Genomic DNA, 57,671 nt, shown 5'->3' with positions numbered 1-57,671 from the left:
GAAGCCCGCACGGGCTCCTGCCGCGACCGCGGTGCTGTTCGCCGCGCGTTCGGCCTGCCCTTGTCCACGTGCCGTTGCCGATCGAGTAGTCATGCTCTACCTGCTGCCCCCGAAGCGGGAAGGAATCCCCGGGGTGCCTCTCCGCTTCGTCTTCCCGGCCGCCCTGGCGGGTGCGGCCTGACACACGAAGAACGCGCCCGGCACACCAGACGCCGGCCGGAAAAACTCATAGGCCCTGCTCCACATTGCATGCCTGGGCGGCAGCCCGGGGCCTCACCACATTGAAGTGGGGGACTGATGACCTGTCCGTGTGTGAATGGTCGAGAGCCGGGCACACGAAGTACGCAAGACAAGGAGCCGACAACCGCCGATCGCGCGGCCCGGCCGGATTTTCACCCGGCCCGGTTTCCGCAGTGGGCGGAAAAAGGGTGCTGCGGGTCTGAAAAGACGAATCGCACGCACCGAACAGACTTGAAGATCGGAACCGAAATGATTGTCCTTGGCGCCATTCTGTTCATAATCGGCCTGCTGGCCGGTGTCTCGCTGCTGACAACGGTCGGTGGTGTGCTCGTCGTGGTCGGCGCGGTCCTGTGGATCCTCGGCGCGAGCGGACGCATGGTCGGCGGGCGGAAGCACTACTTCTAAAACAAGTAGTCCGCGCGAGTACGCAGCGATGCCGACACACTGCTGAGGAGAGACACAGGGCAGCCACCCCGCACGCCGATCCGCCTACCTGCCCTGCCCACTGACATCTCCCTCTGCACAGCCGACGGAGCCCTTCGGAGAAACACCTTCCGTCGGGCCCCGTCGCCACGCGCGCCCGTCAAATGGGCGGTGGTGGCGCGGAGGTTCCCGCCAGGCTCGATGCGCTCCGGGACGTTGGCGTGCACCGGGAGCGTGGGACACAGAACGGCAATCAGGCAGCGGTCATGACGGCGCCTTCCCCGGAGTCCGGGGAAGGCGCCATCACCCGCTTGGCAGAGCCTCCCGGCTCAGATCGTCGCTGTGTCGATCACGAAGCGGTAGCGCACATCGGAGGCGAGCACACGCTCGTACGCCTCATTGATCCCGCTCGCCTCGATCAGCTCGATCTCGGCACCGAGGTCGTGCTCGGCACAGAAGTCGAGCATCTCCTGGGTCTCGGCTATGCCGCCGATCGCCGAACCGGCGAGGGTCTTGTTGCCGCCGATCAAGGAAAACAGGTTGAGGGCGACGGGCTCTTCAGGGGCGCCGACATTCACCAGGGCGCCGCCCGTCTTCAGCAGGCTCAGGTACGCGCCGAAGTCCAGGGGCGCCGACACTGTCGAGAGAATGATGTCGAAGGTGCCGGCCAGGTTCTCGAAGGTGGCCAGGTCGCTGGTGGCGTAGTAGTGCTCGGCGCCCAGCTTCAGACCGTCGTCCTTCTTCCTCAGCGACTGGGAGAGGACCGTGACCTCGGCGCCGAGGGCGTGCGCGATCTTGACGGCCATATGACCGAGACCGCCCAGGCCGACCACGGCGACCTTCTTGCCGGGGGCCGCGCCCCAGTGCTTGAGCGGGGAGTACGTGGTGATGCCGGCGCAGAGCAGCGGCGCGGCCACGTCCAGAGACAGCCCGTCCGGGATGCGGACGGTGTAGTTCTCGTCGACGACGACCTTCTGTGAGTAGCCGCCGTAGGTGGGCTCGCCGTCACGGCCGATGGCGTTGTACGTGCCGACGTTCCCGCCCACGCAGTGCTGCTCCCGTCCGGCCTTGCAGTTCTCGCACTCGCGGCAGGAGTCGACCATGCAGCCGACGCCGACCCGGTCGCCGGCCTTGAACTTCGTCACACCGGAGCCGACCTCCGCGACGACGCCGGCGATCTCGTGACCGGGCACCATCGGGAAGATGGCCTCGCCCCAGCCCTCGCGGGCCTGGTGGATGTCGGAGTGGCAGATGCCGGCGAACTTGATGTCGATAAGAACATCGAACTCACCGACCGTACGGCGCTCGATCGTGGTGCGCTCCAGAGGGGCCTTGGCGCTGGGAACGGCATATGCGGCAACAGTCGTGGTCATGTCTCCAGGCTGCCTCCTCACATCCCGATCACCCAGGTCACCGCTTTGCGTACGTTCAGTGGTCCTACTACCAACGAGGTCAGGCTCCCGGTCGTACGACCGGGAATACTTGGGGGTATGGACGACATCCCCGCCACGGACGACGGACAGGCGGCCCTCCCCGAGGGCCTGGACCGCCGGGCCGAGCTCAGCGAATTCCTGCGCACCCGGCGGGCTCGGCTCAAACCGGAAGACGTGGGTATCCCCTCGCATGGGCGGCACAGGCGGGTGCCGGGACTGCGGCGCGAGGAGCTGTCCCAGCTGGCCGGGGTCTCTGTGGCGTACTACACACGCCTGGAGCAGGGCAACGGGCGCAATGTGTCGGCGGAGGTGCTCGACTCGATCGCGCGCGCCCTGCACCTGACCGACACCGAGCACGCACACCTCACCCAGCTCGCCAAGCCGAAGCGGCAGCGGAGGAAGTACCGGTCGTCCAAGCGGCAACAAGTGCGGGTGACGCTCCAGCAGATGCTCGAGTCGATGGAGGGCGTACCCGCGTACATCGGCGGGGCGCGCTCGGACATCCTCGCCTGGAACCGAATGGCGGCGGCGCTGTTCGGCGACTGGGGCAAACTGCCGCCCGCGGAACGCAACTGGGCGCGGCTGACCTTCCTCTCCCCCGACTACCGTGAGCTGTTCCTGGACTGGGACTCCAAGGCGTCCGACATGGTCAGCTATCTGCGGCTGTACGCGGGCCAGCACCCACAGGACCCGGACCTGTCCGCACTCGTGGGTGAACTCTCCGTCAAGAGCGAGAAGTTCAGGCTGCTGTGGGCCACGCACGACGTGAAGGAGAAGGGCCACGGGGTGAAGCGGATGCGGCATCCGCTGGTCGGCGACCTCACTCTGGCGTACGAGACGATGCATCTCGCGGACAACCACGAACAGTTCCTGTGCGTGTACCACGCGGAGCCGGGCTCCGCGTCGGCGGAGGCTCTGCGTCTCCTCGCGAGCTGGGGCACGGACGCGGTCCGGGCCGACAGTCGGACACCACGCCCCTGACCGTCGCCGCATTACCGCAAGGCGCCACGGCCCCAAGGCGCCACGGCCTCAAGACACCTCTGTCCCAAGACACCTCTGTCCCAAGAGGCCTCTGCCCCAAGAGGCCTCTGCCCCGCCCGCATTCTCGCCCCCCTCCCCCCGAATCCTGGGAGGGAAGGGCGAAGGTTGACAGCCGGTGGCCGGAGGCTGACAGCCGGTGGGTGAGGGTTGACAGGAGGCTTGGAGCAGCATGCAATATATTGCATGCCGGTGCCTACTACACCCCTCGCTGCCCGAGTTCTTCTCCGGGATCGCGCCTTCATCGTTCTCCGGGACGCCATCGTCGACGGAACGCTCAAACCCGAGGAGCAGCTGCGCGAGGCCGAGCTCCAGCGGTGGATCGGCGTGAGCCGCACTCCCATCCGCGAGGCGCTGATGCGGCTGGAGCGCTGCGGGCTGGTGGTGACCAGGCCCGGCCAGTCCACCACTGTGAGCGCGCTGGAGGCCGCGGTCGTCCAGGACGCCCAGCCGGTGGTCGCGACGATGCACGAACTCGCCGTACGGCTCGCTACTCCGCTGCTCGGCGCGGACCATGTCGCGGCCATGCGGAAGGAGAACGAGGCGTTCGCCGCCGCCCTGCGGCGCGGTGATGTCAGCGCCGCGCTGGCGGCCGACGACGCCCTGCACCAGGTGTGCGTGACGGCCGCGTCGAACACCATCGTCTCGGAAGTCCTGGACCAGTACTCGCCCCTGCTGCGACGCGTCGAGCGCGTCCGCTTCTCCTCCGAGGCCGGCCTGGAGTCCGTCGCGCTGCACGACCGGATGATCGACGCCTGCGCGGCGGGTGACGCCGACACCGCGGCGACCGTCGCTCACACGACCTGGATGACCCTCGCCGACGAACACCCCACGGGCCACCCGGCGGAGCACCCCACGCCGGTCGTCTCCGGCGGCCACGGCCTGATGCGCTCCCGCTGAGCCACCCTCTTCCCAACTCCCGCACGGCCGGACAACACCAGAAGAGAACACAGAGAAGCAGAGACCGAGAACCGAGGAAAGGACTCCACCATGGCCATCGAGGATTTCGAACGCTACCCGTTGCTCTTCGGCCCCAGCCCGGTACACCAGTTGAAGCGCCTGACCGAGCACCTCGGCGGCGCTCAGATCTGGGCGAAGCGCGAGGACTGCAACTCCGGGCTCGCGTACGGCGGCAACAAGACGCGCAAGCTCGAATACATCGTCCCCGACGTGCTGGCCCAGGGCGCGGACACCCTGGTATCGATCGGCGGCTACCAGTCGAATCACACCCGCCAGGTGGCCGCCGTCGCCGCTCACCTCGGCCTCAAGGCCCGCCTCGTACAGGAGAAGTGGGTCGACTGGCCCGACTCGGTGAACGACAAGGTGGGCAACATCCTCCTGTCCCGCATCATGGGCGCCGACGTCCGGCTCGACTCGGCCGGGTTCGGCATCGAGATCAAGGACTCGTGGCAGCAGGCGATCGACGACGTACGCGCCGAGGGCGGCACGCCCTACGCGATCCCGGCCGGCGCCTCGGAACACCGGCTGGGCGGCCTGGGGTTCGCGAACTGGGCGTACGAAGTGGAGCGCCAGGAAGCCGAACTCGGCGTCTTCTTCGACACGATCGTCGTCTGCAGCGTCACGGGCTCCACGCACGCCGGAATGATCGCCGGGTTCGCCGGACAGGACCGGCCGCGACGGGTGATCGGCATCGACGCGTCGGCCAAGCTCCAGGAGACCCGCGACCAGGTCGAACGTATCGCCCGGCACACCGCCGACCTGATCGGCCTCGGGCGTGAGCTGCGCGACGACGAGATCAGCGTGCTGGAGGGGTGGGCCGGCGACTACTACGGCATCCCCGTGCAGTCGACGCTGGACGCGATGCGGCTCACCGGCCGGTTGGAGGGCATGATCATCGACCCGGTGTACGAGGGCAAGTCCATGGCCGGGCTCATCGACCTCGTGCGTACGGGCGAGATAGGCAAGGACTCGAACGTGCTCTACGCACACCTGGGCGGCCAGCCGGCTCTGAACGCCTACAGCGGCGTCTTCAGCTAGAAGGCCCCGCACAGGAGGCCCCGCCGCTGGTTCGGAGACGTGCGAGCGGTAGCGGCAGATCCGGCCGAGGGGCTGGTCAGCGGTCTGTTCCGCCAGGTCCGTTCCCTCGCGGAACAGCCGCTGCCACTCGGCGTCGCACGTGCCGTCCTCACGAGGGCCGGGGCCGCCCTCCACCCGGACCGTTTGTCCGCGTCCTGCCCCGCGCGGCGGCGAGACATTCCGGGAACCGCTACTTGACAGGCCAGGAGCCTCGCGGCAGTCTTCCATCAAGCAGAAAGTCACTTCCGCAATACGAAATACAATGGTGTACGCAGAGGGCCGTAGCCCCATGCCTCGTACGGAAGGAGTGCCTGGCCCCATGCTCATCGGTCACTCGCGCTTCGATGTGAACCTGTCCATCCTCTTCACCGAACTCCCGCTGCTGGAGCGCCCCGCGGCCGCCGCCGCGGCGGGCTTCACCGCTGTGGAGCTGTGGTGGCCCTGGCCCGACAACCCCACCCCGCCACAGGCCGAACTCGACGCCCTCAAGAAGGCGCTCGACGGCGCGGGCACCCGGCTGGTGGGGCTGAACTTCTACGCCGGGCAGCTGCCGGGGCCCGACCGTGGCGCACTCTCCGTACCCGGCGAGGAGTCCGAGCGGTTCCGCGCCAACGTCGAGGTCGCGGCGGATTTCGCCGCCTCCGTGGGATGTACGGCGCTCAACGCGCTCTACGGCAACCGCGTCGAGGGGGTCGAGGCGCAGGCCCAGGACGCCCTCGCCCTGGAGAACCTGGTCACGGCGGCCCGCGCGGCCGACCGCGTCGGGGCGACCCTGCTGATCGAGGCGCTCAACAAGCCCGAGTCCCCGCGCTACCCGCTGGTGAGCGCCGAGTCTGCGATCGAGGTCGTGGACCGGGTCAACGCGGCCACGGGGCTGGGCAATACGGCGTTCCTGCTCGACCTCTACCACCTGTCGATGAACGACGGCGAGGACCTGAACGAGGTCATCGACCGGTACGCCGACAGGACCGGCCACGTGCAGATCGCGGACAACCCGGGCCGTGGCGCGCCGGGCACCGGATCGCTGCCGCTGGAGGACCTGCTGGGCCGACTGCGCGAAACCGGTTACGACGGCTGGGTCGGCCTGGAGTACAAGCCGGGCGACCGCCCGAGCGCCGAGTCCTTCGGCTGGCTTCCCAACTGACCACTGCACGGCACACGCCCCGGTCCGTCTGGACCCGGGCCCCTTGAACCCCGGGCGGTGGCAGCGCCGACACCTGTCAGGTCGCGCCCCGGCACTGCCGCCGCCCGGATCCCCTCACTCGGATCCCGACGAGCCGTTCTCCATCTCACCCGACCGCCGGCGTGCACCGGGCCGTTGACGAGCGCCGGGCCGTTGAGCCCCGGACCGTTGACGGGCGCCGGGCCGTTGACGTGTGTGCGGGTCCCACCCGGCCTCAGGCCGTCGAATCCACCCCCATCGTGAGGGTGGCGGTATAGCCGGCCGACGGCGTGGAGCCGAGCGGGGTCAGCGTCAGCAGCCCCGAGGTCGCTCCCGCGCCGTCGTAGATGGAGTCGTCGTCGAGGTGTGTCTCCCTGGTGGTGTTGGCCTTGTACGGGGACGACGCCTGGATCGTGGCGTTGATCGCGGGGTCGTAGAAGAGCTGCCCGGTGTGCACGATCTCGCCGCCGGTGTACGTGTCCCCGGTGAGTGTGACATCGGTGTGGACGCGCAGATGCGTGTGGACGGCACGCCCCCGGTAGTGACCGGGCCAGATGGAGACGAGATTCACCACGCCGTTGCTGCCGGTGAGCTGACCGCCGCGCAGGAAGGTGCCGTTGTCCGCGCCCGGGTGGCCGTTGTTGCCGACGAACCCGGAGTACTCGCCGAGCGAGTCACAGTGCCAGATCTCCACCAGCGCGCCCGCGAGCGGTGCGCAGCCCTTGGCGGTGTCGACCACGGTGAGCTTGTAGCGGACCTCGACGCCCGCCTTGTCCTCGCGGTTGTCGACACGCACCAGTGCGCCTTCGAGCGAGTACGGGCCCTCGGTCACCCGGGCGTTGAGCGAGCACACGGCGGCGGCTGCCACGCCGACGGTGTCGGCCGTTTCGACCGGACCGTCACCCGCCGTCCCGTGGGCGGACGATGAGAGTCCGGCGGCGGCGAAGGCTCCGGTCGCGGCGAGGGCTGCCCCACCGACGACGACAGCGCGCCGGGTGGTGGGAGCACGGAAGGGAGTGGGGGGTGTGGGCGTTGCGTTCTCTTCTGTCATGACGGGCGAGGCTGGCCTCAAAGCCTGTGATGGACATGACAGTAGACTGTGTGCGCGATAAGGAAACAGTAAAGCCTCACACCCCAACTCCCCTATTTTGTAGGGGAGTTGGAGTGTGAGCATGTCCCCGTCCCGCACCGGTCCCGGGGCGGGACGCCCCGAGCCTCAGGAGACGTCGAGCGGGAGGATCGAGGTCGGAGCGTGGCCCGGCTCGGTCGCCAGGTCCTCGAACTCGTTGATGGCGGCGATGTCGACGCCCATCGAGATGTTCGTGACCCGTTCGAGGATCGCCTCCACGATCACCGGGACGCGGTGCTCGGCGGCGAGTTTCTTCGCCTCCTCGAAGGCGGGGAGCAGATCCTCCGGGCGGGTGACCCGGACCGCCTTGCAGCCGAGCCCCTCGGCGACCTTGACATGGTCCACGCCGTAGACGCCGATCTCGGGGGTGTTGATGTTCTCGAATTCGAGATTGACCTGGAAGTTGATGTCGAGGTTGCGCTGCGCCTGGCGGATCAGGCCCAAGTACGCGTTGTTCACCAGGACATGGACGTACGGAATCCTGTGCTGTGCGCCGACCGCCAGCTCCTCCAGCATGAACTGGAAGTCGTAGTCGCCGGAGAGGGCGACGACCGTGGCGCCGGGGTCGGCGGTGGCGACACCGAGCGCGGCGGGGATGGTCCAGCCGAGCGGTCCCGCCTGGCCGCAGTTGATCCAGTGGCGCGGCCGGTAGACGTGCAGCAGCTGCGCGCCGGCGATCTGGGAGAGGCCGATGGTGGTGACGTACCGGGTCTCGGGACCGAAGGCGCGGTTCATCTCCTCGTACACGCGCTGCGGCTTGATCGGCACGTCGTCGAAGTGTGTACGGCGCTGGAGCCTGGACTTGCGGTCCCGGGCCGAGGAGGCCCACGCGCCGCGGTCCGGGAGCCCGCCCGCCGCCTTCAGTTCACCCGCGATCTCGACGAACAGCTCCAGTGCCGCCTTGGCGTCGGAGGCGATCCCGTAGTCAGGGGGGAAGATCTTGCCGAGCTGCGTCGGCTCGATGTCGACGTGGACGAACTTCCGGCCCTTGGTGTACGTCTCCAGGTTCCCCGTGTGGCGGTTCGCCCAGCGGTTCCCGATGCCGAGGACGAAGTCCGACTCCAGGAAAGTCGCGTTGCCGTAGCGGTGCGAGGTCTGGAGGCCGACCATGCCGGCGTTCAGCTCGTGGTCGTCGGCGATGGCGCCCCAGCCCATCAGGGTCGGGATGACCGGAATCCCGGTCAACTCGGCGAATTCCACGAGCAGTTCGGAGGCGTCGGCGTTGATGACGCCGCCACCGGCGACGATCAGGGGGCGCTCGGAGGCGTTGAGGAGCGTGATCGCCTTCTCGATCTGCGCGCGGCTCGCGACCGGCTTGTGGACGGGCAGCGGCTCGTACGTCTCCGGGTCGAACTCGATCTCGGTCAGCTGGACGTCGACGGGCAGGTCGACGAGGACCGGTCCCGGCCTGCCCGAGCGCATCAGGTGGAAGGCCTGCTGGACGACGCCGGGGACCTGCGCGGCCTCCAGCACGGTCGTCGCGGCCTTGGTGACGGGCCGCGCGATCGAGGCGATGTCGACGGCCTGGAAGTCCTCCTTGTGGAGCACCGCGGTCGGCGCCTGGCCGGTGATGCACAGGATCGGGATCGAGTCACCGATCGCGGAGTACAGGCCGGTGATCATGTCGGTGCCCGCGGGCCCCGACGTACCGACACAGACCCCGATGTTGCCGGGGTGGGTACGGGTATATCCCTCGGCCATGTGCGAGGCGCCCTCGACATGGCGGGCCAGCGTGTGCTCAATCCCGCCGGACGCCTTGAGGGCCGCATAGAAGGGGTTGATCGCGGCGCCCGGCACGCCGAACGCGTGCGACACGCCCTCACGCTTGAGGATCTCAACAGCCGCGCGGGCGGCGGTCATTCGAGGCATGAGTGCTCCTGCTTCAGTTCAGCCGGCGAATGCGGAGGATACGGACGCTGTGGTGCCGGACTCTGTCGCGCCACCTGAGAGTCGGTTCCCAGCAGCCCCCCTGCCGATATTCCGACATACGGAATATCGTTTCTGTAATACGGAATCAATCTAGGCGTGGGTCGAGCGAGCGTCAAGGGATGAACCCAGGCCCCTCCCCATGGCCTCGCCCTTGGTGGACGATGGGGCACGGAGCGCAACGGAGCGCGGTCGAAGAGATCAGCGAGGCCGAAAAGGCCCGAAGGAACGAAGGGGGTCGTGATGGGAGAGAGCGTCTCCGTGCACTGCCCGTCCTGCGGTAGCCGTCACGCCTTCATGGCGTCGGTCTATCCCTGCGTGTGCGGGGCGCCGGTCGCACCGCCACTGCTCACGGACGTACCGGTGGAACCGGTCACGCACCGCACCTGGGACGACGACTGGGTACGGATCCGCTGTACGGCGTGCGGCCGGCAGGACCAGTGGCCGCAGCCGGAGCTGGGCTGCGCGTGCGGCTCGTTGCTGCGGATTCCGGTACGGCCGGTGAGCCCGGCGGTTGAGCCCCCGGCCCCGGAGACGCGCGTCGGCCTCGACGCGGACATGGACCTGGAACTGGATGTCGGCGTGGACTCCGAAGCGGACGCGGGAGCGGGCCCCGACATGACATCGGGCAGGACCTCGGGCCCGGACACCGGGCCGCCTGCGGCCGGACCGCCCACGCACATCCCGTTGCCCCGGACGGCGGCGTCACCGCGCCCGTCGTTCCGCCCGCTGACCATCCGTACACCGCATGACGCGGTGACGGCCGCCGCGCTGTATCTGCGCTGGCTGGGCTTCGAGAGCGTCGTCCGGGCCGAGGACCAGCCGGCCTCCGGCATCGATCTGCGCGGCCCCGGTGTGGTCGCCCAGGTCGACCCGGCCGCCGCCCCGGCCTCCGTACGCTCCGTCGAGTGTCTCTGGCTCAACGGGCTGACCGCGTCGGTGGTGAGCGTCTACTTCTCGCTGGCGGGGTACGCCGACGACGCGCGCGCCCGCGCCGACGACCTCGGCCTCCCGCTCTTCGTCATGGATCTCACGGGTGCGCCCCGGCCCGTCAACGGCCCGGCGGACGAACTGGTCTCGGCCGGCGCGTAGGACACGGGGCGGGACGGGGAGGGGGACGGGACCGGGGACAGGATCTGGCACCGACCCCGAACTCACCTACCCGGAGAACCGTTCCCTCAGCTCGATCTTCCTGACCTTCCCGCTCACCGTCATCGGGAACGCGTCCACGAGCTCCACCCTGCGCGGGATCTTGTAGTGCGCGAGCCGCTCCCGGCAGTACGCCACGATGTCGTCCTGCGACGGCGGATCCGCCGGGTCGCGCGGGACCACACAGGCCAGGATCTCCTCGCCGTACTTCTCGTCCGGTACGCCGACCACCTGCACGTCCGCGATCTTCGGGTGGCCGTACAGGAACTCCTCGATCTCCCGTGGATAGACGTTCTCGCCGCCTCTGATGATCATGTCCTTGATACGGCCGACGATCTGGGCGTAGCCGTCCTCCCGTATCACCGCGAGGTCGCCGGTGTGCATCCAGCGGCCCGCGTCGATGACCTCGGCGGTGCGCTCCGGCGCGTTCCAGTAGCCGAGCATCACGCTGTAGCCGCGTGTGCACAGTTCGCCCGCCTCGCCGCGCGGCAGTGTCACCCCGCTCACCGGGTCGATCACCTTGACCTCGACATGCGGCAGCGCCCGGCCGACCGTGCCCGTACGGCGTTCGAGATCGTCGTCGCGCCGCGTCTGGAGGGAGACCGGCGAGGTCTCGGTCATGCCGTAACAGATGGACACCTCGGCCATGTTCATCTCGGTGACGACACGCTTCATCACCTCCACCGGGCAGGGCGAGCCCGCCATGATCCCGGTGCGCAACGAGGAGAGGTCGTAGGAGGCGAAGCCCGGGAGGTTCAGCTCCGCGATGAACATCGTCGGGACGCCGTAGAGCGAGGTGCAGCGCTCCCGCTGGACCGCTTCCAGTGTTTTCCCTGGCTCGAACGACGGCCCCGGGACGACCACACAGGCGCCGTGCGACAGGGCTCCGAGGTTGCCCATCACCATGCCGAAGCAGTGGTAGAAGGGAACGGGCAGGCACACCCGGTCCCGCTCCGTGTAACCAACGGTCTCTCCCACGAAATAGCCGTTGTTGAGAATGTTGTGGTGGGAGAGGGTGGCGCCCTTGGGGAAGCCGGTGGTGCCCGACGTGTACTGGATGTTGATCGGGTCGTCGCAGGACAACTCGGCCTCACGCGACAGGAGTTGATCGACCGTCACTCTGCTTGCGAAGCTGAGCAGTTCGTCCCAGGTCTGATCACCGATGTAGTGGACGGAACGCAGTTCGGGACAGGACCCGCGCACCTGCTCGACCAGGGTGCGGTAGTCGCTGGTCCGATGGGCGACGGAGGCTATCAGTACGGAGATCCCGGACTGGTTGAGCACGAACTCCAACTCATGGGCGCGGTAAGCCGGGTTGATGTTCACCAAGATGGCGCCGATGCGGGCCGTGGCGTACTGCGTCAGTACCCACTCGGGGCAGTTGACGGCCCAGATCCCGACCCGGTCGCCCTTCGCCACCCCGCGCCCGAGCAGTGCCCGCGCCAGTTCGCCGACCGCCGTGCCGAACTCTCCGTACGTCCAGCGCCGCCCGGACGGTACGTCGACCAGCGCCTCCCGGTCGGAGAACCGGCCGATCACCCGGTCGAGGTTGGCGCCGATGGTGTCACCGAGCAGCGGGGTCGTACCGGTGCCGTGCGTATACGAGTTGGCCACTGGCCGGCTGTCGGTCGTCATCGCAGATCCCCTTCGTCGTACTCGGCGTCCGATCCCCCGGCCGTCCGCTCACGCAGCTCGATCCTGCGGATCTTCCCGGACACGGTCTTGGGCAGTTCGGCGAACTCCAGGCGGCGGACGCGCTTGTACGGCGCGAGGACCGCGCGCGAGTGGGCGAAGAGCACCTTCGCCGTGTCCGGGCCCGGCTCCCAGCCCTCGGCGAGGACGATGTACGCCTTGGGCACGGCCAGCCGCAGCGGGTCGGGCGCGGGGACGACGGCGGCCTCGGCGACCGCTTCGTGTTCCAGGAGCGCGCTCTCCAGCTCGAACGGGGAAATCTTGTAGTCGGACGCCTTGAAGACATCGTCGGACCGGCCGACATAGGTGATGTAGCCGTCGGCATCGCGCGTGCCGATGTCACCGGTCCGGTAGTAGCCGCCCGCCATCGCCTCGGCGGTCCGGTCCGGGTCGCCGTGGTAGCCGGTCATCAGGCCGACCGGACGCGCGGCGAGGTCGAGCGCGATCTCGCCCTCGTCGGCACCGGGGGCACCCGTGACCGGGTCGAGCAGTTCGACCTTGAAGCCGGGGGTCGGCCGGCCCATCGATCCGGTCTTGACCAGCTGGCCGGGCGAGTTGGCGACCTGGACGGCGGTCTCGGTCTGGCCGAAGCCGTCCCTGATCGTCACGCCCCAGGCGCGGCGGACCGTCTCGATCACCTCGGGGTTGAGCGGTTCGCCCGCCGCGACGGCCTCGCGCGGCGGGGTGCGCAGCTGGGACAGATCGGCCTGGATGAGCATCCGCCACACGGTGGGCGGGGCGCAGAAGCTGGTGACCTCGGAACGGTCCATCTCGGCCATCAGGCGTACCGGGTCGAAGCGGGTGTAGTTGTGGATGAAGACGGTCGCCTCGGCGTTCCACGGAGCGAAGAGATTCGACCAGGCGTGCTTGGCCCAACCGGGTGAGGCGATGTTCAGATGGACATCGCCCGGCCTGAGCCCGATCCAGTACATCGTCGCGAGATGGCCGATCGGATACGAACCGTGGGTGTGCTCGACCAGCTTGGGCCGGGCGGTCGTGCCGGAGGTGAAGTACAGCATCAGCGGATCGTCCGCGTGGGTGACGCCGTCGGGCTCGAAGGTCGCGGGCCGCTCGTAGGCGCTCTGGTACGGCCGCCAGCCGGGAGCGGCGCGGCCGGAAGCAGCGTCGGTGCTGTCGGAAGCACCGCCGGTGCCGCTCGCGCCGGATTCCCCGCCCACCACGATCCGGGTGAAGCCGCCCTGGATGTCGGCGAACTTGACGGTGTCCTCGGAGCGGACGATCACATGTCCGGCGCGGCCTCGTTCGATACGGTCCCGCAGATCGGCCTGGCCGAGAAGCGGCGTCGCGGGGATGACGACGGCCCGCAGCTTCATCGCGGCGAGCGCGGTCTCCCACAGCTCGACCTGGTTGCCGAGCATGACGACGATCCGGTCCTCCGCCCGGACCCCCTGCTCACGCAGCCAGTTCGCGGCCTGGTTGGAGCGGGCGGACATCTCGGCGAAGGTCCGGAGCGTACGGCTGCCGTCCTCCTCGACGATGTGCAGCGCGACGCGGTCGTTGCCGTCCGCGATCCGGTCGAACCAGTCCAGGGCCCAGTTGAAACGCTCGGGACGCGGCCAGGCGAAGCCCTCGTACGCCGTCTCGTAGTCCTCCCGGTGCGCCAGGAGGAAGTCCCGGGCCGCCCGGAACTGCTCGGTCGGTCGGGTCGCATCGCTCGGGCCGCCCGCATCGCCCGCACCACGCGTCGCTCCCCGCATTCCCGTCACTCCTGTCGCTCCCGTCGGTCGTGCCGCGCTTGACGTCATATGTCCTCCTCATTGCGGGACCGTTCACTAACATCGTGTAATCAGTGACGTGCGTCTCACCACCCCCGGACGGGGGTGGCTGCCGGACGCCACCGGAACCGGACATCGGGACATCGGGACATCGGACGTCGGGACATGGCGAGAGGCGGAGAACGTGGGCGAAGCGGTCGAGGCGGTGGAAATGCGGTCGGCGCTGCTGCGGCTGCGCCGTACGACCGGGCTGCCCGTGGCGTTCGGCGGGCTGCTGCGTGACGACGTGGGACAGGTACGTGACGATGTGGGACAGCTGCGTATCGCCGAGCTGAACGGCACGTCCACGGGGGCACTGCGCGAACTCGCGGTCATCTCCGGCAACGGCCTGGGCGGCAAGTCCATCGCCCTGGCCCGGCCATGCGCGGTGACCGACTACCGGGAGGCGCGGCACATCAGCCATGAGTACGACGCGGCGGTGGCGGCGGAAGGCCTGCGCTCGGTGCTCGCGGTGCCCGTGGTCGTCCGGCGCAAGGTGCGCGGGGTGCTGTACGGGGCGCTGCGCAGTGCGCTGCCGGTCGGCGAGCGGACCTTCGACGCGGCGGTCGCCGCCGCACGGGACGTGGAACAGGCCCTGCTCGTTCGGGACGAGGTGCGGCGCCTGCTCACGGTGACCCGCGAGTCGATGCCCCGCGATCCGGCGGCGGGCCCCGGTGCCTGGGAGGAGGTCCGCGCGGCCCACGGTGAGCTGCGGGCACTGGCGCCGAAGCTCGTGGACGCGGAACTGCGCGGCGAACTGCTGGCCGTCTGCGGCCGCTTGGCGGGCGCGGTGGGGGCGGTCGACGCGGCGGGCGCGGTCGGTGCCCCGTCGCGCCGGGTGCCGGTGGCGCTCGCGCCACGCGAGGTGGATGTCCTGGCGTGTGTCGCGTCGGGCTCGACCAACGCGACGGCGGCCGAACTGCTGGGCTTGCGGCCGGAGACGGTGAAGGGCTATCTGCGCTCGGCGATGCGCAAACTGGGCACACACACCCGCCTGGAGGCGGTGGTGGCGGCCCGGCGGGCGGGGGTGCTTCCGTAACCCGGGCGGGTCCGGTCTCCCGGACGGGCCGGTCTCCCGGACGGGCCGGTCTCCCGGACGGGCCGGTCTCCCGGACGGCGGCGGCCCGGGTTGTCCCGGGCCGCCGCCGCCCGCTCGCGCACGCCGTTGTTGCCTACGTCATCAGCGGGATCTCACCGGCGGGCGGGACGCGCCAGGGTGTAGCCGGCGATGCCCGCGAGCGCGCCGAGCACTCCGCCGGCCACGGTCCAGAGCCAGCGGTCCGTCCACCGGCCGGAGGACCAGCCGTCCTCCGGTTCGACACCGGACGCGGCCAGTCGCGCTCCGTCGCTCGATCCGGCGCCGCTGCTGTCGCCGCTGTCGTTGTCGCTGTCGCTCTGCGAGACGGTGGTACGGCCCGGAGTCAACGGGACGGCCAGCCGCCCGTCGACCGCGGCGGCCCCGCCCTCATCGGCGACGGACGCCTCGATCTCCGTACGCACCGGCAGACCGAGGTCCTCCTCCTGCGCGTTCACGACGGTGAGGCGAACGTAGTAGCTGCCCGGCAGCGGATCGTCGGACCACGGCTCGGCCCAGGCCCGTACCGTACGCAGCGTGCACCGCAGTTCCACCTCGCGGGCGTCGGCCGCGAGCGCCCGGGTCTGGGCGCCGTGCACGCACGGCTGGCGGCGGCGCAGACCGTCGTAGACGTCGACCTGCCAGGTCGCCGCGCCCTTCCTTGCGGCGGCGGACTCGGGGAGCGAGACCTTGGCGGTCACGGTGGCGCGCTGTCCCGCGTCCACCGGGAGCACCCAGTACAGGTAGTCGCCCGTGGAGGCGTCGGCCGTGGCCCGCTGGTCCGGCCGGAACGCGGTGGCGGTACGGAAGGACGTGCCCGCCTCGGTCGGTGCCTCGGCGCCGTCGGAATCGTCCGAGGCGCCGGCGGAGGGCGTCGGGGACTCGTCGGCCAGGGCGCTGCCCGCTGTGCCGAGGAGCAGCACACCGGCCAGCAGGGAACCCGTGAACAGACCTGCGGCGCGGGAGACTTGGGAACGACGGAAGCCACGGGTCGTACGGGAGCCACGGGTCATGCGGGTGGTACGAGTCATGCGGGTGGTACGCATCAGTTGGTCCTCCATACGACACGCAGACGCGATATCCAGCCCCACAGCAGCCCGGCCACCAGCCCCGTGAGGACCATCGCGCCGAGCAGCCACCAGCCACGGCCGAGACCGAACGCGGCGATGTCGGAGGGCTCGTCGGGCGAGTCGACCAGGTCGACGGAGAGCTCGACGGGCAGGCCCGGCGTGGTCTTCACGGAGTCGGGCGCCGAGAAGGCGTTGCTGACCTGGAGGCAGACCGTCTCCGCGGGCGGAGTCTCGTCGTCGTCGAGGTCGTCGGCCTCCGGCTTCGGATAACGCAGACCGGACGAGATCACATCGGTGCGTCCGTCGCCCGCTTCCGAGCCCCGGACGATCTCTCTGCCGTGTACGGTCACGGCGCGCAGCAGCACACCGTAGTCCCGGTCGACCGCGCGGTCGGCGGCGACGCTGACCGAGGCGCGCAGTTCCTGGCCCGGCCGTACGTCCACGCGGTACCAGCGGTGTTCGGAGAACTTCTCGCGGTCGCTGTAGAGGCCGGGCCTGATGCGAGGAGCGTCGGCGCAGCGCGCGGCACCCGCGGTCGCCACGGGTGTGACGACCGGGTCGGCGGCGCGGTCCACCAACTGCTTGACGCGGCCGGAGAGTTCATCGGTGTGCTGCACCGAGGTGTAGGTGCCGCCGGTCGCCTCGGCGATACAGGTCAGCTGCCGCCGGGTCTTGTCGTCGGGCACCAGGCCCAGGGTGTCGATGGTGAGGTGGATGCCCTTGGCCGCGATCTCGCGCGCGACCTCGCAGGGGTCGAGCGGGGCACAGGTGTCCTCGCCGTCCGTGATGAGGACGATGCGGCGGGTGGCGTCGCCGTCGCCTTCGAGGTCGTCGGCCGCGCCGAGGAGGGCCGGGCCGATGGGTGTCCAGCCGGTGGGGGCGAGGGTGGCGACGGCGGTCTTCGCCTCGGTACGGTCGAGCGGGCCCACCGGGTACAGCTGCTTGGTGTCCTTGCAGCCGACCTTCGTGTCCTTCCCGGGATAGTTCGCCCCGAGGGTGCGGATGCCCAGTTCCACTTCCTGCGGTACGGCGTCCAGCACCTCGTTGAACGCCTGTTTCGCAGCCGCCATCCGGGATGCGCCGTCGATGTCGCGGGTCCGCATCGATCCACTGACGTCGAGGACGAGATCGACCTTCGGAGCCGGATTTTCGGTAGGTTCGTCGGCGGCGATGGCGGCGGGAGGGAAGAGCCCTACGGCCAGGGTGGTCAACAGGCCGCACAGGGCGGCTGCCGACCGTCTTCTTATGATCATCGCCGGATGATAGTGAGGATCGTTTGACGGAGCCAAACAGAAACTGACGCAGCGTCAAGATGCGAATGGGCACACATGAATCGACGAACGAGGTGACCTGCATGAGCGGCAACGCGGAACCGACGGGACCGGACGAATCGGCGGGATCGGCGGGATCAGTTGGATCGCCGTCGGTGGGGTCTCCGAGATCGGCGGGATCAGCGGGATCGACGGTCGGGCTCAGCCGCCGTCGCTTCATGGGAGTGGGCATAAGCGTGGGCGCGCTCGCGGCGACCACGGCCGTCGTGGCGGCGACCGCGCCCGACAGCATCACCCCCGGCGGCACCACGCCCGACGGCAACACGCCCAGCGCGGCCACCGGCGGAGCCGCGCCCGCGCCCTCCCGTGGACGCGCCGCCGACCGGCCGCTGTTCCTCGGTACGTACACCTCCGTCGAAGGCGGCGGCACCGGCGTCGGCCTGGCGACGTACGCTCCCGAAACGGGCACCGTCTCGGGCACCGGCACGCTCTCGGGCGTCGACAACCCCTCGTATCTCGCCGCGCATCCGAACGGTCGCACGCTCTACGCCGTCAACGAGCAGGAGGACGGCGGTGTCACGGCGATCGCTCTCGCCGACGACGGCGACCACCGGATCCTCGGCACGCGCGCTACGGGCGGAGCCGGGCCCACCCACCTGTCGGTGCATCCGGGCGGAAAGTGGCTGCTGAGCGCCAACTACACCTCCGGCAGTGTGGCCGTGCACCCCATCGAGGCCTCGGGCGCGCTCGGCGAACGTACGGATCTGAGCACGCACTCCAGCCCGCCGCCGGGCCCCGGCCAGACCGGCCCGCACGCCCACCAGATCATCACCGCGCCGGACGGCGGCCATGTGCTGGCCGTCGATCTCGGCAACGACACCGTCTACACGTACCGCCTCGACACCTCGGCCGGCACGCTCACGCGGGTCTCGTACGCGAGCCTGCGCCCCGGCGCGGGCCCCCGGCATCTCACGTTCCATCCGTCGGGTGCTTTCGCCTATCTGGCCAACGAGTTGGACAACACGGTCGTCGTCTGCGCGTACGACGCCGGGTCGGGCCAACTCACGCCCGGTGAACCGCAGTCGACGGGCGCGGGCAGTGCGGGGAGCAACTTTCCGGCGCAGTTGGTGGTGACCGGCAACGGCGCCTTCGCCTATCTCGCCAACCGTGGTCACAACAGCCTCACGCGGTACGCCGTCGAGGCGGACGGCGCCGAACTCCGTCTGCTGGACACCGTGCCCGTGGGCGGCGACTTCCCGCGCCAGCTCGCCCTCTCCCCCGCCGGAGCCGCCGGCAGCGGCGGAGGTCTGCTCTTCGCCGCCAACCAGCGGTCGAACTCGGTCACCGTCTTCCATATCGATGAGGAAACCGGTGAACTGCGTTCGGCGGGTGCCCCGTTCACCTCGCCGGTCGCGGTGTGTGCCCTGCCGCTGTAGGGCGTGTCCCTTTCGGCTGAGCCTGAGCCGGGCCGGGCCGGGCCGGGCCGAGTCGGCCCGGGCTCGGGCTCCGGCTCCGGCTCAGCCGCTGCGGTCGATCGTGGCCGCCGTAGCTGTCATGGTGTTCGAGGAACTGGCCGTGCCCCAAGTGGCGCGTACGGCGAGGGACTGGGGCGAGCCGCTGTCCTTGGTGACCGTGGTGTTGATGAGACCGAGGTCCTGCACGACGGCTCCCGACGCCCCGTTGGTGAGTCGGCTGACGAGCGTGGCCTTCCCCGTCCAGGTGGCCGAGGCGCCCGTGCTCACACAGGTGAGCAGGACTTCGACGTCCCAGCCCGCCGAGGACAGCGCGGGGGCGGTGGCGAGCGCGCCCCGTAAAGGCATGAGCTGGGTGCCGCCCAGGGAAACGTCCAGGGCGAGGGTCGGTGTGCCGGTGGTGGAGGCGGTACCCCGTGCCGTGAAGCGGTAACCGGCGCCCGCTGTCGCGTCGTTGGCGGGAATGCTCACCGAAGCGATGGGGGCCTGGGCGGTGGAGTCCGCCACGGTCGCCAGGGCAGGGGGCCGCAGGGCGTTGACCACGTTCGAGCCCGGGAGGGCGGTGGTGCCCGTCGTGCCGGTGACGGGCAGGGCGGTGGAGGTGAGAAGGGCCGCCGAGGTGGTCCATCCGTTGCCGGACAGGTCGTTGTCGGTGATGACACAGCCCGTGGCGGTGCTGGTGAGGCTGACCCCGTTGGCGGTGGTGCCGGAGCCCTTCACCACCTTGTTGCCGGAGATGTGGCAGCCGGTCTGCGACACCCGGATACCGGCGACGGCGGCCGCTTCGATCCGGTTGCCGACGACCAGCGCCCCCGGGCCCGTACGGCCGTCGGTGCCCGCGCCGACGACGATTCCGTGGTTGTCGGCGGTGGCGTCGATCAGGTTGGACGTCACCGAGGCCGAGGCGCAGCCCGCGACGTTGACCGCGTTGGAGGACGTGCCCGTGAGGGTGTTGCCGGTCACGTTCACACCGTCCGAGTACTGCGGATAGATGCCGGTCGACGGTACGGAGTCGACCGTGTTCCCGGCGACGATCGCTCGGGGCGTGCACTGGACCTGGATGCCGTTGGCTGTGCTACCGCTGCTACCGCTCCTCCCGCTCCTGCCGATGACGGTGTTGTCACTGATCCGTACGTCGGCGATGGGCGCGGTGTCGTATCCCAGGACGCGAATACCGGAACCGCTCCGCGCCCCCTCGATCAGGTTGCCGCTGATCGTGACGCCGTAGGAGGTGTAGACCGTACCGGCGGCGGGGTCGGGTACGGAGACGTGGATGCCGCTTCCCGCCGCGTCCCGGACGGTGTTGCCGCTGATGACCGCGCGGCGCCAGCACCAGCCCCGGATCCCCGATTCGAGGGCGCCTTCGACGACGTTCCCGGTGATCGAGATGTCCTCGAAGTACTGGCCCGCGACCTGTGCGTGACTGCCGACGGCCCGGCCGAAGGAGCCCAGCCGGGCGGACGGCCCGAACCAGCAGCCGTCGATGGTGATCGCCTTGCACGGGGTGCCGTCGTAGGCGGGGATGGAGGACGATCCGGACTTGGCCAGATCGATCTGGATCGCCTCCGACGACAGCCGGCTGCCGTCGCCGGAGTTGTCGCGGAAGCCCTCGAACCGGCAGTTCAGCGCCCGCCCGCCGGCCACGGCGTTGAACTCCAGGCCGTGAGCGCCGGAGGTGTCCAGGAAGACGGCGTCCCGCACGGTGATGTCCCGGCAGTGGATGAAACACGCGATGTTCGTCGTGCCGGTCACCAGCCCGCTGCCGGCTCCGTCGCTCGCGTTGCCGTCCCACACTCCGCCCAGGACCGAGATCCGGGAGTGGCCGCCGTAACCGGTGAAGGAGTCGTCCGGCATGAAGTTGCGCAGGCACCCCCGGTTGGCGTGGATGCTGCGGATCGTCGCCCCGTACGCCCACACGGTCGTACGGGCCTTGACGACGAGGAACGTGCCGACGCCGTACGTCCTTCCGCCGGGGATCAGGACGATCCCGCCTCCCGCCGCGTACGCCTCGTCCAGTGCCGCCTGGATGGCCGGGGCGTCGTCGGTGACACCGTCGCCGGCCGCGCCCTTCACGACGTGGAGACCGGCCACCGGGGTATCCGCCAGGGACGTCACGACCGGGACCGCCGGGCGGCCCGTCTCGTACCGGCGGACCGGCTGTCCGTCCGCGCCCGTGTACTCGTAGCAGACCGCCTGTACATCGACGGCCTGGAAGGTACGGATCGCGCCCGGGGTGTCGCTGCCCACGGGGTCGGACCGCAGGGAGGCGATCGGGGTGACGCCGTCCTCCTCGTAGAGGTCCGTGACAGGGTCGCCGGTGCCGACGCCCCTGACCAGGACGGGACAGTCCGGCACGACTGTGCCCGTCGCGTCGGTGAGCACGGCCGAGGGGCTGCCGCCGAAGGTGTAGAGCACGTCCTGTCTCCCGCCGGTCGAGCCAGTGGCCAAGGCCCCCGACTACCGCTGATGTCCATCCGGGTGGGTTCACGGCCCCGTCGCCGTCCCGCGCTTGGAGGACGAGCGGGACGGCGGCGGCGTTGCACCGGAAATCCGTTCGAGGACCGGGCGCTCCAGGTCAGGACGGTCGCACCAGGGGCAAGGTGCGGGGCGGATCCGTCGGCGCGTGTGACACCGCCGTCGAAGCCCATGAGCTTCACCGCGATCGGGCCTTCGTCGTGATACATCGTCAGAATGCCGCTGACGAACGACCCGCGTGCCTTCGCCGACGAGGCCCTGGCCGGCTTCGCCGCCGCCCATCCCGACGAGATCCGCACCGTGCACGGCGGAGTCGTCCGCGCCTCGGCCACTCCACCGGGACAGGTCGCCGTCGTCATCGGCGGGGGCACCGGCCACTACCCCGCGTTCACGGGCTGGGTCGGCCCCGGCTTCGCGCACGGCGCGGCCTGCGGCAATGTCTTCGCCTCACCGTCCGCCTCGCAGATCTGCTCGGTGGCGCGCGCCGCCCACAACGGCGGCGGCGTGATCTTCGGCTTCGGCAACTACGCAGGAGACCTCCTGCACTTCGGTCACGCGGCCGAGCAGCTGCGCGCCGAAGGCATGGACGTCCGGATCCTCGTGGTCACGGACGACATCGCGTCGGGACCGAGCGACGACACGGCCCGGCGCCGGGGCATCGGCGGCAACCTCCCCGTACTGAAGATGCTCTGCGCGGCGGCCGAGGCCGGCCACGGCATGGACGAGGTCGAACGCGCGGGCCGCAAGGCCAACGCCGCCACCCGCTCCCTCGGCATCGCCTTCGGCGGCTGCACCCTGCCGGGCGCCGACCGGCCGCCGTTCACGATCCGGGCCGGGCAGATGAGTCTCGGCCTCGGCATCCACGGCGAACCCGGTATCGAGACGCGGCCCCTGCCCACCGCCGACGAGGTGGCCGACCTGCTCGTGGACGGCCTCCTCGCCGAACGCGCGGCGGCGGCCGGAGCGGTGTCCGGAGCCGGAGCGGTGTCCGGAGACAGAGCGGTGTCCGGAGACAGAGCGGTGTCCGGAGACAGAGCAGTGTCCGGAGCCGGAGACGGGCGCAGAGCCGGGACGGGCAAGGGAAGGGGCAGGGGCGGCAAGGGAAGAGCCAGGAACGGGATGGGGAAGAACGGGAAGGGGGACGGGCTCGGTTCCGACCGGGTGGCGCTGCTCCTCAACAGCCTCGGCGCCACCACCTACGAGGAGCTGTACGTCGTCCACCACCGCGTCGCCCAGCGGCTGGCCGCCGAGGGACTCACCGTCGTCGCCCCCGTGGTCGGTGAGCAGATCACCAGCCTCGGCATGGCCGGTCTCTCCCTCACCCTGACCTTCCTCGACGCCGAACTCGAAGCGCTGTGGACGGCTCCGGCCGCCACCCCGGCCTTCCGGCGCGGTGCCGTCGGCCCCCGGCCGCCCCGTACGGACAACCTCGCCGTCACCCACCGGCTGCCGCCGGTCGTACCGGGCAGCGCCGATTCGCGCGCTCTGGGGGCGCGGCTCGCCGAAGGGCTACGGACCGTACGCGACACCGTGGTGGCACACGAACGGCGCCTCGGCGACATCGACGCCGTGGCGGGCGACGGCGACCACGGCATCGGCATGCGGCGCGGGGCCGAGGCCGCCGTGGAGGCGGCGGACGAGGCGGTCGCCCTCGGGGGCGGCGCCCGTACGGTCCTGTTCCGGGCCGGTGCGGCCTGGTCGGAGCGGGCGGGCGGCACGTCCGGCGCACTGTGGGGCGCGGCCCTGATCGCGTTCGGCTCGGTACTGGGGGACGGTGACGCAGCCGGCGGTGATACGGCCGCCGCCGCACGACCGCCGCATGGCCCCCACTTCCGGCTCACCGGCGGCGTACACCTCACTCCTGGCGTCACTCCTGGCGCACACCTCACCCGTGGCGTACGGGCGGCGGTGGACGCGGTACTGCGGATCGGCGGGGCCAGGCCCGGTGACAAGACGCTGGTGGACGCGGCGGTGCCGTTCGTCGACCGGCTGGAGGCCGCGCTCCCGACGGCCGGATTCGCCGCCGCGTGGGCGGAGGCCGCGCGGGTGGCGGGCGAGGCGGCGGACGCGACCGCCTCGATCGCCGCGCGCCTGGGCCGGGCCCGTACCCACGGGGACCACAGCCTCGGCACGCCCGACGCGGGAGCCGTCTCGTTCGCCCTGATCGTCGCCGCCCTCACCCCGGCCCCCGTGCAGGAATCCCTCAACTCCCTTGAGGGGAAAGGCTGATGCCACGCAGTGCCGTCGGTTGCCCGCCGACGGTGCGGCGGAAGAGAGCGTGGCCGGAGGTGCGACCGGCGGAGATCACGGCCCTGCGGTCCATGCCTCGAACTCGTACAGCGGCTCCCCCAGTGATTGGATGACCACCAGCCCGTTCCCTGCTCGCACCGCACCCCGCACTCCGCACTCCACTTGCCGTCGGCAGCCCGGGCCCAGACTGGAGGTCGCACGATGGTGACGAGGGGACGTACGGGCCAGCCCACCCTGGAGGAGGTCGCCGCACTCGCCGGCGTCGGCCGGGGCACGGTGTCCCGCGTCATCAACAATTCGCCACGAGTGAAGGACACCACCCGGCACCAGGTCGAGCAGGCCATCGCCCAGCTCGGCTACATACCGAACCGCGCCGCCCGCGCCCTCGCGGGGAGCCGCAGCGACGCCGTGGCGCTGGTGATACCGGAGACCGAGAAGCGGTTCTTCGCCGAACCGTACTTCTCCGAGATCGTCCACGGCGTGGGGGGCGCTCTCGCCGACACCGACCTGCAACTCCTCCTCACCCTCGTCCGTACGGAGAAGGAGCGGCAGCGCTTCCTCCAGTACGCGCGCGCCCGCCGGATCGACGGCGTCCTGCTGGTCTCCGTCCACGGAAGCGACCCGCTGCCCGACCTGCTGGCCGGGATGGAGATGCCGACGGTCCTGAGCGGCCGCAGGTCCGGGGACGAATCCGTGTCGTACGTCGACTCCGACAACACGGGCGGCGCCCGCGCCGCCGTACGCCATCTGGCGGACTCGGGACGGCGCGGGATCGCCACCATCACCGGCCCGCTGGACATGTATGTGGCGCAGTGCCGACTGCGTGGGTACGAGGAGGCGGTACGGGACACGTCCGGCGCCCCGGAAATCTCCCGTACCCCGGGCACCTCATGGATCGCCCACGGCGACTTCACGGAGGAGAGCGGACGCCGCGCGATGGGCGAGCTGCTGGAGCGGCATCCCGGTCTCGACGCGGTGTTCGCCGCCTCGGACCTGATGGCGGTGGGCGCCCTGCACACGTTGCGGGCGGCGGGGCGCAGGGTCCCGGAGGATGTGGCCGTGGTGGGGTTCGACGACTCCCCCGTCGCACAGCACACGGATCCTCAACTGACCTCGGTGCGCCAGCCCGTGGAGGAGATGGGGCGCACCATGGCACGGGTGCTGCTGGAGATGATCAATGATTCCTCGGCGGCCTGGCAGCATGTGGTGCTGCGAACGGAACTGGTTCAGCGGGCATCGGGGTGAACCACCGTGCCGGGGCGCCGCGTTGGCGCTCCGGCGCACCGCGCTCCTCTGCGGATCCCGCCTGTTGATGGGCCGTCGCATCCAGATGGACGACGGTGACGGTGCATAAGGTGACGTGCATAAGGTGACGGAGGGCGACAATCCGCCGCGCGAGGACGGCAACCGAAGCCGCACCTCGAATTGCCCGTGACATACCCGCTCTTGACAAGCGAGCGCTCCTGGACAAGGCTCATGGGAGCGCTCCCACACCGGAGGTGGCGGCTCCTGTCACGCCGCCCCGCACAGCTGCCCTGCCCGGTGCGGGAGCGCACCCTGCCGCGAGGCAGGTGAGAGCGCTGTTCCGTGCCGCATCCGTGGGGGACGCGGCACGGAGCAGTGCGCAGCGCCAAGGGTGCCGTGCGGCAGGTGCTCAGACGGTCAGGCGGTCAGGCGGTCAGGCGGTCAGGCGACGGACTCGATCCGCCCCACTCCGGCCGACCCGGGCATGGTGGCCGACGCCCGCGCCGATACCGGCGGCCCGTCGTGATGAATCGGAATGCGCGCCCCTTTCAGCGAGACCCCGCTGCCGCCCCGCCGCGCCGCGACGATCTCCGCGGCGATCGAGAGCGCGGTCTCCTCGGGCGTACGGGCCCCGAGATCCAGGCCGATCGGCGAGTGCAGCCGGGCCAACTCCCGCTCGGTGAGCCCGATGTCGCGCAGCCGTCTGTTCCGGTCCTCGTGGGTGCGCCGGGAGCCCATCGCGCCGACGAAGGCGACCGGGAGCCGCAGGGCCAGCTCCAGCAGGGGCACATCGAACTTGGCGTCATGGGTGAGGACGCAGAGCACCGTACGGCCGTCGACCACCCCGTCCGCGACGGCCGACTCCAGATAGCGGTGCGGCCATGCGACGACGATCTCGTCGGCGTCGGGGAAACGGTCCCGCGTGGCGAAGACGGGACGCGCGTCGCAGACGGTCACGTGGTAGCCGAGGAACGCACCTGCTCTCGCCAGCGCCGAGGCGAAGTCGACCGCACCGAAGACGATCAAGCGCGGGGGCGGGACGCTCGACTCGACCAGGAGCGTCAGCGGTTGTCCGCAGCGCGACCCCCGTTCGCCGACGACCACGGTGCCGGTGCGGCCGGCGTCGAGCATGCCGTGGGCCTCCCCCGCCGCCGTACGGTCCAGCTCCGGGTGTCCGCCCAGGCCGCCTTCGTACGAGCCGTCGGGGCGGACCAGGAGGGCACGGCCGCGCAGTTCGTCCGGCCCTTCGGTGATCCGCGCGAGCGCCGCCGCCTCGCCCCGGGCCGCGGCGGCCAGCGCCGCCGCGAACACGGGCCGGCCCGGCGAGTCGGCCCGTACCGGCGTCACCAGGATGTCGATGACTCCGCCGCAGGTCAGTCCTACGGCGAAGGCGTCCTCGTCGTCGTATCCGAACCGTTCCAGGACGGTACGCCCGTCCGTCAGGGCCTGCCGACACAGCTCGTACACGGCCGCTTCCACGCATCCGCCCGAGACCGAACCGATCGCCGCGCCCTCGCTGTCGACGGCGAGGGCGGCTCCTGGCCGGCGGGGAGCGCTGCCACCCACCGCCACGACGGTGGCCACGGCGACGTCCCGCCCCTGCTCGACCCACCGGTTGAGCTCTTCGGCTATGTCAAGCATGTCGGTCTCCTCGGGGTCTGATGGGCGCTGACGGTTGGCAGTTGACGTTGGGGTGCGTTCGCCCCGGGGTCAGGGGCGGGTGGGCTCAGGAGACGCCCAGCCAGGACTCGATCGGATGGAGCGCGTAGAAGACCAGGAAGATCACCGTGAGGACCCACATCAGGGCCCCGATCTCGCGGGCCCTGCCCTGAGCGGACTTGATGGCCACATAGGAGATGACGCCGGCGGCCACGCCCGCGGTGATGGAGTACGTGAACGGCATCAGGACCACGGTCAGGAACACCGGTACGGCGACGGCGCGGTCGCCCCAGTCCACATGGCGGGCGTTCTGCGTCATCATCGCGCCGATGACGACCAGGGCCGCCGCGGCGACCTCGCCCGGGACGAGCCGTGTGATCGGGGTGAAGAAGAGGCAGGCGGCGAAGAAGAGGCCGGTGACGACGGAGGCGAGTCCGGTACGGGCGCCCTCGCCGACGCCCGTCGCCGACTCGACGAAGACGGTCTGGCCCGATCCGCCCGCCACACCGCCGACGACACCGCCCGCACCGTCGATGAACAGCGCCTTGGACAGGCCCGGCATCCGGCCCTTGCCGTCGGCGAGCCCGGCTTCCGTACCGACTCCGATGATGGTGGCCATCGCGTCGAAGAACCCGGCCAGGACCAGCGTGAAAACGATCATGCCGACGGTCATCGCGCCGACCTGGCCCCAGCCGCCGAACTCGACCTTCCCGAAGAGCGAGAAGTCCGGCATGGAGACGGCGCCGCCGCTCAGCTCCGGCGGGCCGCTGCCCCACGCCTTGGGGCTGACCACGCCCGCGGCGTTGAGGATCACGGCGATGACCGTGCCGATGACGATGCCGATCAGAATCGCGCCGGGCGCCTTGCGGGCCTGGAGCATGAAGATCAGCAGCAGGGTGACGCAGAAGAGGAGAACGGGCCAGCCGGCGAGTTCACCGGCGGGGCCGAGGGTGACCGGCCCACCGCCCTGCGAGGCGTGTACGAACCCGGCCTTCACCAGGCCGATCAGGGCGATGAACATGCCGATGCCCATGGTGATCGCGTGCTTCAGCGCGAGCGGGATCGCGTTCATGATCATCTCGCGGAGGCCGGTGATCACCAGGAGGCAGATCACGGCTCCGTACATCACGCACATCCCCATGGCCTGCGGCCACGTCATCACGGGCACGACCTGACCGGCCACCACACCGGACACGGAGAGTCCGGCGGCCAGCGCGAGGGGCACCTTGCCGAGGAAGCCCATCAGCAGGGTGGTGAGGGCGGCCGCGAGTGCCGTCGCGGTGATCAGGGCCTGCCGGCTGAGGGTGTCGCCCGCGATGTCCTTGCCGGACAGGATCAGCGGGTTGAGGAGCAGGATGTACGCCATGGCCATAAAGGTCGTGACGCCGCCGCGCACCTCACGGCCGACGGTCGAGCCGTGCCGGGATATGTGAAAGTAACGGTCGAGCCAGGACTTTCCGGCCGGGGGACGCGAGCCTGGGCCGGCGTCCTCGGCGGTGCTCCTGGGCTCGGCTGACTGCTGGGTCATGGGTCCTGCTCCCAAGGTTCAAAGGGGCACCCGCGGAAAAGCCTGTGACTGCGGGATTCGGGCTGGGTGTGGGGCTGCACGACCCGGGGGACGGCCCGAGGCGAACCAAAGGTGCTGCGCTACGGAAAGAGGATATTCCGTACTAATTTTCTATCGACGGCCAGGCCTGGGTGGCCGGCCCGGTGGGGCCGGAGACTGGGCGGAGTGGGGCCAGGGAAGGGCGGAGTGGGTCTGGGACAGGGCTGGGTCACGTCCCGGTCAGGTGCTCGGGACGCACCGGCGTCCTGTTCAGCTCAAGCCCCGTCGCGTCCCTGATGGCCGCGAGGACCGCCGGGGTCGACGACAGGGTCGGCGCCTCGCCGATGCCACGCAGACCGTACGGCGCGTGGTCGTCGGCCAGTTCGAGTACGTCGACGGGCATGGTCGGCGTATCGAGGATCGTGGGGATCAGATAGTCCGTGAAGGACGGGTTGCGCACCTTCGCGGTCCTGGGGTCCACGATGATCTCCTCCATCACCGCCACACCGAGCCCCTGCGTCGAGCCGCCGTGGATCTGGCCCACGACGGACAGCGGGTTGAGCGCCTTCCCGACGTCCTGGGCGACGGCCAGTTCGATGACCTTGACCAGGCCCAGTTCCGTATCCACCTCCACGACCGCACGGTGCGCGGCGAACGAGTACTGGACATGGCCGTTGCCCTGTCCCGTACGGAGATCGAAGGGCTGGGTCGGACGGTGGCGCCACTCCAGCTCCAGGTCCACCGCCTCGTCCTCCAGTACGTCCACCAGGTCGGCGAGGACCTCGCCCCCGTCGGTGACGATCTTGCCGCCCTCCAGCAGCAGTTCGGCGGTGGCCCACGCGGGGTGGTACGTGCCGAGCTTGCGCCGGCCCATCTCCAGGACCTGCTCCCGGACGTGCTCGCAGGCGTTCTTCACCGCGCCGCCCGTGACATAGGTCTGGCGGGAGGCGGAAGTCGAGCCCGCCGAGCCGACCTTGGTGTCCGCCGGGACGATGGTGACCTGGGCGACGCCGAGTTCGGTCCGGGCGATCTGGGCCTGGACGGTGACCCCGCCCTGGCCGACCTCGGCCGCCGCCGTGTGCACGACGGCGACCGGCGCTCCGTTGATGACTTCGAGCCGTACCCGCGCGGTGGAGTAGTCGTCGAAGCCCTCGGAGAAACCGACGTTCTTGATGCCGACCGCGTAGCCGACGCCTCGTACCACCCCCTCGCCGTGGGTGGTGTTGGAGAGACCGCCGGGCAGGGCCCGGACATCCGCCGACTCGCCGGCCGCGAGCCACTGCTGACCGGGCGGGAGCGGCCGGGACTTGACGCGGCGCAGCAGTTCGGCGACGGGCGCCGGGGAGTCCACCCGCTGCCCCGTCGGCATGACCGTGCCCTGCTCCATGGCGTTGAGCTGCCTGAACTCCACAGGGTCCAGGCCCAGTTGAGCCGCCAGTCGGTCCATCTGCGCCTCGTAGGCGAAGCACGCCTGGACCGCGCCGAAGCCGCGCATCGCCCCGCAGGGCGGGTTGTTGGAGTAGAGCCCGATCGCCTCGATGTCGACGTTGTCGATGACGTACGGTCCGGCCGAGAGGGACGCGGCGTTGCCGACGACGGCCGGGGTGGTGGAGGCGTACGCGCCGCCGTCCAGCACGATCCGGCACTTCATGTGCGTGATCTTGCCGTCGCGCGTCGCGCCGTGCTCGTAGTGGAGCTTCGCCGGGTGGCGGTGGACATGACCGAAGAAGGACTCGAAGCGGTTGTAGACGATCTTGACCGGTTTGCCGGTACGCAGCGCCAGCAGGCACGCGTGGATCTGCATCGACAGGTCTTCCCGGCCACCGAACGCACCACCGACGCCGGACAGCGTCATCCGGACCTTGTCCTCCGGGAGCCCGAGGACGGGCGCTATCTGACGCAGGTCGGAGTGGAGCCACTGGGTGGCGATGTAGAGATCCACACCGCCGTCCTCGGCGGGCACGGCGAGGCCGGATTCCGGTCCGAGGAACGCCTGGTCCTGCATGCCGAAGACGTAGTCGCCGGAGACGATCACATCGGCGCGCCGGGCGGCCTCGTCGGCGTCGCCGCGCACGATGGGCTGGCGGTGGACGATGTTCGGGTGCGGGACATGGGGGGCGTGCCGGTCCTCGCGGTTCGCGTGGACCAGTGGCGCGCCGGGAGCGGTCGCCGTGAACTCATCGGTGACGAGGGGCAGTTCGGCGTAGTCGACGCGGATCTTGGCGGCGGCGCGGCGCGCGGTCTCCGGGTGGTCGGCGGCGACGAGGGCGACCGGCTCGCCGTGGTGGCGGACCTTGCCGGTGGCGAGGACCGGGGTGTCCTGGATCTCCAGGCCGTAGTTCTTGACGTCGGTGGGGAGATCCTCGTAGGTCATGACGGCGTAGACACCGGGGGTCGCGAGGGCCTCGGCGGTGTCGATGGACCTGATGGTGGCGTGGGCCACGGTGGAGCGCAGTGTGTGGCCCCACAACATGTCTTCGTGCCACATGTCCGAGGCGTACGCGAACTCGCCGGTGACCTTGAGGGTGCCGTCGGGGCGGAGTGTCGACTCCCCTATGCCGCCCTTGGTCTTCGATCCCTGGCTGATGTCGGTGGGGGTACCGGTGGTGGCCATGGTCAGACCCCGCCTTCCTGACGGGCGGCCGCCAGGCGGACCGCGTCGAGGATCTTCTCGTAACCGGTGCAGCGGCAGAGGTTGCCCGAGAGGGCCTCGCGGATGTCCGCGTCGGTCGGGGACGGATTGCGCTCCAGCATCTCGTCGGCCGCGACCAGCAGGCCGGGGGTGCAGAAACCACACTGGACGGCACCGGCATCGATGAACGCCTGTTGTACGGGGGACAGTTCGCTGCCCTCCCCCGCCTGCGCGTCGGAAGAGCCCTTGGCCTGCCGGCTCTTGGCCTCGTCGAGCGTGATGCCGCAGGAGCCGGGGGCCCCGGAAGCTCGGGTGGTGCAGCCGCCTCCGGGATGGGTCTCCTCGCGGTGTCTGGCGTAGTCCGCGAGGCCCTCGACCGTAAGGACCTCACGGCCCTCCGCCTGACCGGCGGCGACCAGGCAGGAGCAGACCGGCACGCCGTCGAGCCGTACCGTACAAGAACCGCATTCGCCCTGCTCACACGCGTTCTTGGAGCCGGGAAGGCCCATGCGCTCGCGCAGTACGTACAGCAGGCTCTCGCCCTCCCAGACGTCGTCGGCTTCCTGTTCGCGTCCGTTGACCGTGAAATTCAGGCGCATGTTCAGGCAGCTCCTTCCAGGGCGCGGCCGGTGGTGCCGCGGTACTGCTCCCAGGTCCAGCCGAGTTGGCGGCGTGCCATGACACCGACCGCGTGGCGGCGGTACGTGGCGGTGCCGCGCACGTCGTCGATGGGGTTGCAGGCCGCCGAGGCGAGAGACGCGAACTGCCTGGCGATCGACGGGGTGATGATCTTCCCGCTCTCCCAGAAGCCGCCCTCGTCCAGCGCCGCGTTCAGAAACGCTTCCGCGTCGCGGGCGCGCACGGGGGTCGGGGCGGCGGATCCGATGCCGGTCCGTACGGTACGGGTCCCGGGGTGCAGGGCGAGCCCGAAGGCGCAGACCGCGATGACCATCGCGTTGCGGGTACCCACCTTCGAGAACTGCTGGGGGCCGTCCGCCTTCTTGATGTGCACGGTCTTGATCAGCTCGTCGGGGGCGAGTGCGTTGCGCTTCACCCCGGTGTAGAACGCGTCGATCGGGATGCGGCGGGCGCCCCGTACCGACTCGACCTCGACCTCGGCGCCCGCGGCCAGCAGGGCCGGATGCGCGTCGCCGGCCGGAGACGCGGTGCCGAGGTTGCCCCCGACGCCGCCGCGGTTGCGGATCTGCGGCGAGGCGACGGTGTGCGAGGCGAGCGCGAGGCCCGGCAGCGGCCCTCTGAGGTGCTCCATGATGTCGGTGTACGGGACGGAGGCGCCCAGCTGGACGCTCTCCTCACCGACGCTCCACTCGCGCAGAACGGCGATGCGGTTCAGGTCCAGCAGGTACTCGGGCCGCCGGTGGTCGAAGTTGATCTCGACCATGATGTCCGTGCCGCCCGCGATGGGCGCGGCCGTGGGGTGCTCGGCCTTGGCCGCGAGCGCGTCCTCCCAGCTGGCAGGGCGAAGGAAGTCCATGAGTGGCTCTCTTCTTGATCATTCTCTGGGTCCGGGGGACGGCCGGCCCGGCTTCTCTCACAAGTACACAAGGCGCACTCCGGCTGGTGCAGTAACCGAAACCATGAAGGAATTGGCTGGTCGCCCCCTGAGTCTTGTAGATTCGAACGAATGACGGGGTGCGGTAACCGTAAGGTTTTCCTCCTGAAACATAAGTACCCACAGGAGACGCTCGCCGATCAGAATCGAGTGCCTTCCGGGCAGGATCGGGCACTCCTCTGACAGGGTCGATCAAGGCTGGGCGGTACCGGTCTCGGCCGAGCGGTACCGGTGCCCGGCAGGGAGGGGCCTGACGGGACCCAGCGACGACCCGGTGACGACCCGGCGGGACCGGCGGGACCGACCAACAACGAGAAAGATCGGCGGCGACGAGATGCGGCTGCGCGCACTGCTGGACACCGATGCGCTGGGCCTGCGGCTGCTCGGCGGCGAGGACGAGCTGAACCGGACCGTCCGCGGGGTGATGACCACCGATCTGCGGGACCCGAGCCGCTATCTGTCGGGCGGTGAGCTGGTCCTCACCGGACTCGCTTGGCGGCGCTCCGGAGAGGATTCCGAACCGTTCGTCCGCATCCTCGCGAACGCCGGAGTCGCCGGGATCGCCGCGGGCGAGGCGGAGCTGGGGCCTGTCCCGGAGGATCTGATCGTGGCCTGTGAGTACCACCGGCTGCCGCTCTTCGCGGTCACCGAGGATGTGGCGTTCGCGACGATCACCGAGCACGTGGTCCGCAAGGTCTCCGGGGAGCGGGCCGGAGACCTTGCGGCGGTCGTCGACCGGCACCGCAGGCTGATGACCTCGGGCCCGGCGGGCGGCGGCCCCGACGCCGTACTGGATCTCCTCGGCTCCGACCTCGACCTGCGGGCCTGGGTGCTCTCCCCCGTCGGCCGGCAGATCGCGGGGGCCGGCGAGCCACTGCCCGCCGCGAGGGCCGCCGCGCTGGCCGGTGAGCATCTGGCGGCGACCCGCGCCGGCCGCCGGAGTCCGTACCAGGTGACCGTCGAGGGGACGGCGTACTCCCTCTTTCCCGTCCCCGGGCGCGAGTTGCCCGGTCCCGGGCGCGACGCGGCGCCCCACGCATCCCGGGATGTGCGCGAGACCGTGCTGTCCGACTGGCTGCTCGCGGTCGAGGCGGACGCGGGCGACTGGCCGACGGCCCGGCTCGACCTGCTCCACGGGGTGACGCAGCTGATCGCGGTGGAACGCGACCGCCGCGACGCGGCCCGTACGGTACGGCGCCGGCTCGCCCAGGAAGTCCTGGAACTGGTCCAGGCCGGCGCGGTCCCCGCCGAGATCGCCGGACGCCTCCGGGTGGCGGCCCCGGTGCTGCTGCCCGGACTGAGCACGGCACCGTACTGGCAGGTCGTGGTGGCCCAGGTGGACTGGGCGGACGGCGGAACGGGCGGGGCGGCGGTCGAGGGCGGCCCGGTGGCCCAGTCGCTGCTGGAGGAGATCCTGGTCGACCCGGCGACAGGGGGGACGGACACCTCGGACCGGATCGCGGTGGCGCACATGGGCGACGAGGCGATCGCGCTGGTGCCACTGCCCATGACAGCGTCGGCCTCGGGGGCGGCGTCGCACGAGAGCGGGGGCGAAGGTGTTGGGGGCGGCATCGGTGTGGGAGCCGGGAAACCGGGGGACATCTCCGCGACGGACTCGGGCCTGCACGCGGACGCGCTCCTGGCCGCCGTACGCGAACCTCTGTCGTCGGGCCTCGCGGACGACGGACGGCTGACGTTGGGTGTGAGCGCTGCGGTCGCGTCGGCCGAGGGATTGCGCGGCGCCCTGGAGGAGGCCCGCCACGCCCGCCGTGTGGCGGCGGCCCGTCCGGGCCGTGTCTGCGCGGCGGGCCACCACGAACTGGCCTCGCACGTACTGCTGCTGCCGTTCGTCCCCGACGACGTACGCCGGGCCTTCACCGCACGTCTGCTGGACCCCCTGCGGGACTACGACCGCCGTCACCGTGCCGAGCTGATCCCGACTCTGGAGTCCTTCCTCGAATGCGACGGCTCATGGACGCGGTGCGCGGCCCGGCTGCATCTGCATGTCAACACGCTGCGGTACCGGGTGGGCAGGATCGAGCAGTTGACAGGCCGTGACCTGTCCCGCCTGGAAGACAAGCTGGACTTCTTCCTGGCGCTACGGATGCGCTGAGGCCGCGGCCCAAGCCGTCGTCAAACCGCACTCAGCCGAAGGCCAACTCAACCGGCCTCAAGTGTCTTCAACCGGCCTCAACCGGCCTGAGCTGTCCTCCACCGCCGCCGATGTCCGCCGCCTTCACAAAGCGGGCGCCTTCGCCGGTGACTCCCCCGGGCGAGCCACGGAGGATCCAATAACCGTTCTCGCCACCGGACTTGTCGTAGTCCAGGTGTCCGACGACGAGGTCGTCGAAGCCATCTCGGTCGAGGTCGACGAGCTGGGTGTCCCGGCCGAAGTTGTCGTGACCAACGGTGTCATGGCCCGAAGCGTGTGGCGGCCGTAGCGACGCGCGGCTGAACGGGCCGGATCCCTGCGCCTCCGGCCCTTCCGGGCCGCCGAGGTAGACGGTGACGGCGCCGCCGGGACGTGGCCCGCCCCGGTCGGCGGCGACGAGGTCCTCGCGGCCGTCGCCGTTCACATCGCCGACCGGCCGGACGCCGAGGTCGTCGGGGAGCTTCGAGGGCTTGCGGCGGGCGTCGGCCAAGCCCTCGCGCCCGCCGAAGTAGACATACGCACCGGCCACCAGGTCGTCGCGCCCGTCGCCGTCGAAGTCCCCGCTCGTACCGATCCGGGTCGGGAAGCCTTTCAGCTCACCGACCCGGGTGAGGCCTTCGTCCGTGCCCCGGTAGAACTCCGTATGGTCGGCCGCCGGCTTCTCGTCCGCCTCGCCGTCCGGGTCGGGGTCGCCCTTCACTCCGGTGACCACCAGGTCGTCCTTGCCGTCACCGTCGAAGTCGCCCGTCCTGATCTCGCGCTTCTGGACCAGGCCGCCGACGGACAGATCGACACGTGAGGTGTCACGCGGCCTGCCGTCGTGGGTGAACGGGCCGCGCAGCAGCGTCGCGCACTGGTTCTGCGCGGAGTCGTCGGCGACGGCACGTACGGTGGGCTCGGCCAGCAGGTCGGGACTGCCGTCGCCGTCGAAGTCGGCGGTCAGTTCCAACGGCGGTGTACTGGCGGCAAGTTCGGCCGTACCGTCCGTACCCTTGGGGCCGCCCCAGACGATCCGGGCCCGGTCGGCGGGGAGCTTGGGGTCGGCGGGGATCAGAATGTCGGCGAAGCCGTCGGCGTTCAAGTCGGCCCGCAGTTGTCCGCCCGCGTCGCGCCCGACCGGATCGTCGGTGCTCGACGGCGGACCAAGGTCGGGGTAACGCCGGGTGAGGGAGAGGCCCTTGGCCGGGTCGACCCCATTGGCGGAGCCGAAGGCGATCGCCCGGTTGTGCTGCCAGCCCCCGCCGGAGGCCGGCCGGTACCAGCCGTCGGCGGACAGATCCGGATAGCCGTCACCGTTGATGTCGTCGGTGTTCTGCGCCTCGTACATCGATGCCGTGCCGGCGGGATCGGTGCCGGTCGAGTCCGTACCGGTGGGATCCGTACCGGCGGGATCGGTGCCGGTCGGACCTGCGGCCGTCGGGGCCGTGGTCCCCAGGTCGGTGTCCGTCGGCTCCGTAGCCGACGGATCCGTGGCCGTCGGATCCGTGGCCGTCGGCACCTTGCGCGCCGGCGTCCCGGGCCCCGTGGATTCCGGCGCGTCGGGAAGCGATCGGCAGTCACTCGGCGGCGTGGCCGCGTCGTGCTCGTCCCGGCCCGAACAGCCTGTAGCGAGCACGGCCACCGAGGTGAGACCAGCGAGGACGACGAGGTGGTGACGGCGTTTCATCAGCCCATCGGATCATACCGACCGGAGCCCGCCCCAACCCTGGCGAAAACCCCGCACTCCCTCAACGCACCCCGACACTCTCCCGACCTACCCCGTGGCGAGACCCTGACCTGACTCCGGCCCACGCCCCCGGCCGGGATCACGAGCCGTCCGCCCGTTACAGCCCGCCGGACGGACGGCGCTCCGTGTCACCGCGTGCCATGCCGACCGAAGTTGACCGCCGTTGACCGGCGTCACTCGATACGGTCATAGGGAGATCCAACTCCCGACGGAGATCGGGCCCCGCATCGCCGCCACCGACCGCCCCACTCCGGTCACCGCAGGTGACAGCCCTCCCGTCGGTCCCGGCTGCCCCTCTCGGCAGTCCCGAACCCCGCTACCACCGGCATCGCAGGGCCACCCCCGCCGCCAAGTGATTGTGAAAACTTTCACCTAGCCTATTGGCCCGGCGTGCCCATCCGTGCTGAGATGCGTCCACACTCACAGCACAATGGGGCGCTCGGGAGGGCAATGTGGCGCATACCGCCATGTCTGGTACCGGAACCAATGTCGGTGACGACCCTCTCCAGACCGCGGTATGGCGGCTGCGCTCGCGCGGCTGTTGGACCGACGCGGCAGCCCTGCTCGCACCTCACGCCATGAGTCCCCCGAACACCGTGAGCGCCTCGAACACCGCGAGTGCCCCGAACACCGTGAGTACCTCGAACACCTCTACCGCCACCGGAACGACCCCGGCCCTGGCCCTGCAACGCGCCGCGCTGCTCGTCGAGCGCTGCCTGTTCACCGGCGACGGCTGGCCCGAAGCGGAGGATGCCCTGCGGGCGGCGGAGGCCGCCGCCCGCGAAGACCACGAACGTGGTGCCGCCGCCTGCGAGCGCGGCCATCTCGCCTACGCCTCGACGGTCCTCGGCGTACGCGACCGGGCGGACGAGGCACGTGCCGCCCTGGGCCGGGCGGCGGCCCTGCTCGATCCGACAGCCCCCGGCCGCGCGCTCCTCGACTTCCGTCGCGGACTCATCGCGGAACATCTCTCCGACTCCCCACAGTCGGCCCGCGCGGCATACCGCCGGGCCCACGCCGCCGCCACGGCGGCCGGCGAGACGCTGCTGCTCTCCTTCACCTGGCGCCATCTGGCCGGATTAGCCCTGCGCGAGGGAGAGTTGGCGGAGGCACGACACGGCTTCGGCGAATCTCTGCGTATCCGTGAGGAGCTGGGCTACCTCGTCGGTACGGCCCCGGCCCTCGCCGCCCTCGCGGACGCCGAACCGGAGCCGGAGGCGGGACGGCTGCGCGCCGAAGCCGGGCGGCTGTTCCGGCTGCTGGGCGGCGTACCGACCTGGCTGGCCGACCAGCTCACCCCACCGGCGCCCGTCGCCTGATCGCGAGGGGCCGGCCCCTCGCACGTCCGTCGCGCGGGTTTACCCCCGCGACGGACGCGGAAAATCCCCACCAGCCCCCTCGGCGGTACGCCTTGTGCTACGAGGCGTCGCGAAAGCCCCGCCGGGCCCACGACGCCCACCCGCGCCACAAGTCCGCACGGGCTCCCCACAACCCCGACACGAACCCGTCACGACTTCGCCTCTGGCATGTGACGGACGATGGAACAAAAGGTGCATACCTCCGAACCGACGGCAAGTCACCCGACCCGGAGCCCCCTCAGGCGGGCCGGAAACAGTCGCCAACAACCCCAAAAGGGAAGTGGCGCTGAATTGCCGTCAGATGCCAGAAAAGAACCGTAACCTCACGGATGGCACACCACCGCCTGATGATAAGATCGCCAGGCTTGCCAAGCGGTGCCGAACCCGCTATGGCATAAAGGGAAACCAGCGCATCGGCCCAGAATTCCGCCAGCCCCGGGGGAGAACTTTGCCATTAGCCGAGCCTTTCAAGGCAGCCCGGCGGGCGAGCATGCGCGACCATCCCGTATGTCTGTGAATGAATGCCCGTGAACGAGTGGCATTTGTGACGGCGAGCACGCTCGAACGTACTCTCCAGACATTCAGCACCCGGTGGCCCAGTCGCCCGAAGAGAGCCTTATGACGCAATACTTCCAGGATCCAGCACTTTGGGGTCTCATCGCCGCTGGTACTCCTGTCGCCGCTACCGCGATCATTCGCGGCAGAAAGTCGATTGCCGAGCTACGTAGGGAGAAACAGGAGCTCAGGGCTCACTACACCAACCTGGAAGAGCATTACGCCGAGGCCGTGGAAGAGGCCAAGGAAAGAGCGGAAGAGGACACCAAAACCGCTCTGAAGTCGGCGATGCGTACGCTCCAGGGGCTCGCCAGTGAGCAGCAGCTCGCCATTTCCAAGCTCCAGGACAAGTACGGAGAACTCCAGGTTCTCCAGGACCTCCTCGACATCGACCACATGAATTCGCAGTTCGCGCGTCGCGCCCAGTCCATCGCGGTGCTCTGCGACGGCTGGCTCGGCCGGCAGCGAACTGCCGCTTCGCTGTATGACGTGGTGCGCAGCGCGAAGGGCCGCATCCGGCACTTCACGCGTGTCGAGATCCGGGCCCAGAGTAATTTCGCCATCGTCAGCCGGGCCGTCGAGCCGGTCGCGCTCACGCTCGCCGAACTGCTGGACAATGCAACCAGTTATTCGGCGCCGGAGACGGTGATCGAGATCAATATCCGGCCCGTGCCCAAGGGTGTCTGCATCATCGTCGATGATGCCGGTGTCGGCATGAACGAGGAAGAAAAGGCCAGGGCCGCGAAGCTGCTGTCGAGCGAACGCTCGCCCGGTGTCTCGGGGCTCGGCAATCCGCCACAGTTCGGGTTCACCGTGATCGGTGTGCTCGCCGCCCGCTACGGCTTCAACGTCTCCGTGGATTCCACTTCCCCCTACGGTGGCGTGCGCGCGGTCGTGCTTCTGCCCGAGGAGCTCCTGACGTCCATGCCTACGCCCGAGCCCACGCCCGAACCCAGGCCCGAGCCCGAGGAGATCCCCACCGCGGCGGCGTCCTCCCCGATGCCGCCCGAAGAGGCTCCGACGACTCCCTCGACCACCTTCGGCGGTCTGCCGAAACGCCGTCGACGCGGCGCGATCTCGATCGTGCCGACAGCGGACAGCACGGAGGCACCGGCTCGCTCCAGCGAGCAGGCCGCGTCCGTCATGGGCGCGTTCCAGCGAGGAACGCAATCGGGCCGCCGTTCCACCAACAGCGAAGGGCATGAGACTCAGTGAACTACGACCTGTCCTGGATGCTTGACAGCGCCCTTGAAGTGCCGGAAGCGCGACATGCGATCCTCGTTTCCGCCGATGGTCTTCTCATGGCCCGCTCGAAGGATGTCGGCAAGGACCACGCCGATACCGTGGCCGCCGCGATGAGTGGCATGCAGTCGTTGAGTCGTACGGTGGCCGAATTCTGCGGCGTGCCGCCGAACAACCGGCCGCAGTGGCGCCAGACGTTGGTGGAGTTCGACCACGGCTGGGCCTTCCTCATATCCGCCGGCGAAGGTGCCTATCTCGCGGTTTCGGCGACACCCGATGTCGACATGGCCGAGATCACCTTCCGTATGCAGCAGCTCGTCGGACAGCTTGGCAAGGCCCTGACCAGTCCTCCTCGCGAGATTGCGGACACCAAGGCATGACATCACCAGATGAGTCCGATCCGGAGCGGCGACTGATTGACGGGACAGAGCCTGAAGCAGCTCCGTTAGTGCGTCCGTACGTCATCACCAACGGCAGAATCCTGCTGGATGACAACGAGTTCTCACTGATCACGCTGGTCACGGTGTCCGACAGCGCCCCCAGGGCGGGACAACTCGATCCCGAGAAGCAGAGCGTTCTGGAGCTGTGTTCGGGAGGCTATCTCGCGGTCGCCGAGATTGCCGGACACACCGAATTGCCCGTCGGCGTCGTCAAAATCTTGTTGTCCGATCTCACGGCGGAGGGGTATCTCCACACGCGCGCCCCCATACCTCCCGCGAAGCTTGTCGACAGACAAATACTCGAGGAGGTGCTGAGTGGCCTTCAAGCCCGCTTTGGATGACGGTGTCTACCTGCGCGATTCCGTGCAGACCGCCGCGAAGATCCTGGTGGTCGGGCATTTCGCCGTGGGGAAGACGACGTTCATCGGAACCATGTCCGAGATCCCGCCGCTGCGTACCGAAGAGGTGATGACGCGGGCCGGAGAAGGCATCGACGACCTCAAGGGCACCACCGGCAAGACCACGACGACGGTCGCCATGGACTTCGGCCGTCTCACCCTGAGCGAGAAGCTGGTCCTGTATCTGTTCGGAACACCCGGACAGCAGCGCTTCGTTCAGGTTTGGGAGGACATGACCCGGGGCGCGCTCGGAGCCTTGGTGCTCGTCGATCCGAACCGCCTCCAGGAGTCTTTCCCGGTGATGGACCTCGTCGAACACTACGGAATCCCGTACGCGATTGCCGTCAACAGGTTCGACACCACATCGGGGCACTCGGACGAGGAGATCAGGGAAGCTCTCGACCTGCTCCCCGAGACACCTCTGGTCACCTGCGACGCCCGCGACCAGCGATCCTCGGCGAACGCGCTGATCGATCTCGTCCGCTACCTCCAGTCACGCCTCAACTAGGAGTTCGACACATGCAATCCCCTGCGGAATTCCCGTCACCGCCACCGGGTTGCCCGGCGCACAACAGCGGCAAGGGAATCCCCGTGTACACGCCGGAGTTCGCCAAGAACCCGGACGCCTACTACGAGTACATGCGGCACTTCGGTCCCGCCGCGCCCGTCGAACTGGCCCCCGGCGTGGACGCGTCTCTCGTCACGGACTACGCGGCGGCGCTCCATGTGCTCCAGAACCCTGACACCTTCGTCCGGGACGCTCGGCGCTGGCGTGGGCTCAACGAAGGCCGGGTGCCGCTGGACAGCCCGATCGTTCCCATGATGGCGTACCGCCCGAACTGCCTCTTCGCGGACGGCGCGGAACACCTGAGGGTGCGTCGGGCGGTGACGGAGTCCCTGGCCAAGATCGACACGCACCGGGTGACCCGGCATGTCGACCGCGTCTCGCGTTATCTCATCAGCCAGTTCACCAGCCGTGGCCAGGTCGATCTGGTCGCGGACTACGCGCAGCTGGTGCCGCTGCTGGTCTTCAACGAACTCTTCGGCTGCCCGGCGGAGATCGGTGACCGGCTGGTCTTCGGTATCTCCAGCCTCATGGACGGCGTCGACGCGGCGAAGGCCAACCAGCTGGTGACGGAGACTCTGCTGGATCTGGTGCAGCGCAAGCGCGCCCAGCCCGGGGACGACATCACGTCCTGGCTGATGCAGCATCCGGCGGGGTTGACCGACGAGGAGATGATCCATCAGCTGATCACTCTGATCGGCGCCGGCACCGAGCCCACCCAGAACGTGATCGCCAGCTCTCTGCTGTTGCTGCTGTCGGACGAGAAGTACGCGGGCGACCAGCACGGCGGCGCGGGTCTGCTGGTCGAGGACGCCATCAACGACGTGCTCTGGAACAGCCCGCCGATAGCCAACTACGCCGTTCACTACCCGGTGTACGACGTGGACCTGTCGGGAAGCAAGCTGGATGCCGGAGACCCCGTGCTCATCAGCTTCGCCGCGGCCAACACCGATCCGAGTCTGTCCACGAGCCGTCAGACACTCAGCAAGCGTGCCCATCTGGCCTGGGGTGCGGGTCCGCACGCGTGCCCGGCCAAGGACCCCGCGATGCTCATCTCCGTACTGGCCATCGAAAAGCTCCTCAACAAGCTTCCGGACATTGAACTCGGCGTGCCCGCGGAGAGTTTGACCTGGCGCCCCGGACCCATTCACCGGGCGCTCAACGCTCTCCCTGCCCGATTCACTCCGGTACGCAGCGAAACCGGTAAATCTCCCAGTTATGGCGGGCTGTCGCGTCCGACCCCGGCCGCACCGGCGCCGGAGGAGCGGTCGAAGTCGCAGAAGAATAGCTTCTGGAGTGGCTTCCTCACCTGGTTCAAGGGGTGACCTTCACTACAGCGGCGGGTGACTGACCGTTGCATGGGCGTTACTCTAAAGGGGTAGAAAGGCTGAGCGAATCGTACACGCTCTCCTTTTGAAGGACTCCCTGTGAATCCCTCCCCGACCGCCTCTCCCGTCGACCGACGCACCGTGATCTCTCTCTTTTCCCGACTGCGCACGAGGGAGGGGCAGTCGCGCCACCTGCCGCTCTACGCAGAGCTGAGAAATCTGGGCGATGTCATCGCGGCGCCCTGGGGCGGACACCTCGTGACCTCGTACAACCTGTGCGATCAGATACTCCGGAGCAGACAGTGGAAAGCCCTCGACAGCCAGTGGCGGGAAAAGCAGGGCAATCACGACCGCTGGAACACACCGGCCTCACAACAGGCCGCGAAAACGCTCCCCATGCTGAATCCGCCGCACCACACGAAGATGCGGCAGTCACTCGGGAATCCCTTCGACCGGAAATCTCTGGGTAGCATCAAGCGATCCATCGGCGAGTCCGTCGACCAGCTGCTCGACGGACTCGCCGAAGAATTGCGGCAAGGGGAAGCCGACTTCAGTTCGCTGATATCCGAGCAGCTGCCCGTGATATCGATAGGGCGATGGCTCGGGCTCCCCTCCTCCGATTACCGGTTGCTGAACTCACTCGTCAACGATCAGGTACTCACACAGGAATTGTTCCCCTCCCCCAGCCAACTCGCTCTCGCGGACGCCGCGACCCGGCAACTACAGGATTACTTCACCGAGTTGGTACGAGAGCGCCGCAAGGCACCGGGGAGCGACCCGGTCTCCACCTGGATCAGGACGTGGGACACGCTGGAGCCGGACCGGGAACTGGCCGACGCGGCGGTCCACTCCCTGGCGTTCTTCGTCCTTGAGGCCGCGCTGGAAACCACGACACACATGCTGAACAGCGCGACGTACCTGCTGTTGAAGCACCCCAGGCAGCTGGAGCTCCTGCGCGCCCGACCCGAGCACATACCCGACGCGGTCGACGAGGCCCTGCGCTACGATCCGCCGATCCACCTGTTCAGCCGGACGGCGCCGGAAGACGTCACGCTGGCCGGCACTCGGATCCGCGAGGGCGACATGGTGCAACTCATGGTCGGCGCGGCCCATCACGACCCCCGGAAGTACACCGACCCCGAAGTCTTCGACGTCCGCCGCAAGGCACCGAACCTCGGCTTCGGCAGCGGGATTCACTACTGCCTCGGAGCCCCGCTGGCACGACTGGAAGCGACGTCACTCCTGACGGCGTTGCTGGCACGTATGCCGGGACTGCGCCTCGGCTCCTCCCCCTCATGGGCGCCACAGGTGACATTCCGGCGCCTCACCAGATTGATGGTGACGGTGAGCTGACAGCGAGCCAACACACCGTGTCGATTCGTTCCCGCATGCCCTCTCGCGCCCCTTGGGGCTCACACGAAACAAGGACAGCATGTTTGATGACCTCAAGGCTCTTCATGTCGTACACGAAGGCCCCGTACTGAAGGTGCGGCTCAACAGTCCGGAGACCGGTAACGCAATATCCGGACTTCTTCTTGATGAACTCTTGGCCGTTCTTGGCGCATTGGACGAGCATCCCGACATTCGTGTACTGATCCTCTCCGCGGCGGGCGACGACTTCTGCCTCGGCGCGGACCGCAGAGAGTTTCCCTCCCTCCTGGCCGAGTACCCCAACGGCGCCGGCCTGCGCGCGGCCGGCAACAAGGCGCGCCGGATGTGCGATCTGATGGCGACCACCGGAGTGGTCACCATCGCGCGGCTGCACGGCAGCGTGGTGGGGGCCGGGCTGGGGCTCGCGGTGCTCTGCGATCTGCGGGTGGGTGCGGACAACTGCCGCTTCCGGCTGCCGGAACTGGGCCTCGGGATCCCGCCGGCCTGGGGCGGGATCATGCCGCGGATGTTCCACGAGACCGGGGCCGCCCGGATCCGGGAACTGATCCTGACCGCCGACAACTTCGATGCCGAGAAGGCCGCGGAGCTGACCATCCTGCACAAGGCCGTCCCCGAGGACGAGCTGGACAAGACGGTCGCACGCTGGACGAAGCCGCTGCTCCGCCGGTCTCCGTCGGCCCTGCGTACGGCGAAGGCCATGCTGAACGCCTATGCGGGCGCCCACCGGCTGGCCGACGGCACGCTGTTCGACACGGAAATCCTGACCAGCGCCGTCGCCACCGCCGAGGCGGCCGCCGCGGCCCGCTGAGCCGACGCCCCGCAGCACACGTCCCGCACCACGCACCCGTACCGAACGCTCGGCGCCCGCACCACGCGCTCAGCGCCCTCGGCACACCGGGACGGCCATCCCGTTCAGTCGGCAGCGCCCGTGAAGTGCTCCCGTATCAAGGACTGCACCACCGGCAGATCCCGTGCCATCAGTGCGTCCAGCAGCGCCGAGTGTTCCGCCGCGTCGGCGACCAGGTCGGCGCGGCGGGTGGCCGGAGCGCTGACCAGCGGCCACTGGGAACGGCGGTGCAAGTCGTCGGCCACCATGACCAGTTGCTGGTTTCCGGAGAGGGAGAGCAGCGCGCGGTGGAAGGCGCGGTCGCTCTCGACGTACGCGGCACGGTCCCCGACGGCCGCCGCCCTGGCCGTCGCCTCCGCCAACGGGGACAGCTCCGCCCACCGGTCGGCCGGTACGGTACGGGCCAGCCGCAGCATCACGGGCACCTCGATCAGCGCCCGCACCTCGGCCAGTTCGGCGAGTTCGCGCGCACTGCGCTCGGTGACGCGGAATCCCCGGTTGGGGACGACCTCGACCGCACCTTCCAGGGTCAGCTGGTGCATGGCCTCGCGTACCGGGGTGGCGGAGACGCCGAAGCGCTCCCCCAGCATGGGGGCCGAGTAGACCTCGCCGGGGACAAGGTCACCGCTGATGAGCGCCTCGCGCAGGGCGTCGAGGATCTGACCGCGTACGGAGTGACGCCGTACCGGCCGGGGCGGGGACGGGGGCGTCGTGGGGGGCGGGGTCGTCGGGGGCGGCGGCGCGGTCGGGGACGGGACGCCGTCGATGCCCCTGCCAGCGGAGTAACCGCCGCTGACGTACTCACCGCCGGTGTACTCACCGCCGCTGTCCTCACTGTGCGTGTGCTCACCACGTGCCCGCTCCGGCGTCCGCTCCGAGCCGACGTCACCGGGCCGGGCCGTCGTCGTCGGCTGTTCCGGCACCCAGCCCGCCCCCGGCCGCACAGAACCGGCCTGCACAGAACCAGGCGGCACGGAACCGAGCGCCGGTACGGACGAGGCCGCCATGGCCGCCCCGGATACGTTCGGCCGCGGCGCCGCGGTTCCCCGCACTCTGCGCTGCTCCACTCGGGTCCACCCCGCCCATCAGGTCCTGTCCGTCGGCTCGCGGAAGCCGGGATTCACAGGTGCACGATAGGCCGACCGGGCCGCAGTTCAAACATCGTTCAGATCGGGTAAGGTAAGGCTTACCTGCAAACGATCCCGATTCGGTGGTCCCCTGCATGACCGTCCCCGCCCTGCTGCCCGGCCTTCTCGCCTCTCCCGTGACGGATGCGTACGCGCGTCTGACCGAGGTGTTTCCCGCGCTGCGCGTCGACCAGCTCACCGACAGTGAGCGGCCCCCGCACGGCGGCGGCTGGGTGAGCGCGGCGGAGCTCGCCGCCGGCGGCCCCGCCCTCGACGCGTTCCTCGCCTGGGACGAGGCGCAGGTGCTGCGGGACTACGGACAGCGGGCCCGTCCCGACGTTATCGCCAGCTTCGCGCTCCACCGTTACGCCTGGCCGGCCTGCCTGCTGGTCACCGTGCCCTGGTTCCTGCACCGCCGGGTCCCGCGCATCCCCGTCGAGGATGTCTCCTTCCAGCGCGCACTGGGCCGCATGACCGTCCGGATACGTGAATTCGCCTGCCTGCCGGACGACCCCGCGGCGTCACTGCCCGGCGCCCGGGTCGTCGCGGACGAGGAGGCCCTGCGCGGCGAGGTGCGGACGGCCGTCGCCGAACACCTCGGGCCGGTCCTCGAAGGCTTCGCCCCGCGCATGCGACGCGGCCGACGGGCGCTGTGGGGCATGGCGACCGACGAGATCGTCGAGGGGCTCTGGTACCTCGGCCACCTGCTGGGCGAGGAGCGGACCGCGATGGCGGAGCTGGAGCGGCTGCTGCCCGGCACGACCAAGCCATACGTCGGCGGGGCGGGTTTCCGCGAACTGACGGGGCCGAACGGCGAATCGCTGCCCACCCGTGACCGGGCCAGCTGCTGTCTCTTCTACACACTGCGCCCCGAGGACACCTGCGTCACCTGCCCCCGTACGGAAGACGCCGACCGCGTCCGGAAGCTGAGCGCGAGCGTCTGACTGGTCGAGTGCGAGCATCTGACTGCCCGTCACCCGTGTCATCCACGCCCCCCGCAGGGGTGATATTAATCGAACATGACAGCAGCTTGCCGCACGGCAGTGCTAACAAAACACGCTAATCTACGGGCCTCACCGCCTCGTTGGTGTTCTCTTGTCCCGAAACCCCCTGAGGGGTACCGCGCTTCCGCCAAACTGGCGCCCGAAACGCCCTACTGCGATGCAAGGAACACCGCATGCTACTGACCGACATATCGCTGAACTGGCTGCTCCCCCTCGGCGTGCTGATCGTCGGAATCCTGGTGGCCGCTGCGGTGATCGCCCGCGGCAAGCGCGCCGGTGACAAGGCCGCGACCGAGGACTCCTGGGAACGCAGTGAGGAGCGCCGCCGGCGCAAGGAGGCCATCTACGGCTCCGCCTCCTACGCGCTCCTCTTCTGCTGTGCGGCGGTCGCCGCCGCACTCTCCTTCCACGGCCTCGTGGGCTTCGGCCAGGAGAACCTCAACCTGAGCGGCGGCTGGGAGTACCTCGTCCCGTTCGGGCTCGACGGCGCGGCGATGTTCTGCTCGGTGCTCGCGGTGCGCGAGGCCAGCCACGGTGACGCGGCCCTCGGCTCGCGCCTGCTGGTGTGGACGTTCGCCGGTGCTGCCGCCTGGTTCAACTGGGTGCACGCGCCCCGGGGGTTGGGCCACGACGGCGCTCCGCAGTTCTTCGCGGGCATGTCGCTCTCGGCCGCGGTGCTGTTCGACCGCGCGCTGAAGCAGACCCGCCGGGCGGCGCTGCGTGAGCAGGGGCTCGTCCCCCGTCCGCTGCCGCAGATCCGGATCGTACGGTGGCTCCGCGCGCCCCGCGAGACCTTCGCCGCCTGGTCGCTGATGCTCCTCGAGAACGTGCGGACGCTGGACGAGGCGGTCGACGAGGTGCGCGAGGACCGGCGTCAGAAGGAGCAGACCCGGCACCGCAGGCGGGAGCAGGAGAAGCTGGACCGCGCGCAGATCAAGGCGCTCAACCGACAGCACCGGGTCGCGTGGGGCCGGGGGCGTGGCGGCGGCCGACAGGTGCCGCTGCCCGCGGTGGCGGGCGGTTCTCCGGCCGCCGTCGAGGCCGCCGCGGAGCCTGCCATAGCTGAAAAGCCGCAGCTGCCTCACCGGTCGCGGCTTTCGCTTCAGCCCGCGGGCGCTCCCGAGGCACGCATGGTGGACCTGACGGCGGAGGACGACACCCAGGCGCTTCCCAGGCTCGACTCCCTGGAGCGCAAGCTCTCGGATCTTGAGCGGCAGTACGGCTGACCTTCAGTACGGCTGCCTCTTCCAATAGCGGAGAGCACCAGCGGAAAGCACCAAGGGCGTGATGCCCAGGACCGGCGTGACGGACGACCGTCGCGCCGGTCCGCCGTTGTGTCCCGTCCCTGGCCGCTTCGTCCCCGTTCCGTAAAACCCTCTTACTCCGCAAGCCCCTTACGCCGCCTCGCCGTTCAGCTCGAACCACACCACTTTGCCCAGCGGCCGGGTCCGTATCCCCCAGTCGTCCGCGAGGCTCCGCACCAACGCCAGCCCCCTGCCATGCGTGGAGTCGTCGGCAACCGGCCTGACAGGGCCGGTTCGCGCGGACAGCGCGGTCAGCACGGCCACTTCGGGCAGTCCGGCGACGAAGTCCCGTACCTCCACCCGCAGTCGTGAGTCCGCGACCGTCGCCGTGACCACGGCGCCGCTCTTCGTGTGAACCAGCGCATTGGTGACCAGCTCACTCACCAACAGCTCGGCCACGTCGGCGGAATCGCGCTCCTTCCAGTGCCGCAGCATCTCCCGCAAGGCATGCCGCACTTCCGGAACGGCCGCGAGATCGGCGCCGCCCACTCTGCGCCGTAACCCGGTCCCCATCGTCACGTCTGTCCCCCCGCTTGTGCCGGTGACTGCCCCTGCCCTCGAACACCTACACCGGATGCATTCCCCTCCCCCGGAAACGCCACTCATGGCGTTCGTCACCCCGTCGTCACCTCATCGCCACGGGAGGCGGATGCGCGGGGCCCGCCCGGGGAAGTGAGGGAGGGCGAACGCCTATCGCCCGACGACCGACCGACCCACCGAGTCGGCCGAACCGAGGAGCCTCGATGCATGACGACCGCACTCAGGTGGAAGGGCGCCTGGAGCGCGCGCTGCGCCAGTTCATCCGCCCGGCGCAGTACGCGGACCGGGAGCCGCTCACCCTCGCCGTGTGGCACACGCCGGGCGAACCGGTGCCGGTGGAGCAGGCGCTCCAGGGCGCGTACGAGCCGTTCACGACCGGTACGGAATGGGGCGCGCCCTGGTCCACCAGCTGGTTCCGGCTGGAGGGTGTGGTCCCCGACGGGTGGGCCGGACGCCGGGTCGAGGCCGTCATCGACCCCGGATTCACCGGTACGGGCCCCGGCTTCCAGGCCGAGGGACTGGTATACGACTCCGTGGGCGTCCCTCTCAAGGGCATCCATCCGCGCAACCGGTACATCCCCGTCGCCGCACCCGCGGCCGGCGGCGAGTCCGTCCGTCTGCTGCTGGAGGCCGCCGCCAACCCCGCCGTACCGCAGGGCGGGACGCCGACGCTGCTCGGCGACGTACTGACCGCGCCGGACCGCCCGATCTACCGCTTCGCGTCCGCCGAACTGGCCGTCCTGGACAAGGAGGTCTGGCATCTGGTCCTGGACATCGAGGTCCTGTCGCAGCTGATGTACGAGCTGCCCACGGACCGCTCGCGGCGCCACGAGATCCTGCGCGCCCTGGAGAACATGCTGGACGCGCTCGATCTGCACGATGTGGCGGGCACGGCGACCGCCGCCCGCAGCGAGCTCGCCGACGCGCTGTCCCGTCCCGCGTCCCCGAGCGCGCACCGGATCTCGGCGACGGGGCACGCCCATATCGACTCGGCCTGGCTGTGGCCGCTGCGCGAGACCGTACGGAAGGCGTCCCGGACCTTCGCCAATGTGACGGCGCTCGCGGCCGACTACCCGGAGCTGGTCTTCGCCTGCTCGCAGGCACAGCAGTACGCGTGGGTGCGCGACAACCAGCCGCACATCTGGGAACGCATCAAGAAGGCGGTGGCGGACGGCACGTGGGCCCCGGTGGGTTCGATGTGGGTGGAGTCGGACGCCAACATGCCCGGCGGCGAGGCGCTGGCCAGGCAGATCACGCACGGCAAGCGCTTCTTCCAGGAGGAGCTGGGCGTGGACACCGAGGAGATCTGGCTGCCGGACTCCTTCGGATACACGGCGGCCTTCCCGCAGTTGGCGAAGCTCGCCGGAGTGAAATGGTTCCTCACCCAGAAGCTCTCCTGGAACCAGTCCAACAAGATGCCGCACCACACGTTCTGGTGGGAGGGCATCGACGGCTCCCGGGTCTTCACCCACTTCCCGCCGGTCGACACGTACAACTCCGAGCTGCACGCCACCGAACTCGCCCACGCGGAACGGAACTTCGCCGAGAAGGGGCGGGCGTCCCGGTCGCTGGTGCCGTTCGGCTGGGGCGACGGCGGCGGGGGTCCCACCCGGGAGATGCTGGAGCGGGCACGGCGCCTGAAGTCGCTCGAAGGCTCTCCCCGGGTCGAAGTCGAGCGGCCCTCGGCCTTCTTCGCGGCGGCCCAGGAGGAGTACGGGGCACAGGCCCCGGTCTGGTCGGGCGAGATGTATCTGGAGCTGCACCGGGCGACGTACACCACGCAGGCGAAGACCAAGCAGGGCAACCGGCGCAGCGAACACCTCCTGCGGGAGGCCGAGTTGTGGGCGACGGCGGCGGCGCTGCACTCGTCCTCGTACAGCTATCCGTACGAGGACCTGGACCGGATCTGGAAGACGGTGCTGCTGCACCAGTTCCACGACATCCTGCCCGGCTCGTCGATCGCCTGGGTGCACCGCGAGGCCCGTGCGACGTACGAGGTGGTACGGGAGGAACTGGAGGCCGTCGTCGCGGACGCGCTGGCGGTGCTGGGCCCTGTCGGGGGCGGTAACGCGGTGGGGAGCGGTAACGCCGTGGGAGTGTGGAACGCGGCCCCCTACCCGCGCCGCGATGTCGTCACCGCTCGTGCCTCGGACGTGGCGGAGACCGTCGGGACACAGCCGCTGGCCGACGGCCGGGTGCTGGCTCCCGCGCTGGTACGGGCGTTGGCGCCGGGTACGTTCACTTCGCTCGCGCCGTCCCCCGTGTCGGCCGCGTCGTCTGCCTCGGAGGGCGGAGCCTTCACGCTGCGCAACCAGTTGCTGGAGGTCGTCGTCGACGCGGACGGGCTGCTGTCCTCCGTACGCGACCTCGGCGCCGGTGGCCGTGAGGTGCTGGCGCCCGGCAGCCGGGGCAATCTGCTGCAACTGCATCCCGATCACCCCAATCAGTGGGACGCCTGGGACATCGACCGGCACTACCGGCGTCGGCACACCGATCTCACCGCCGCCGACTCCGTCGAGCTGATCGAGACGGGGCCGCTGCGGGCGGCGGTGCGGGTGGTGCGTACGTTCGGGGCGTCGCGGATCACGCAGGAGATCCGGCTCACCGCCGACAGCCGCCGTATCGATGTGGTGAACGAGGTCGACTGGCAGGAGTCGGAGAAGGTCCTCAAGGCCGCGTTCCCGCTCGACGTACACGCCGAACGGTCCACCGCCGAGATCCAGTTCGGGCATGTGCACCGGGCCACGCACGACAACACCGGCTGGGACGCGGCCCGGTTCGAGATCTGCGCGCACCGCTGGCTGCGGGTCGCCGAGCCCGGCTACGGGGTCGCGGTGCTCAACGACTCGACGTACGGGCACGATGTGACCCGGCTGCCACACTCGGAGGGGCTCGGCACGACCGTACGGCTGACGCTGCTGCGCGCCCCGCACAGCCCGGACCCGGAGACCGACCTGGGCACGCACCGGTTCAGCTACGCGCTGCTGCCCGGCGCCACGGCGGAGGAGGCGGTACAGGAGGGCCTGGCGCTCAACATGCCGCTGCGTGTGGCGCCCGCGCCCGAACAGCTGCCGCTGGTCACCGTCGACTGTCCGGCCGTCACCGTGGAGTCGGTCAAGCTCGCGGACGACCGCAGTGGGGATGTCGTCGTACGGCTCTACGAGTCGGGCGGCGGCCGGGCCGATGCCACGCTGCGGGTCGGGTTCCCGGTGACCGGCGCTCAGGTGACGGACCTGCTGGAACGGCCGCTGCACGACGCGGAGACGGGCGAGGAGGGACTGCGGTTGCGGCTGCGGCCGTTCCAGATCCTGACGCTGCGGCTCACGCCGGCGTAGGGGGGCGCCGTCCGGCGGGGCGGCGCGGTGCGGTTTGTGGTGGGTGCGTGGGCCGGCGCCTCCGGAGGCGCATGTCCGGACTGCATGATTTACGGCGCGTGCGGGCTTGTTTTCGAGTGCGGGCCGGTGTGCGCCACAAATCACGCTTTACGTCCGGACACGTCACCTCCTGCGACCCCGTCCCCCTCCCGCCGGTCCCTCGTCTGCGGGCCGTCGGGAGCCGAGTTGGTCTTCGCCCCGGGCTGGTGGGGGTGAAGTGGTACGCCCGTCCTGCCCGAGGGCCGTGCACCCTCCGGCGACCAACAGACCGGGGCAGGGGTCCGCGCGCCCAGGGTCAACGGGGTGGCGCACGGAGTCTTTTACGGATGGACCGGCCGGCCGCTTCGCGGGTGAGCAAGATTCGTCCCGCGGTGCTGAGGACAACTGCACGTGGGCCAGGCGGCCCTGAAGCGCCGAATAGGTCCTCAGAACACGACCCTCGACCATTCTGGCCCCGGGCCAGTACGGGTCCTGTAAGAGCCAGTTACACCCTTACCAGATCACGATTAAGCTGTCCCATGTCGGTGCTCCTTCGAAGCGCTTCGGTCAGGTCCCGGGCCATTCGCGCGGCGCTGTGACGCTTGCATCACCTATGGAAACAACCGGCGACCGACCGCAACAGTCGACCGCTGTTGACTACGCCGGACGGAGAACAGTCAACTCCTGACGGGGGGAGAAAATATGGACAGCTTCGGAAGCCGTGTGCGATCGGCGCTGTCCGAGCGCGGACTTAGCTTGCGTGCCGCCTCACGTGCCATGCATTACGACGTCTCGTATCTCTCCCGTGTGGTGAAAGGTCAGCAGTCGCCCTCGTTGAAGATGGCTCACGCGCTCGACGAACTCTTGTGCACCGGTGGGGAATTCGCCGCGCTTCCGGGCCCTCCATCGTCGTCCAGCGACATCATCGAAACGGCTCGGGCGCTGGCTGCCCCACTGCTGGCGCACGACAACCGATTCGGCGGAGATCACGTCGCGTCCGCAGCCGTCCAGCTCTGGAAAGCCGAAGCACGGACGATGAACGGTGAGCACAAGGAGCAGCTGTCTGCCGTGTCAGAGCTGGCGGAGGTTGCCGGCTGGATCCTCTTCGACGCCAATCGTCAGACCGAGGCACGACAGGCACTCACAGAGGCTCACCTGTTCGCTCGGCTGGCGGGGGACAACCCGCTGGAGTGGTTCATTCTCGATTTGATGGCCATGCACGGCATTCAGACGGGAAGGGTGGGCGAGTCGCTCCACATCTCTGACGAGCTTCTGACGGTCTCACGGATCCCCGGCCGGGTCGCACTCATGTCCCACGTACGCAGAGCGCTAGGACTGGCTCAAGCGGGCGACAGGACTCGCGCACTGGAGGCTGTAGAGCGTGCGTCGGGCGGACTTCAGGACTCGGTGGGAGATCGTGACCCGCAATGGACATGGTGGATCGACGAGGGGGAAGTGTCCCGGCATCATGGAGAGGTCTACATGTCTCTGGGTGATCCGCAGTCCGCCCTTCCCCATCTTCACCGTGCTACCGAACTTGAAAGGACTGGCGGTCGACGAGAGCTCGGGCATGCTTGCGCTGAATTGGAAGCGCTGGCGACCATCGGCGCCTGGCGTGATTGCGAAGTCGTGATCACAGAGCGGCTTCCGCGACTTCAGCACGTTACATCGTCCCGGATTCGGGCGCGTCTGAAGGCTGTTGTCCGGACCCTTGACCGTAACGCTCCGACGTGGCTGTCAGATGTCGCTCACGACGTCGCCTGACACGTCCGCGATACCTGACCCGTCCGCGATACCTGACCCGTCCGCGATTCTCGACCTTCCTCCGCCGCGGAACGAAAATTCAGGGCGCCGGAACGCCGTGGTGCGGCACCGAGGTTCACAGTGCCTGAACGCTCCGGCTTCTGTCGTCCGGCGGCGAGTGAGCCGAAGGGGCGCGCCGCTGTCGTAAGGGAGAGCGCGCGCAGGTTTGTGAGGTACGAGCAAACCGAGCACGGTCGACCGTCGACAGTGGCTTGCAGCGCCCCGGAGGCGAACCGAGCCCCACAAAGTCACGGCCGGGGTACGTTCCGCAGGTTGGAGCGGGCCAGTTGGACCATGCGGCCCACCCCGCCGTCCAGGACGATCTTGCTGGCCGAGAGGGCGAAGCCCGTCACCATGTCCGCGCTGATCTTCGGCGGGATGGAGAGCGCGTTCGGGTCGGTGACGACGTCCACCAGGGCGGGGCCCTTGTGCTTGAAGGCGTCCTTGAGCGCGCCCGTGAGCTGCCTGGGCTTCTCCACCCGTACTCCGTAGGCACCCGCGGCGCGGGCGATCGCCGCGAAGTCGGGGTTGTGGTTGGCCGTGCCGTACGACGGCAGTCCGGCCACCATCATCTCCAACTCGACCATGTCCAGGGAGGAGTTGTTGAAGAGGACGATCTTCACCGGCAGGTCGTGCTGGACGAGGGTGAGGAAGTCGCCCATCAGCATGGAGAATCCGCCGTCCCCGGACATCGAGATGACCTGACGGTTCCGGTCGACGAACTGCGCGCCGATGGCCTGGGGAAGTGCGTTGGCCATCGAGCCGTGGCTGAACGATCCGATGACACGCCGGCGCCCGTTCGGGGTGAGATAGCGGGCCGCCCAGACGTTGCACATGCCGGTGTCGACGGTGAACACGGCGTCGTCGTCGGCGAGTTCGTCCATGACGGAGGCGACGTACTCGGGGTGGATCGGTGTGTGTTTCTCGACCTTGCGGGTGTACGCCTTGACCACGCCCTCCAGCGCGTCGGCGTGTTTCTTGAGCATCTTGTCGAGGAAGCGGCGGTCCGTCTTGGCACGCACCCTCGGGGTCAGGGAGGATGCCCCCACGACGCCCTGTACGGGCGCCTGACGGCCTGCCAGGAGTGCCGACTCCGCAGCCTCATTTCAAAGCCCCAGACCCGTACAGACCGCGACGCCCAGCACCTGTACGGTCTTCTGATCGTCCCGGAGGGGATCACCCCCCTGGGTAGGGCGCTAGTTGATCTTCGCGGTGAAGCCGACGCGAGGCTCCCGACGATCATCGTCGGCGTGCTCGCCCTTGATCACCAAGCGGCTGGGGATGAGCGTGATCGTCACCGTAGTGATCTTGTCGTTGCCTCGCGTTCCGATGTCGATCTTCGGCGTCTTCGCGAGCCGATAACATCAACTCCGTTGATCGTCACGCGAGTCACAACGACTCCGTTCTCTCCGGTGTCGTTGCTCTCCTCCAGCACTACGTCAGCACCGCTCATGCCTCGCCCTCCATGGCCACCAGTAGGTGCCCGTACGTGCGGGCATGTACGTCACATTGCCTCATGCGTGCGTCGACAAGGCAGGCACACCACAACACCTCACCACGCAGTCAGACCCCAGCGTGCCTGTGCCCTACCCATCAGTCCTCCAGTGCGGGGCGTGTAGGACGAGGGCGGTGCACACTGACCCGCGTGAGGGTCGCTGCTGCGCCTCCCTCGCTGCTGCTCTTGTGTGTGGTGCCAGCCGCACAGAAGCTGTAGGTTCTCGTCCCTGCGGTCGTCTCCGGGCCGTATGTGGTCCACGTCAGTACCAGGCTCGCACCTGTGGCCGTCGCTGTAGCGGGCCGTACAGACGCCTCCGTCACGCCGGATGATGCGCCGTCGGATACGTGGCCAGTCCTTCGGCAGGCGTTGCCGGCGCGTGCTTCCTTCCCACGCCATTCCGCCACCTCCTACGGGGCCCGTGTCGTACGCTGAAGCGCTCGTGGCCAGGGGAGGCCACTGGATTCCAGGGGGGATCATGAAGACGTCGTTCGTGCGAAGAGCTGCCTTGCTCGTGGCGCCGGCAATCGCCGTCAGCGCGCTCGTCACGGGGTGCATGTCCAGCGGCACCAGGGACAAGCCGGAGGCTGCTGAAGCGGCCGTGGAGTCACCTGCGGACCCGGTCGCCGAGGAGTCAGCAGAACCGTCTGAGTCCGCCTCCGACGGTCCGTCGCTGACGGTCGGTGAGAGCGGCTCGTACGACGTCGTGGAAACGGACGAGTACGGCGAGAACCCTGCCGTGACGACGAAGATGCAAGTCACGGTCAAGAGCGCGAAGTACGTCTCTCCGTCGGAGATCGATACGACCAACGAGCCGACGCTGGGCCAATACGTCGTCCTCACGCTGACGATCAAGAACGTCGGGCCGAAGCCCGGTGAGTTCGCCGGCTACGGCGTGATCACGTGGGAGGACGGCGACACGGCCGCACAGGACGCGACCACGCTGGAAGGCGTCGGGGACAGCCCGGAGCTGGATACGACGTACAAGCCTGGGCAGTCCGTCACGGGCTCGCTGGTGCTGGACGTCGGCGCCAAGGGCGGGACGCTCAGCTACGAAGAGGGCACGTTCACCGTGGAGCTTCCGACGTCGTGACGTTGCTCAGCCCCGCTCACGGGATCGCTCCTCCGTGGCGGGTCTGTCTGTGGTCTGAGTAGCAGGATTCGAACCTGCGGCCCTCCGCTCCCAAAGCGGATGCGCTACCAAGCTGCGCCATACTCCGGGGAACTGGAATCCCTTGCGCATCGAGGTCGTCAACACCTAAGCTGCCATGGCGAGTTCCACGTCCGATAGGAGCCCAAGTGCCGCGTCTGTGGCAACGGTAGGGGCAACAGCCCCCGCCGTCATCTCTAAGCGGATACCTCGATGAGGTATGCCCGCTTTGAGATTCTGACGCGACGACACTTTTCGGAGGCTCCACCAGTGACGACCACTTCGGCCCAGCCCACTGCTACGCGCAGGGGGCTGGAGGTCACCACCGTCTTTTTCTCTTCCACGACTGCGGCTCTCACCGCGGGCATCGTGGCGTCCCTCTGCCATGCACCGGCGCTTGCAGCCGTCGGCGCAGGAGGCGTGACGTTCGGCGTCGCGTTCGGCATCGGCATCAAGGTCTTCGAGTACCTCAACAACGACAACTAGCTTGATGGGGCAGTCTGTAGCGGGCTGCCCCATCACCCTGCCCTCCACCCGGCATCGAACCGGTCTTCCTGGCGTGCCAGGCTGCGGACTCCCTTCCACGTGGAGGTGCTGTCCGGGTCCCGCCGTCGGACAGCCTGCGGCCCGATCATGCGTCGGTACCGCTACTTCGGCCGCGCGCTAGCTAGTCGCAGCACGGGATGGCCCTCTGCACAGACGGGAGGAATCGAACCTCCGTGGGCGGTTTTGGAGACCGCTGCTCTACCACTGAGCTACGTCCGTCCGGCCCCGGGGACGTGGTATCGACGTCAAGCCGACCATAACCAGCGGTCCACCGGGACTCTCCCGCGCATCTCCGTGCCGACCCTCGATGAGATCCGGCGCACGGTTCATAGTGCGGGGTTGGGCGCCACGCGTCGCAGTGGGTGTCACCCCGCTGCGCCCTCTGCCGCGGGACAAGGGTCGATGACGAATCGTCCGTCCGCGCACAGCAAGCGATCCCAGGAGGACTCGAACCTCCGACATCCGCATCCGTAGTACGGCGCTCTATCCGGACTGAGCTACGGGATCATCCCCGCTTCCGCCCCTGGACGTCCACGGAGTCTGCCGTGCGGAGCGAGTGAGGAGCCGCGCCATTCGCCGGCGTCCGTCGCACTCGCTCCGCAAGTTTCAAAGTCGGTACTTCTCCAGGTACCGGATCGCGGCCATCAGACGGGCCACGTCGTCGTTGAACATCCCCACTCCGCTGTTGCACCGACCGCAGAGCAGACCGCGGACACACCGTCCGCAACTCGTCTTTCCGGGGCAGCACTCGTGGTCGTGGTCGACGGCCAGCGAGCGTTCACCGGACGGGAGCTGAGCGCATACCGCGCAGACTCCGTGCTGACTCGTCAGCAGATCCTCGAACGTCGCCGCGCTGATCCGGAATTTCGACCATCTGTGCCCCTTGCCCCCTCGTGGCGACTCGGGGGGCTCCGGACGCCGGCCAGCCGCACGCCAGGACGTCAGGTACGCCGCAGCAGCGCCGAGCCTGGCTCGGCCCCCCCCGTTATGTTTTTCGCGGTCCTGCAATGGGGCCGCTGGCCTCCGGGCCCGGTATGACTGTGTCCCCTCTGTCGAAGGCATGACCTGGGGGGT

General features: G+C 69.4%; 43 protein-coding genes, 3 tRNA genes and 1 pseudogene (1 of these 47 running past the window's edge). 25 read left to right on the top strand and 22 right to left on the bottom strand.

Annotated elements, in window-relative coordinates; all coding sequences use genetic code 11:
- Nucleotides 1-93 carry the 5' portion of a DUF1206 domain-containing protein gene (locus ACIQD6_RS05230; RefSeq protein ID WP_401878278.1) on the bottom strand. Its footprint begins 747 nt before the window's first position, so the window shows 93 of its 840 coding nt (coding positions 1-93); it begins with the start codon at nt 91-93; the stop codon falls past the left edge of the window.
- Nucleotides 94-489: 396 nt separating this feature from the next.
- Between ACIQD6_RS05230 and ACIQD6_RS05225 the strand changes: the two genes are divergently transcribed.
- Nucleotides 490-645 (top strand): hypothetical protein, encoded by a 156-nt coding sequence (locus ACIQD6_RS05225; RefSeq protein WP_401878275.1) that lies wholly within the window; start codon nt 490-492, stop codon nt 643-645.
- Between the two features lie 347 nt (nt 646-992).
- Here the strand turns inward: ACIQD6_RS05225 and ACIQD6_RS05220 are convergent, their stop codons facing one another.
- Entirely contained in the window at nt 993-2,036 is a 1,044-nt protein-coding gene (locus ACIQD6_RS05220) for an NAD(P)-dependent alcohol dehydrogenase (RefSeq protein WP_401878273.1), read from the bottom strand.
- A 117-nt stretch (nt 2,037-2,153) separates the two neighbouring features.
- On the opposite strand from ACIQD6_RS05220, the gene ACIQD6_RS05215 reads away from it, so the two are divergent.
- The 4 genes from ACIQD6_RS05215 (at nt 2,154) to ACIQD6_RS05200 (ending at nt 6,315) form a co-directional block, all read left to right on the top strand.
- Nucleotides 2,154-3,077, top strand: a complete 924-nt coding sequence (locus tag ACIQD6_RS05215; protein WP_401878270.1) for a helix-turn-helix domain-containing protein — start codon at nt 2,154-2,156, stop codon at nt 3,075-3,077.
- Between the two features lie 243 nt (nt 3,078-3,320).
- The gene (locus tag ACIQD6_RS05210) at nt 3,321-4,034 is read left to right on the top strand and encodes a GntR family transcriptional regulator (protein WP_401878268.1); all 714 of its coding nucleotides are present in this window, start codon (nt 3,321-3,323) and stop codon (nt 4,032-4,034) included.
- A gap of 90 nt (nt 4,035-4,124) precedes the next feature.
- A complete protein-coding gene (locus ACIQD6_RS05205) occupies nt 4,125-5,132 on the top strand; it encodes a 1-aminocyclopropane-1-carboxylate deaminase (RefSeq protein ID WP_401878265.1) in 1,008 nt (335 codons plus the stop codon).
- Nucleotides 5,133-5,490: 358 nt separating this feature from the next.
- Nucleotides 5,491-6,315, top strand: coding sequence for a TIM barrel protein (locus ACIQD6_RS05200; protein ID WP_401878262.1), 825 nt, complete (start codon nt 5,491-5,493; stop codon nt 6,313-6,315).
- A 253-nt stretch (nt 6,316-6,568) separates the two neighbouring features.
- Here ACIQD6_RS05200 and ACIQD6_RS05195 read toward each other — a convergent pair whose 3' ends face one another.
- Both ACIQD6_RS05195 and gcl read right to left on the bottom strand, forming a co-directional pair.
- Nucleotides 6,569-7,384: an intradiol ring-cleavage dioxygenase gene (locus ACIQD6_RS05195; RefSeq protein WP_401878259.1), complete on the bottom strand. Its 816-nt coding sequence runs from the start codon at nt 7,382-7,384 to the stop codon at nt 6,569-6,571.
- Nucleotides 7,385-7,549: 165 nt separating this feature from the next.
- Nucleotides 7,550-9,331, bottom strand: a complete 1,782-nt coding sequence (gene gcl, locus ACIQD6_RS05190) for a glyoxylate carboligase (RefSeq protein WP_401878258.1) — start codon at nt 9,329-9,331, stop codon at nt 7,550-7,552.
- 300 nt (nt 9,332-9,631) lie between these two features.
- On the opposite strand from gcl, the gene ACIQD6_RS05185 reads away from it, so the two are divergent.
- Nucleotides 9,632-10,480 carry a hypothetical protein gene (locus tag ACIQD6_RS05185; protein ID WP_401878256.1) on the top strand — a complete coding sequence of 283 codons (849 nt, stop codon included), beginning with the start codon at nt 9,632-9,634 and terminating at the stop codon, nt 10,478-10,480.
- A 66-nt stretch (nt 10,481-10,546) separates the two neighbouring features.
- Here ACIQD6_RS05185 and ACIQD6_RS05180 read toward each other — a convergent pair whose 3' ends face one another.
- Nucleotides 10,547-12,172 carry an AMP-binding protein gene (locus ACIQD6_RS05180; protein ID WP_401878253.1) on the bottom strand — a complete coding sequence of 542 codons (1,626 nt, stop codon included), beginning with the start codon at nt 12,170-12,172 and terminating at the stop codon, nt 10,547-10,549.
- Nucleotides 12,169-13,947, bottom strand: coding sequence for an AMP-binding protein (locus ACIQD6_RS05175; RefSeq protein ID WP_401878250.1), 1,779 nt, complete (start codon nt 13,945-13,947; stop codon nt 12,169-12,171). The genes ACIQD6_RS05180 and ACIQD6_RS05175 overlap by 4 nt, the downstream gene beginning before the upstream one ends.
- 202 nt (nt 13,948-14,149) lie before the next feature.
- Between ACIQD6_RS05175 and ACIQD6_RS05170 the strand changes: the two genes are divergently transcribed.
- Nucleotides 14,150-15,043 carry a response regulator transcription factor gene (locus tag ACIQD6_RS05170; RefSeq protein ID WP_401879492.1) on the top strand — a complete coding sequence of 298 codons (894 nt, stop codon included), beginning with the start codon at nt 14,150-14,152 and terminating at the stop codon, nt 15,041-15,043.
- Nucleotides 15,044-15,195: 152 nt separating this feature from the next.
- Here the strand turns inward: ACIQD6_RS05170 and ACIQD6_RS05165 are convergent, their stop codons facing one another.
- Together ACIQD6_RS05165 and ACIQD6_RS05160 are read right to left on the bottom strand one after the other, a co-directional pair.
- Entirely contained in the window at nt 15,196-16,092 is an 897-nt protein-coding gene (locus ACIQD6_RS05165; protein WP_401879491.1) for a hypothetical protein, read from the bottom strand.
- A 32-nt stretch (nt 16,093-16,124) separates the two neighbouring features.
- Entirely contained in the window at nt 16,125-17,402 is a 1,278-nt protein-coding gene (locus tag ACIQD6_RS05160) for a VWA domain-containing protein (protein ID WP_401878247.1), read from the bottom strand.
- A gap of 236 nt (nt 17,403-17,638) precedes the next feature.
- On the opposite strand from ACIQD6_RS05160, the gene ACIQD6_RS05155 reads away from it, so the two are divergent.
- Nucleotides 17,639-18,856 carry a lactonase family protein gene (locus ACIQD6_RS05155; protein WP_401878244.1) on the top strand — a complete coding sequence of 406 codons (1,218 nt, stop codon included), beginning with the start codon at nt 17,639-17,641 and terminating at the stop codon, nt 18,854-18,856.
- An 81-nt stretch (nt 18,857-18,937) separates the two neighbouring features.
- Here the strand turns inward: ACIQD6_RS05155 and ACIQD6_RS05150 are convergent, their stop codons facing one another.
- Nucleotides 18,938-21,307: a right-handed parallel beta-helix repeat-containing protein gene (locus ACIQD6_RS05150; protein ID WP_401878242.1), complete on the bottom strand. Its 2,370-nt coding sequence runs from the start codon at nt 21,305-21,307 to the stop codon at nt 18,938-18,940.
- 276 nt (nt 21,308-21,583) lie between these two features.
- Here ACIQD6_RS05150 and ACIQD6_RS05145 point away from each other — a divergent pair, with 276 nt between their 5' ends.
- Entirely contained in the window at nt 21,584-23,596 is a 2,013-nt protein-coding gene (locus ACIQD6_RS05145; protein ID WP_401878239.1) for a dihydroxyacetone kinase family protein, read from the top strand.
- 222 nt (nt 23,597-23,818) lie between these two features.
- Entirely contained in the window at nt 23,819-24,862 is a 1,044-nt protein-coding gene (locus tag ACIQD6_RS05140) for a LacI family DNA-binding transcriptional regulator (RefSeq protein ID WP_401878236.1), read from the top strand.
- Between the two features lie 441 nt (nt 24,863-25,303).
- Here ACIQD6_RS05140 and ACIQD6_RS05135 read toward each other — a convergent pair whose 3' ends face one another.
- The 5 genes from ACIQD6_RS05135 to ACIQD6_RS05115 form a co-directional block, all read right to left on the bottom strand.
- Nucleotides 25,304-26,503, bottom strand: a complete 1,200-nt coding sequence (locus ACIQD6_RS05135; RefSeq protein ID WP_401878233.1) for an XdhC family protein — start codon at nt 26,501-26,503, stop codon at nt 25,304-25,306.
- A gap of 85 nt (nt 26,504-26,588) precedes the next feature.
- On the bottom strand, nt 26,589-28,049 hold the full coding sequence (locus ACIQD6_RS05130; protein WP_401878230.1) for an NCS2 family permease: 1,461 nt from the start codon (nt 28,047-28,049) through the stop codon (nt 26,589-26,591).
- A gap of 247 nt (nt 28,050-28,296) precedes the next feature.
- Nucleotides 28,297-30,681 carry a xanthine dehydrogenase family protein molybdopterin-binding subunit gene (locus ACIQD6_RS05125; protein WP_401878227.1) on the bottom strand — a complete coding sequence of 795 codons (2,385 nt, stop codon included), beginning with the start codon at nt 30,679-30,681 and terminating at the stop codon, nt 28,297-28,299.
- A 2-nt stretch (nt 30,682-30,683) separates the two neighbouring features.
- Entirely contained in the window at nt 30,684-31,298 is a 615-nt protein-coding gene (locus ACIQD6_RS05120; RefSeq protein ID WP_401878226.1) for a (2Fe-2S)-binding protein, read from the bottom strand.
- A gap of 2 nt (nt 31,299-31,300) precedes the next feature.
- Entirely contained in the window at nt 31,301-32,194 is an 894-nt protein-coding gene (locus ACIQD6_RS05115; protein ID WP_401878223.1) for an FAD binding domain-containing protein, read from the bottom strand.
- A gap of 412 nt (nt 32,195-32,606) precedes the next feature.
- On the opposite strand from ACIQD6_RS05115, the gene ACIQD6_RS05110 reads away from it, so the two are divergent.
- Entirely contained in the window at nt 32,607-34,385 is a 1,779-nt protein-coding gene (locus ACIQD6_RS05110; RefSeq protein WP_401878220.1) for a PucR family transcriptional regulator, read from the top strand.
- A 67-nt stretch (nt 34,386-34,452) separates the two neighbouring features.
- On the opposite strand, the gene ACIQD6_RS05105 is transcribed toward ACIQD6_RS05110, so the two are convergent.
- Nucleotides 34,453-36,090 carry a hypothetical protein gene (locus ACIQD6_RS05105; protein WP_401878218.1) on the bottom strand — a complete coding sequence of 546 codons (1,638 nt, stop codon included), beginning with the start codon at nt 36,088-36,090 and terminating at the stop codon, nt 34,453-34,455.
- A 512-nt stretch (nt 36,091-36,602) separates the two neighbouring features.
- Here ACIQD6_RS05105 and ACIQD6_RS05100 point away from each other — a divergent pair.
- From ACIQD6_RS05100 to ACIQD6_RS05065, 8 genes are all read left to right on the top strand, one after another.
- Nucleotides 36,603-37,469 carry a hypothetical protein gene (locus tag ACIQD6_RS05100; protein ID WP_401878216.1) on the top strand — a complete coding sequence of 289 codons (867 nt, stop codon included), beginning with the start codon at nt 36,603-36,605 and terminating at the stop codon, nt 37,467-37,469.
- A gap of 657 nt (nt 37,470-38,126) precedes the next feature.
- Entirely contained in the window at nt 38,127-39,278 is a 1,152-nt protein-coding gene (locus ACIQD6_RS05095) for an ATP-binding protein (RefSeq protein ID WP_401878213.1), read from the top strand.
- Nucleotides 39,275-39,685, top strand: coding sequence for a roadblock/LC7 domain-containing protein (locus ACIQD6_RS05090; RefSeq protein ID WP_401878210.1), 411 nt, complete (start codon nt 39,275-39,277; stop codon nt 39,683-39,685). The genes ACIQD6_RS05095 and ACIQD6_RS05090 overlap by 4 nt, the downstream gene beginning before the upstream one ends.
- Nucleotides 39,682-40,086: a DUF742 domain-containing protein gene (locus ACIQD6_RS05085; protein WP_401878208.1), complete on the top strand. Its 405-nt coding sequence runs from the start codon at nt 39,682-39,684 to the stop codon at nt 40,084-40,086. The genes ACIQD6_RS05090 and ACIQD6_RS05085 overlap by 4 nt, the downstream gene beginning before the upstream one ends.
- Nucleotides 40,061-40,651: a GTP-binding protein gene (locus ACIQD6_RS05080; RefSeq protein WP_401878205.1), complete on the top strand. Its 591-nt coding sequence runs from the start codon at nt 40,061-40,063 to the stop codon at nt 40,649-40,651. The genes ACIQD6_RS05085 and ACIQD6_RS05080 overlap by 26 nt, the downstream gene beginning before the upstream one ends.
- 11 nt (nt 40,652-40,662) lie before the next feature.
- Nucleotides 40,663-42,033, top strand: a complete 1,371-nt coding sequence (locus ACIQD6_RS05075; protein WP_401878202.1) for a cytochrome P450 — start codon at nt 40,663-40,665, stop codon at nt 42,031-42,033.
- Between the two features lie 144 nt (nt 42,034-42,177).
- The gene (locus ACIQD6_RS05070) at nt 42,178-43,389 is read left to right on the top strand and encodes a cytochrome P450 (protein WP_401878199.1); all 1,212 of its coding nucleotides are present in this window, start codon (nt 42,178-42,180) and stop codon (nt 43,387-43,389) included.
- Nucleotides 43,390-43,468: 79 nt separating this feature from the next.
- Nucleotides 43,469-44,236, top strand: a complete 768-nt coding sequence (locus ACIQD6_RS05065) for an enoyl-CoA hydratase/isomerase family protein (protein WP_401878197.1) — start codon at nt 43,469-43,471, stop codon at nt 44,234-44,236.
- Between the two features lie 104 nt (nt 44,237-44,340).
- Here the strand turns inward: ACIQD6_RS05065 and ACIQD6_RS05060 are convergent, their stop codons facing one another.
- Nucleotides 44,341-45,234: a GntR family transcriptional regulator gene (locus ACIQD6_RS05060; protein ID WP_401879489.1), complete on the bottom strand. Its 894-nt coding sequence runs from the start codon at nt 45,232-45,234 to the stop codon at nt 44,341-44,343.
- 263 nt (nt 45,235-45,497) lie between these two features.
- Between ACIQD6_RS05060 and ACIQD6_RS05055 the strand changes: the two genes are divergently transcribed.
- A complete protein-coding gene (locus tag ACIQD6_RS05055; RefSeq protein ID WP_401878194.1) occupies nt 45,498-46,346 on the top strand; it encodes a (2Fe-2S)-binding protein in 849 nt (282 codons plus the stop codon).
- A gap of 233 nt (nt 46,347-46,579) precedes the next feature.
- Complete coding sequence (locus ACIQD6_RS05050; protein ID WP_401878192.1) at nt 46,580-47,632, top strand: DUF2637 domain-containing protein; 1,053 nt, start codon at nt 46,580-46,582, stop codon at nt 47,630-47,632.
- 168 nt (nt 47,633-47,800) lie between these two features.
- Here ACIQD6_RS05050 and ACIQD6_RS05045 read toward each other — a convergent pair whose 3' ends face one another.
- Nucleotides 47,801-48,223 carry an ATP-binding protein gene (locus ACIQD6_RS05045; protein WP_401879486.1) on the bottom strand — a complete coding sequence of 141 codons (423 nt, stop codon included), beginning with the start codon at nt 48,221-48,223 and terminating at the stop codon, nt 47,801-47,803.
- A gap of 230 nt (nt 48,224-48,453) precedes the next feature.
- On the opposite strand from ACIQD6_RS05045, the gene ACIQD6_RS05040 reads away from it, so the two are divergent.
- Nucleotides 48,454-51,585 carry an alpha-mannosidase gene (locus ACIQD6_RS05040; RefSeq protein ID WP_401878189.1) on the top strand — a complete coding sequence of 1,044 codons (3,132 nt, stop codon included), beginning with the start codon at nt 48,454-48,456 and terminating at the stop codon, nt 51,583-51,585.
- A 720-nt stretch (nt 51,586-52,305) separates the two neighbouring features.
- Nucleotides 52,306-53,367 (top strand): helix-turn-helix domain-containing protein, encoded by a 1,062-nt coding sequence (locus ACIQD6_RS05035; RefSeq protein WP_401878187.1) that lies wholly within the window; start codon nt 52,306-52,308, stop codon nt 53,365-53,367.
- 287 nt (nt 53,368-53,654) lie between these two features.
- Here the strand turns inward: ACIQD6_RS05035 and ACIQD6_RS05030 are convergent.
- A pseudogene (locus tag ACIQD6_RS05030) lies at nt 53,655-54,440 on the bottom strand (thiamine pyrophosphate-dependent enzyme); the annotation flags it as partial.
- A gap of 975 nt (nt 54,441-55,415) precedes the next feature.
- On the opposite strand from ACIQD6_RS05030, the gene ACIQD6_RS05025 reads away from it, so the two are divergent.
- The gene (locus ACIQD6_RS05025) at nt 55,416-55,994 is read left to right on the top strand and encodes a DUF4352 domain-containing protein (protein WP_401878184.1); all 579 of its coding nucleotides are present in this window, start codon (nt 55,416-55,418) and stop codon (nt 55,992-55,994) included.
- Nucleotides 55,995-56,044: 50 nt separating this feature from the next.
- Here the strand turns inward: ACIQD6_RS05025 and ACIQD6_RS05020 are convergent.
- Nucleotides 56,045-56,121, bottom strand: a tRNA-Pro gene (locus ACIQD6_RS05020).
- 200 nt (nt 56,122-56,321) lie between these two features.
- Here ACIQD6_RS05020 and ACIQD6_RS05015 point away from each other — a divergent pair.
- Nucleotides 56,322-56,537, top strand: a complete 216-nt coding sequence (locus ACIQD6_RS05015) for a hypothetical protein (RefSeq protein ID WP_401878182.1) — start codon at nt 56,322-56,324, stop codon at nt 56,535-56,537.
- A gap of 208 nt (nt 56,538-56,745) precedes the next feature.
- Here ACIQD6_RS05015 and ACIQD6_RS05010 read toward each other — a convergent pair.
- From ACIQD6_RS05010 to ACIQD6_RS05000, 3 genes are all read right to left on the bottom strand, one after another.
- A tRNA-Trp gene (locus ACIQD6_RS05010) sits at nt 56,746-56,816 on the bottom strand.
- A gap of 213 nt (nt 56,817-57,029) precedes the next feature.
- Nucleotides 57,030-57,104 (bottom strand) — tRNA-Arg (locus tag ACIQD6_RS05005).
- Between the two features lie 99 nt (nt 57,105-57,203).
- Nucleotides 57,204-57,659: an endonuclease VII domain-containing protein gene (locus tag ACIQD6_RS05000; RefSeq protein ID WP_401879483.1), complete on the bottom strand. Its 456-nt coding sequence runs from the start codon at nt 57,657-57,659 to the stop codon at nt 57,204-57,206.
- Nucleotides 57,660-57,671: the final 12 nt, after the last annotated feature.

This window comes from Streptomyces sp. NPDC088400, from assembly GCF_044753355.1.
Taxonomy (GTDB): domain Bacteria; phylum Actinomycetota; class Actinomycetes; order Streptomycetales; family Streptomycetaceae; genus Streptomyces.
Note: the sequence above shows the minus strand (reverse complement) of the source record. Positions and strands in the feature narration are given on the sequence as shown.

What these genes read in the sequence shown, in the direction of transcription:
- ACIQD6_RS05135 (WP_401878233.1), bottom strand. Translation starts at nt 26,503, where the DNA reads ATGCTTGACATAGCCGAAGAGCTCAACCGGTGGGTCGAGCAGGGGCGG.
- ACIQD6_RS05160 (WP_401878247.1), bottom strand. Translation starts at nt 17,402, where the DNA reads ATGATCATAAGAAGACGGTCGGCAGCCGCCCTGTGCGGCCTGTTGACC.
- ACIQD6_RS05220 (WP_401878273.1), bottom strand. Translation starts at nt 2,036, where the DNA reads ATGACCACGACTGTTGCCGCATATGCCGTTCCCAGCGCCAAGGCCCCT.
- ACIQD6_RS05095 (WP_401878213.1), top strand. Translation starts at nt 38,127, where the DNA reads ATGACGCAATACTTCCAGGATCCAGCACTTTGGGGTCTCATCGCCGCT.
- ACIQD6_RS05185 (WP_401878256.1), top strand. Translation starts at nt 9,632, where the DNA reads ATGGGAGAGAGCGTCTCCGTGCACTGCCCGTCCTGCGGTAGCCGTCAC.
- ACIQD6_RS05075 (WP_401878202.1), top strand. Translation starts at nt 40,663, where the DNA reads ATGCAATCCCCTGCGGAATTCCCGTCACCGCCACCGGGTTGCCCGGCG.
- ACIQD6_RS05125 (WP_401878227.1), bottom strand. Translation starts at nt 30,681, where the DNA reads ATGGCCACCACCGGTACCCCCACCGACATCAGCCAGGGATCGAAGACC.
- ACIQD6_RS05210 (WP_401878268.1), top strand. Translation starts at nt 3,321, where the DNA reads ATGCCGGTGCCTACTACACCCCTCGCTGCCCGAGTTCTTCTCCGGGAT.
- ACIQD6_RS05115 (WP_401878223.1), bottom strand. Translation starts at nt 32,194, where the DNA reads ATGGACTTCCTTCGCCCTGCCAGCTGGGAGGACGCGCTCGCGGCCAAG.
- ACIQD6_RS05215 (WP_401878270.1), top strand. Translation starts at nt 2,154, where the DNA reads ATGGACGACATCCCCGCCACGGACGACGGACAGGCGGCCCTCCCCGAG.
- ACIQD6_RS05225 (WP_401878275.1), top strand. Translation starts at nt 490, where the DNA reads ATGATTGTCCTTGGCGCCATTCTGTTCATAATCGGCCTGCTGGCCGGT.
- ACIQD6_RS05145 (WP_401878239.1), top strand. Translation starts at nt 21,584, where the DNA reads ATGCCGCTGACGAACGACCCGCGTGCCTTCGCCGACGAGGCCCTGGCC.
- ACIQD6_RS05040 (WP_401878189.1), top strand. Translation starts at nt 48,454, where the DNA reads ATGCATGACGACCGCACTCAGGTGGAAGGGCGCCTGGAGCGCGCGCTG.
- ACIQD6_RS05200 (WP_401878262.1), top strand. Translation starts at nt 5,491, where the DNA reads ATGCTCATCGGTCACTCGCGCTTCGATGTGAACCTGTCCATCCTCTTC.
- ACIQD6_RS05035 (WP_401878187.1), top strand. Translation starts at nt 52,306, where the DNA reads ATGGACAGCTTCGGAAGCCGTGTGCGATCGGCGCTGTCCGAGCGCGGA.
- ACIQD6_RS05055 (WP_401878194.1), top strand. Translation starts at nt 45,498, where the DNA reads ATGACCGTCCCCGCCCTGCTGCCCGGCCTTCTCGCCTCTCCCGTGACG.
- ACIQD6_RS05105 (WP_401878218.1), bottom strand. Translation starts at nt 36,090, where the DNA reads ATGAAACGCCGTCACCACCTCGTCGTCCTCGCTGGTCTCACCTCGGTG.
- ACIQD6_RS05085 (WP_401878208.1), top strand. Translation starts at nt 39,682, where the DNA reads ATGACATCACCAGATGAGTCCGATCCGGAGCGGCGACTGATTGACGGG.
- ACIQD6_RS05165 (WP_401879491.1), bottom strand. Translation starts at nt 16,092, where the DNA reads ATGACCCGTGGCTCCCGTACGACCCGTGGCTTCCGTCGTTCCCAAGTC.
- ACIQD6_RS05140 (WP_401878236.1), top strand. Translation starts at nt 23,819, where the DNA reads ATGGTGACGAGGGGACGTACGGGCCAGCCCACCCTGGAGGAGGTCGCC.
- ACIQD6_RS05130 (WP_401878230.1), bottom strand. Translation starts at nt 28,049, where the DNA reads ATGACCCAGCAGTCAGCCGAGCCCAGGAGCACCGCCGAGGACGCCGGC.
- ACIQD6_RS05195 (WP_401878259.1), bottom strand. Translation starts at nt 7,384, where the DNA reads ATGACAGAAGAGAACGCAACGCCCACACCCCCCACTCCCTTCCGTGCT.
- ACIQD6_RS05065 (WP_401878197.1), top strand. Translation starts at nt 43,469, where the DNA reads ATGTTTGATGACCTCAAGGCTCTTCATGTCGTACACGAAGGCCCCGTA.
- ACIQD6_RS05000 (WP_401879483.1), bottom strand. Translation starts at nt 57,659, where the DNA reads ATGCCTTCGACAGAGGGGACACAGTCATACCGGGCCCGGAGGCCAGCG.
- ACIQD6_RS05180 (WP_401878253.1), bottom strand. Translation starts at nt 12,172, where the DNA reads ATGACGACCGACAGCCGGCCAGTGGCCAACTCGTATACGCACGGCACC.
- ACIQD6_RS05045 (WP_401879486.1), bottom strand. Translation starts at nt 48,223, where the DNA reads ATGGGGACCGGGTTACGGCGCAGAGTGGGCGGCGCCGATCTCGCGGCC.
- ACIQD6_RS05050 (WP_401878192.1), top strand. Translation starts at nt 46,580, where the DNA reads ATGCTACTGACCGACATATCGCTGAACTGGCTGCTCCCCCTCGGCGTG.
- ACIQD6_RS05110 (WP_401878220.1), top strand. Translation starts at nt 32,607, where the DNA reads ATGCGGCTGCGCGCACTGCTGGACACCGATGCGCTGGGCCTGCGGCTG.
- gcl (WP_401878258.1), bottom strand. Translation starts at nt 9,331, where the DNA reads ATGCCTCGAATGACCGCCGCCCGCGCGGCTGTTGAGATCCTCAAGCGT.
- ACIQD6_RS05155 (WP_401878244.1), top strand. Translation starts at nt 17,639, where the DNA reads ATGGGAGTGGGCATAAGCGTGGGCGCGCTCGCGGCGACCACGGCCGTC.
- ACIQD6_RS05205 (WP_401878265.1), top strand. Translation starts at nt 4,125, where the DNA reads ATGGCCATCGAGGATTTCGAACGCTACCCGTTGCTCTTCGGCCCCAGC.
- ACIQD6_RS05120 (WP_401878226.1), bottom strand. Translation starts at nt 31,298, where the DNA reads ATGCGCCTGAATTTCACGGTCAACGGACGCGAACAGGAAGCCGACGAC.
- ACIQD6_RS05175 (WP_401878250.1), bottom strand. Translation starts at nt 13,947, where the DNA reads ATGCGGGGAGCGACGCGTGGTGCGGGCGATGCGGGCGGCCCGAGCGAT.